This is a genomic window from Micromonospora sp. NPDC050784, from assembly GCF_044456765.1.
GTDB lineage: Bacteria > Actinomycetota > Actinomycetes > Mycobacteriales > Micromonosporaceae > Micromonospora > Micromonospora foliorum.
This window is the reverse complement of sequence record NZ_JBITGG010000004.1, coordinates 250,610-308,280: the sequence shown is the minus strand read 5'-3', so window position 1 is coordinate 308,280 and position 57,671 is coordinate 250,610. Positions and strand designations below refer to the sequence as shown.

The window sequence follows — 57,671 nt, the reverse complement described above, 5'->3', positions numbered from 1 at the left end:
CGGCGCCTGGCAGCACCGCTGGCCGACGCTGGTCTTCGACCGGGTGCACGGCTTTCACGACCTGCCCGGGCTGCCGCTCCCGCCCGCCGAGCCACAACGCCCGGCCGCCGAGCAGGTCAGCGCCTACTTTGCCGCGTACGAGAGGGCCTTCGATCTGCCGGTGCGGCGGCCGGTGCGGGTCCGGGCGGTGCGCTCCCGTCCCGACGGACGGCTGGATGTGCAGACCGACCGGGGCACCTGGACCGCCCGGGCGCTGATCAACGCCACCGGCACCTGGACGCGCCCGTTCTGGCCCCACTACCCGGGCCGGTCGACGTTCCGGGGACGGCAGCTGCACACCGCCGACTATCGGGGGCCGACCGAGTTCACCGGCCTTCGCGTGGTGGTGGTCGGTGGCGGCACCTCGGCCGTGCAGCTGCTCGGCGAGGTCTCCACCGTCGCGGCGGCCACCACCTGGGTGACCCGCCGGCCACCGACGTTCAACGACGAGGAGTTCGGCCCGGAACTGGGCCGCGCCGCGGTGGCCCGGGTGGACGAGGCGGTCCGGGCCGGCCGCCCGCCGGGCAGCGTGGTGGGCGTGACCGGGCTGCCGGTCACCCCCGAGGTACGCCGACTGCGCGAGCGTGGCGTCCTCGACCGGCTACCCATCTTCGACCGGATCACGCCCGACGGGGTGGCCTGGACGGACGGGCGGTTCGTGCCGGCGGACGTGATCCTCTGGTGCACCGGGTTCCGGGCGGCCATCGACCATCTCGCCCCGCTGGGCCTACGCGCGCCGGGCGGCGGTATCACGATGGACGGCACCCGGGTGGTCGCCGACGCGCGGGTTCACCTGGTCGGGTATGGCCCCTCGGCCAGCACGATCGGGGCCAACCGGGCCGGCCGCGCGGCGGTCAACGAGATTCGCGCCTGGCTGGCCCCGGCCGCCGCTCTCCACTGACCTGGCTCTATTTGACGGATGGTCGGTGAGCAGGCACGGTGGGACTGACGGGGCCGTCAGCTGCCCCGATCCGATGCGACGGCGACGACCGTTCGCCCCTCTGTCGCCTCCCACGTGTGCTCGTACGCGGGCCTGTCCGGTCCGCGCGGTATCCGACCGCGAGCCGAGAATCCACGAGGAGTTTCCGCCATGCTCACCATGACCGATAACGCCGTGCTCGTCATTCGTGACCTCGCCAACCAACAGGACGTCGCCCAGGACGGCGGAGTCCGTATCGCCGCCGACACCGAGGCCGGGTCGCTCACCGTCGAACTGGTGCCCGAGCCGGTACAGGGCGACCGTGTGGTCGACAACCAGGGCGCCAGGATCTTCCTGGACGAGGACGCCGCCGAGTTGCTCGGTGACGCGTCGGTGGACGCCACCGTCGACGACGAGGGCATCATCCAGTTCGGCTTCACCGAGAAGCAGTAGACCCGGCCCTCACCGCAGCGATCGCCCCCGCTGCGGCGGACCCTGCCCGGGGTGCCATATCGGCGCGGCGTCGCCGGCCGGATGCAGCAGCGTGGCGAGCACGTGGGCCAGGTGGTGCGAGGTGCTCCACGCCGCCCAGTTGGCGGTCGAGCCGGTGCCAGCGCCCCTGCGGGCCCGGCGCAGCAGCTCGTGGTCACCCCAGGAGAAGGCCGCTCCGGCGGTTGGCCAGTGTGGTGCCGACACGAGCGTGCGACACAGGTCGGCGAACCGGTCCTCGCCCCGGCCGCCGCGTCGCGCCCAGCGGTACACCCACCAACTGCCCTCGTCGGTGTACCGCACGGTCGGCAACCGGTCCCCGGGGTCACCGGTGCCCGGCACCGCCGGGTGGACGCCGTAGTCGCCGTAGTCGACCCCGGCGTCGGCCAGTCGTCGCCACAGTTGCCAGTCCCAGCGGTCCAGTTGGACCGGCTCGTCGGTGGGCAGCCGAGACAGCGTCGGGGGCATGCCGCCCGCCGCCACCGTCACCGACCGCCAGGCGTGTCGGCGGGCCCAGTCCAGCAGGTGGCGTACCCGGGGCTCGGCGGTCCGCACGTCCGCCGGGCAGCACACGTCCCCCGCGTCCACCAGCAGGTCGCACTCCTCCGGGGCGAGGCCGGTGAACCGCCAGATCCGTTCCACCGCGGTGGTGCTCGCATCCGGACCGGCCCGGTCCTGGCCGGCCCGCAGCCGGATGAGCGCGCGCCGGCCGTACGCCCGCGCCGCGGCGCCGTGTGCGACCAGCCGGTGGTCGCTCTCCGCGAGCCCGATCACCGGCACCACCGGTACGCCCCAGCGGGTCAGCTCCGCCTCAGGGCTGTCGGGCAGCGCGCTGACGTCGATGGCGGGCATGAGCCCCGCCGGCAGCCGGCGAATGACGTCCATCATGGACTTAGCGATCGCGCCGATCTCCAGGATCGGGGCGACCAGTGCGGCGTACGCGGGCTCGAGGTGGCTCAGGGCCTCAAGCTCGCCCCGGCGGCTGGCGAGGATGGGGCGGTAGATCGGTGCCGCCGCCCGGCCCCCGTGGGCGGGCACCATACTTCAATCTAGCCAGGCATTCGCGTATGCCCCAGAGTTGTCAGCCGGAATTCGGCCGCTCGACTGTCGGTTCGGCGACTACCATTCACCGATGTCCTCGCCAATTCACCGGTACCGATCCGACGAAGAGGACAGCGCACGGTGGATCGGCTTTCCGTTGCGCGACGGCGACATCGTCATCAGCACCCGGTCCAAGAGCGGCACCACCTGGATGCAGATGATCTGTGCGCTCCTGGTGCTGGGCACCCCGGAGCTGCCGGCGTCGCTGACCGTGCTGTCGCCGTGGCTGGACTGGTTGGGAGAGCCGCAGGCCACGGTGTACGACCGGCTGGCGGCCCAGCCACACCGGCGGTTCATCAAGACGCACACCCCGCTGGACGGGGTGCCGCTCGACCCTCGGGTGCACTACGTGGTGGTGGCCCGGCACCCGCTGGACATGGCGGTCTCCCTCTACCACCAGAGCGCCAACCTGGACCGGGCGCGCATCGCCGAGCTGACCGGTCGACCAGCCCCGGCCGGGCCACCCCGCGAGCGGCCTCCGGCACCGGAGTGGTTGCTCAGTTGGGTCGACCGGGAGGCGGATCCCCGCGCCGAGCTGGATTCGCTGCCGGGGGTGCTGCTGCACCTGAGTGACGCGTGGGCCCGCCGGCACGAGCCGAACGTCGAGCTGGTGCACTACGACGACCTGCTGGCCGATCTGGGCGGTGAGATGCGTCGGCTGGCCGACCGGTGGAAACTCCCGAGCCCTGGGCCGGAGCTGGTGGAGGCCGCCACCTTCGGTCGCATGCGGGAGCGCGCCGATCGGCTCGCACCGGACACGCTCGGGGTGCTGCGCGACCGGCAGGCGTTCTTTCGCCGGGGCGGCTCGGGCCAGGGACGCGACCTGCTGGACGACGCCGGTCTAGCCCGGTACCAGGAGAGGGCCGGGAAGCTGGCCCCGCCCGACCTGCTCACCTGGCTGCACCGCTGAGGTTTCAGCGTCGCGCCGATCTTGCAGTTTTGGTTGCCGAGACGCGTGACATGTCCCCTTTGCCGCGACAGTAACTGCAAGATCGCGGCGGGCCTTCACGCACACAAGAGCGCACGGCGCCGTTTCGACAGTGGTCGGAACGTCGCCGTGCTCTGGCCGTCTCCCACCACCGCAGCCGTTCGGCGGTACGCCGGCGGGGACCTGGCTCGACCAGCCGTTCGCGCCGGTCAGTTTTGTCGATCCCCGGTCCACGCGGATCCAAACCCGCCGACCGTGGGGATTTCCACGATCCGCCGGTCCCGGCGTGGCGCGCCGTCGGACGGGGTATGAGCGTGGACATGGAGCATTTCACTATCGCGACCGTCGCCGAGAAGAGCCCGGATTTCCGGCGGGTGCTGTGGACCGGTGAGCACACCCAGCTGGTCATCATGACCATCCCCGCCGACGGGGAGATCGGCGAGGAGGTGCACGAGGACATCGACCAGATCCTCACCTTCGTGAGCGGCGTCGGCGAGGCGCGGGTCGCCGGCGCGAAGCGGAAGGTCGTCGCGGGCGACCTGGTCGTGGTGCCGGCCGGCACCAAGCACAACTTCGTCAACACCGGCCCCAACCCGCTGGTGCTCTACACGGTCTACGGGCCGCCGGAGCACGCCGACAAGGCCGTCCACAAGACCAAGGAGGAGGCCGACGCGGCCGAGGCGGCGGGCGAGGACGAGCCACCGACCGAGTGAGCCGTCCGGCCTGATCCGGGCCGATGCGGGTACCCCCGGCGGGTGGAGCAGCAGCCGGCGATCTCCGACTACGGGTTCCTCTCGGACTCTCGTTCGGGTGCCCTGGTCGGCAAGGACGGCTCGATCGACTGGTGGTGCCCGCACCGGTTCGACGGGTCGTCGGTGTTCGCGCGGCTGCTCGACCCGGGAGCCGGCCACTTCCGGCTCGCGCCGGTCGGGGTCGGCGGTCCGCGTCACCGGGTGGAGCGCGCGTACCTGCCGGACACGTTGGTGCTACGGACGGTGCACCACACCCCGCACGGCAGCGTGGCGGTCACCGACGCTCTGGCCGCCGAGGTCGGCGCCCGCGCCCACGAGTTGGGCCGGCACTCACCCGCCGTGCTGATCCGGGTGGTCGAAGGGCTCACCGGGCGGGTACGGATGGCGCTGGACTTCGCGCCCCGCCCGGAGTACGGCCTGCTCACGCCCTACCTGCATGAGCAGCCGGACGGCGGGGTGCTGGCCGGCGCCGGCCCCATCGTGCTGATGTTGCGTGCCGGGGGTCTGCACCTGCGGGCCGGCACCGACCGGGTGACCCACGAGTTCGAGGTCTCCGCCGGTCAGGTGATCGGGATGGACCTCGCCTTCGGCGAGGCGTACGGCGATCCGCCGGCCCGGATGGACCCACTGACCACCCTCGCCGAGACGACGCAGGCGTGGCAGGCGTTCCGGGAGACGCACACGTACTCCGGCCGCTACCCCGAACTCGTCAAACACAGCTCGACGGTCCTGACCGGCCTCACGTACGCCCGCAGTGGCGCGGTCGCCGCGGCGCTGACCTCCTCGCTGCCCGAGCGGATCGGCGGCGACCGGAACTACGACTACCGCTACTCCTGGCTACGGGACTTCTCGTTGACGATGCGGGCGCTCTGGGTGGCGGCCTGCCCCGACGAGACGTCCCGGCTGTTCGCCTGGGCGACCCGCTCGATCGGCCGGTTCGGCGACGAGCCCGTTCCGGTGCTCTTCGGGCTGGAGGGCGAGCGCGACATCTCCGAGCACCACTGCCCCCACCTGCGCGGCTACCGCGACAGCAGGCCCGTGCGGGTCGGCAACGACGCCTGGCGGCAGCGACAGCTCGACGTGCCGGGTGAAATCATGTCCGCGGTGTGGCGGCTGCGCGACTACCTCGGCCCGACGTTCGAGGGCGAGTTGCGGGAGATGGTGCTCGGGCTGACCGAGCAGGTGGCCTCGACGTGGCACCTGCCGGACCGCGGTATCTGGGAGACCCGGGACGAGGAGCGGCACTACCTCTCGTCCAAGGTGGCCTGCTGGCTCGCCATGGACCGGGCGGTGGGGCTCGCCGACCGGCTCGGCGACCGGGCCGACCCCCGTCGCTGGGCCCGGATCCGTGACGAGATCCGCGACACCGTGCTGCGCGAGGGGTGGAACGACCGGATCGGGGCGTTCACCGGCGCGTTCGGGTCGGCGGAGTTGGACGCCTCGGTGCTGGCCCTGCCGGTGACACACTTCCTGCCGGCCACCGACCCGCGGATGCGCTCGACAATCGCGATGGTCGAGCGCGAGCTGGGCACCGAGGGCGGACTGCTGCGGCGGTGGACGACCGACCCGGCCGGATTCCTGCTGTGCTCGTTCTGGCTGGTGGAGTGCCTGGTGATGACGGGTGAGCGGCAGCGGGCCGAGGCGCTCTTCGAACGGGTCGTCGGGTACGCCAACGACGTGGGGCTGTTCAGCGAGCAGATCGACCTGTCCACCGGGATGCAGCTCGGCAACACCCCGCAGGCGCTCTCGCACATCGGGCTGATCAACGCGGCCTGGCGGATCACCGAGCCGGACAGCTACTGAAATCCTGCAACAGACCTGCAAACGCCAGGCATTGACGCTGATGCTTGGACAGTCCTAGCCTCCAAGAAGTGGGAAAGCCCTTTCCCCGGGGCTTTGATCCCGCTTCACCCCGCCTCGGATCCGGGCGTCCGGCGGGGACGCACACCGATCCCGTTTCAGCGCGGCACGCTGTGCCGACCCGTTCCAGTACGGCGGCCGAGGGATCACCACCACATGCGTCAAGGAGGACACCTGTGCAGAAAAGAAGATTCTCCGGCCGCCGACCACTCCTGCTGGCGGTGGGCGCCGGGGTGACCGCGGCGGCCCTCGCCGCCGGCATGACCTCGGCCTTCGCGGCCACCGTCTTCAGCGACGACTTCACCGACGGCGACACCTCCGGCTGGTCCAAGTCCGGTGGCACCTGGGCCGTGGACGGATCGGGCGTGCTCAACCAGTCCAACGCCGGCAGCGAGTTGGCCCGGCAGTTCGCCGGCCAGACCAGCTGGACCAACTACTCCGTGCAGGCCCGGGTCAGGCCCACGAGCTTCGGCTCGTCCAGCGCCCTGGTCGGGCTCGCGGCCCGGTCCAGCAGCAGCACCAAGATGTACCGGCTGGCCCTGCTCGGCTCCGGTCGGGCCGAACTCCAGGCGGTCAACGGCAGCTCCGTCACGGCGATCGGTTCCACCGCGCTGGGCATCGGCACCGGCAGCTGGTACACCCTGCGCATCGAGACCAGCGGCAGCACCATCCGCGGCTTCGTCAACGGCGCCCAGATCGCGTCCGGCAGCAACAGCCTGGCCGGCGCGGGCCGCATTGGCCTGGTCACCGCGTACGCCAGCGGCGGCTTCGACGACGTGGTGGTCGACTCGTCCGGCGGCGGCACCCCGACCACGCCGCCGCCGACCACCACTCCGCCACCGACCACCACACCTCCGGCGGCCGGCTGGCCGACGCCCACCAGCAGCCAGAAGGTGGACGCGACGATCGCGGTCTCCGGGACCTTCGACGGTGGGCTCAAGCGCTACTACGGCATCGGTGACGGTGGGCAGAGCGAGAGCCAGGACCCGATGTTCGAGCTGGCCGCTGGCGCCACCCTGCGCAACGTGATCATCGGTGCCCCGGCCGGCGACGGCGTGCACTGTGAGGGCAACTGCACCCTGATCAACGTCTGGTGGGAGGACGTCGGCGAGGACGCGGCGACCTTCCGCGGCGGCACCACGTACACCGTCGACGGCGGTGGGGCCCGCTCCGCCAGCGACAAGGTCTTCCAGCACAACGGCTCGGGCACCGTCTACATCAAGAACTTCCGGGTGGAGAACGCCGGCAAGCTCTACCGCGCCTGCGGCAACTGCTCCACGTCGTACCAGCGGCACGTGGTGATCGACAACGTGATCGTCCGGAACACCGACGCGATCGCCGGCATCAACACCAACTGGGGCGACACCGCCCGGTTCAGCAGGATCACCATCGTCGGCGACCCGGACCGGGAGACCTCGATCTGCGTGAAGTACAAGGGCGTGCCGAAGGGCAGCGAGCCGACCGAGGTCGGCGAGGGCGCCGACGGCGTCAACTGCCTCTACTCGCCCTCGGACATCAGCTACCAGTAGACCGGCACGACGGCACCCCGCGGACCGCCCGGTCCGCGGGGTGCCGTCACCTCACACCATCAGGGGTACGCCGGACACGTCGACCGTGTCCGGGTACTTCAGCCCGGCGCCGGTGTTGAGAACCACCACCCGCTCACCGGCCCGGATCCACCCGCCGGCGCGCAGTTGCCGAGCCGCCGTGAGGCAGGCCGCCCCCTCCGGGCAGAGCAGCAGCCCCTCCCGGGCGGCGAAGTCCCGCAGGTCGGCGAGGATGTCCGCGTCGTCGACGGCGACGGCAGTGCCGGAGGACTCCCGCAGTGCCGCCAGGATCAGCTCGTCGCCCAGCGGGGCCGGCACGGTGATGCCGAACGCCACCGTGTGCGCGTCCGCCCACGGCTGCGCCCGATCCTCGCCGGCGGCGAACGCCCGCACGATCGGCGCGCAGCCGGTGGACTGCACCGCCACCAGTCGGGGCAGCTTGTCGCCGACCCAACCCAGCTCGCGCAGCTCGTGCAGCGCCTTGTGGATGCCGATCAGGCCGACCCCGCCGCCCGTCGGATAGATGATCACGTCAGGCGCCTGCCAGCCGAGCTGCTCGACGATCTCGTACCCCATCGTCTTCTTGCCCTCCAGCCGGTAGGGCTCGCGCAGCGTGCCGGCGTCGAAGATCGCCCCGTTCGACTCCGCGATCAGCTCGGCCACCCGCCGACCGGCGTCGCCGATCAGCCCGTCGATCAGGCGCAGGTCGGCGCCGGCGGCGACGCACTCGCGCCGGCAGATGCTCGGCGCACCCAGCGGCATGACGATGGTCGCGCCCATCCCGGCCCGCGCCGCGTACGTGGCCCAGGCCGACCCGGCGTTGCCGTTGGTGGGCATCGCGATCCGCTCGACGCCCAGCTCGCGGGCCCGGCTGACCCCGACCGCCGCGCCCCGGGCCTTGAACGAGCCGGTCGGGATCAGCCCCTCGTCCTTGACCATCAGGTCGGTGATGCCGATCTCGGCGCCGTACGCCGGGGCGCGCAGCAGGGGCGTCCAGCCCTCGCCCAGCGTGGTGACGTGCCGCGGGTCGGCGACCGGCAGCAGCTCCCGGTAGCGCCACAGGTCGGCCGGGCGCAGCGGAAAGCGTTCCGGGGTGACCGCCTTCGCCACGGCCGGCAGGTCGTAATGGGCCAGTAGCGGCGATCCGCACTCGCAGAGGTTCTGTAACCGGTCGGCGGCGTACTCCTTGCCGCAGCGCGGGCAGTCCAGGTGGGTCAGGTACACGTCGCTCCTCGCCCTCACACCGCGTCGATGCTCAGCCAGTGCCGGCTGCGCCGCCCCGGCTGGTAGACCGAGTCCAGTCGCTTGGCGACCACACCCGGCAGGCCCTGTTCCTGCCCGGCGCGCAGGGCCTCGTCGCCCGCGCCCGGGAACCACGGCGGAGTCTGCCAGTGCGTACCGGCCAAGACCAGCCCATCGAGCAGCTCCCGGCGTTGCGCGTACGGCACGTCGACGCTGCTCACGCCCTCCAACCAGAGCAGGTCCACGATCAGGTACTGGGCGCCGGCGGGGACCCGGCTGCCGGTGGCCGGCCGGACCGGGCGGACCCGCCCGGCACCGTCGATGCGGACCAGCACCCCGTCGAGCACCGCCTCGGTGGGCGCGAGCGCCTCGGCCATCGCGCGCAGCCACGGGTACCCGCCGGTGACCTCCTCGTCGGTCTCGGAGAGCAGCCGCAGTCGCCCGCCGGAGACGTACGCCATCGCCCGGACGCCGTCCCAGCGCAGCTCGTACCCCCACGCGGCACGGTCGCGGGGGAGCCCGGCGGCGGGCGTGGCGTGCATCGGCCGGACCAGATCCGGCATCGGTGTCCAGCCCGGTGGCGCAGGGTCGGTACGTCGGACCATCCAGTCCCGCCCGCCGGTGGCGAAGAGGACGTAGCGGCCGGCGGTCCGCTCACCGGAGAGCGTCACGATCACCTCGTCGTCACGCCACTTCTCGCACCGGTAGGTGCCCCGGTCGTGGATCAGCATCCGGCCGCCGCCGTACTCGCCGGCGGGGATCTCGCCGGCGAAGTCGAGGTACTCCATCGGGTGGTCCTCGGTGTGCACGGCCAGGTGGTTGCGGCCCGGATCGCGGGGGAGACCGCGGGGCACCGCCCAGGACGCGAGCACCCCCTCGTGCTCCAGGCGCAGGTCCCAGTGCAGGCTGCGGGCGTGGTGCTGCTGGATGACGAAGCGGCCGGCGTCGGCGTCGGGGCCGGCCGACGGAGGGCTCTCCGCCGGCACCGGCTCGGGTGTGCGGGCCGCGTCCCGCCGTCGCCGGTACTCCTCCAGCCGGTCGGTCACCCCCGCATTGTCCGGCACATCGGGCCGGTGCGCTGGAAGCCGGAGTGTCCGGTTCGCTCGGCGGCCGGAGGCGCGGCGGGGTAGAACGGACGTCATGGACCTCACCGACCAGCCCACCGCCCTGCTCCCCGGTGACGTGCGGATGCCCCTGCTCGGCTTCGGCACCTGGCAGGCCACCGGCCAGGCCGGTTACGACGCCGTGCTGGCCGCGCTCGACACCGGCTACCGGCACCTCGACACCGCCACCGTGTACGGCAACGAGCGGGAGGTCGGCCGGGCGGTACGGGAGAGCGGTCTGCGCCGGGAGGACGTCTTCATCACCACCAAGCTCCCGCCGGACCGGGTGGGCCGGGAGCGCGCGACGCTGGAGGCCAGCCTGGAGGCGCTCGGCGTCGAGCACGTGGACCTCTGGCTGATCCACTGGCCGCCGTCGTCGCCGGGGGACAGCATCCCGCTCTGGCGCGAGCTGCTCGCCGCCCGGGACGAGAACCTCGTCCGGGCGGTCGGGGTGAGCAACTACAGCACCCCCGAGATCGACGAGCTGATCCAGTCCACCGAGGAGAACCCGGCGGTCAACCAGATCCGGTGGAGCCCGTCGCTGTACGACCGGCAGCGGCACGCCGAGCACCGGGACCGGGGCGTGGTGCTGGAGGGGTACAGCCCGTTCAAGACCAGCGACCTCAGCGACCCGGTGTTGACCAGGATCGCCGCCGCGCACGGCGTCTCCCCCGCGCAGGTGGTGCTGCGCTGGCACATCGACCACGAGATCGTGGTGATCCCGAAGTCGGTGACCCCGGAGCGGATCACCGCCAACTTCGACGTCTTCCACTTCTCGCTCACGGCCGAGGAGATGCGCGACATCGACGCGCTCGGCGAGGTCTGAATCGGCGAATTCCTTCAGCGCGCGAGCCGGCATTGAAGGGTATCGACATCGACGTACGTGACGGTATAGCGTCCCCGTCATCACGTTCGTCGATCCGTTCGTACCCGCCGTCGCTGGAGGATCGCCATGGCCCGAACACCGTCCATCCGTCTGCCCCGCCGTGGGGTGCTCGGCATCCCCGCCCTGGTGGTCGCCGCCCTGACCGTCGTCGCCCGACCCACCGCGGCGAACGCCGCGCCGAAGGCCGAGTGCCTCGCCGACCTGCTTCAGGACGCCTGATGGCGACGATTCCCTGGCTGGTGGACGTGCTGCGCGCCGCCGGTGTCCAGGTCGTCGTCGAGGGGGACTGGCTCAACCGGATGCGGCCCGGCTCCTTCGACCCGATCGGGGTGCTCTGGCACCACACCGCCTCCACCTCCAGCGCCAGCAACCCGCACCCGGCGCTCGGCATCTGCATCAACGGCCGGTCCGACCTGCCGGGGCCGCTGTGCCAGGCGCTCGTCGACTACAACGGCGTCTTCCACGTCATCTCCGCCGGCCGGTGCAACCACGCCGGGGTCAGCGGCGGCAGCGGGCCGATCCCGGCCGGGGACGGCAACACCCTCATGATCGGGTGGGAGATCGACTACAACGGCGTCAACCAGGAGATGACGGCCGCGCAGTACAACGCGTCGCTCGCTGCCACCGCCGCCGTACTCACCCGCCTCGGCCGGGACAGCAGCTACGCCCGGGGTCACCGGGAGACCAGCACCACCGGCAAGATCGACCCTTCCTTCATCGACCTGAACGTCATGCGGGCCGACATGGCGGCGAGGATGGCCGGCGGCGGCACGGCATGGTCCTCCACGGTGGACAACACCACCAGTGGTCGGTTCACCGCCAGCGCCAACTGGGGCGTGTCGTCGTACTCCAGCCAGCGGTACGGCGCCGACTACCGGTACGCGGACCCGGTCGCCGCCAGCGATGTCGCGTGGTACCGGTTCAACGTTCCGGCGGCCGGCAACTACCGGGTCGAGGCCTGGTGGCCGGCGAACTCGGGCTACAACAGCGCCGCCCCGTACATCGTCGCCACCAGCACCGGCAACCAGACCGTCCGCGTCGACCAGCGGGTCACCGGCGGGCAGTGGCGGATCCTCGGCACGTTCGCGCTGCCGGCGGGCGACGCCAACCGGGTGGGCGTGAGCCGGTGGAGCAACGCCACCGGCCTGGTCGTCGCCGACGCCGTACGCCTCACCCGCGTCTGACGATGCCCCAGTACGGGCGGCGGATGTCGGCGTACTGATCCACCCGGCCTTCGTAAAGTCGGGGTGTCCAGGGCGAGGATGCCCCGACTTTACGGAACCCGGGGGTTTGCGAGGGGCAGCTCAACGTGCCCGTGCGCATCCGGAGACTGACGACCCCGGGTCACGCACGGGGAGGTGCGTTTGCCGGTGCCGAGCCCGTCGGTGCCCGCCCGATGCAACCACGAGCCGTGCACCTCGCTGACCTCGACGTTGCCACCGGACCGGGTGTAGGACGCCTGCCAGTCGCGGACGGTCTCGTAGGCGCCGTGGTCGAGATAGTCCAGGTGCAGTTCGAGCACGACGTGCTGCCCCGGGGGCAGGGCGGCGAGTCGGCGGGTGAGTCGTCCGGAGGCGACGAAGGCGAGTGTTCCGGTGATCGACACGAGCCAGGTGCCGGAGTTCGGCTCGGTGACGTGAATGTCGCACCGGGCCAACCGTCGCAACATGAAGAGCACCGCCGTGGCCATGCCCAGCCCGACCCCGATGAGTAGGTCGGTCGCGGCCACGCCCACCGCGGTGATCACATAGATGGGCAGCTCCCGGTGCCGGGCGTACACGCGGATCTGGGCGAGGCTCACCAGCCGCAGGCCGACCACCACGAGGACGGCGGCGAGCACGGCCATCGGGATCATCTCCAGCAGTACGGCGCCGGCCATCACGAACCCGGCGATCCAGACTCCGTGCAGGATGGTCGAGGCCCGGGTGCGTGCCCCGGCCGCGACGTTGGCCGAGCTGCGCACGATGACGCCGGTGACCGGGAGGCCGCCGAGCGTTCCGGATACGGCGTTCGCGGCGCCCTGAGCGATGAGTTCACGATCGAGGTTCGCCCGTGCGCCGTGGTGCATGCGGTCGACGGCCACCGCCGAGAGAAGAGATTCCACGCTCGCCACCAGGGCGATGGTGATGACTGCCGGGAGGACCTCCCACAGCGGTGAGTCGGGCCAGCGGGCGAAGGTGAGCGCGCTCAAGGGGTTGGCGGGCAGGTTCACCCGCTCCACGTTGGCACCGAGGGCCGCCGCGACCACAGTGGCAACCACCACCGCCACCAGGGTCGCCGGCAGCATGGTGGTCTTGACCAGACGTGACCAGATCAGCAACAGCGTCATGGTCAGCGCGCCGAGCAGCACGGAAACGCTGTGGTAGTCGGCGACTTGGCCGGGTAGGTCACGGAGATTCGCCCACGCCGAGCTCTGGGGCGCGCCGCCGAGCGCCACGTGGACCTGGCTCAGCGCAATGACCAGGCCGATGCCGGCCAGCATCCCGTGTACGACTGTTGGCGACAGAGCGAGCGCGGCCCGCCCGAGGCGGGTGATGCCCAGCAGGATCTGCAGCAGCCCGGCGACGGTCACGATCGCGGCGGTGCCGGCGAAGCCGAACTCGGCGATGGTGCCCGCGACGATCACGGTGAGCCCAGCCGCTGGCCCGCTGACCTGGAGTGGCGCGCCGCTGAGCGCGCCGGCGACTATCCCGCCCACGACGGCGGCGATCAGCCCGGCCAGCAGCGGTGCTCCGGAGGCGGCAGCGATGCCGAGGGACAAGGGGATGGCGATCAGGAAGACAACGATCGACGAGGGGACGTCGTACCGAAATAGCGCGATAACCGACATGTTCGGAAGGTACGCAGATAATATTAATGCATAGTTAAGCGTGATTCTTTCACCCGCGATGCCGGCGGGGTGGCCGCGCAAATTGTCGCACCGTCAGTGGGCAAGCCCACCCCCAGCGACGTGCGGGGGCGTGACCTGGACGGTCACGCCCCCGCACATCGTGGTGTCGGCTCAGGAGCGGGAGCAGGTCGCCCCGTTGAGCGAGAAGCTCGTCGGCGACGAGTACGACCCGCTCAGGTTGCCCTGGTAGCCGAAGCTGGCCGTGCCACCGGGTGCGACCGACCCGTTGTGGCCGACGTTCCGGGCGGTCACCGTCGACCCGCTCTGGCTCACCGTGGCGTTCCAGGCGCTGGTGACCTGCTGACCACTGGGCAGGCTGTAGGTCAGCGTCCAACCGTTGAGCGCGCTGGAGCCGGTGTTGGTGATCTGCACGTCGGCCGTGAAGCCGTTGTTCCACGAGTTCGCCGTGTACTTCACCGCGCAGCTCGCGCCACCGCCCGGCGGCGGGGTCGTCGGCGGCGGGGTGGTGGGGTTTCCACCGCCGTTGACGTTCGCCGAGAACGACGTCACCGCGAGGCCGACGCCGCCCTGCCACGGCTCGAAACCGGCCTGGATGCTGGTCAGGTACCAGGAGTTGGTGATCGCGCCCCGGTTGCGGGTGTCGTTGATGAAGTCCAGCACGCTGAAGTTCAGGCTGGAGATCGCCGACGGCGCGACGTAGGAGATGACGTTGTTGGAGCCGTTGCTGCCCCGCCAGACCTCCCAGGTGCGGCCGGCCAGGTTGGCCGTGCCGACGACCGAGCCGATGGGCTGGATCGGACCCTGCCGGTTGAGCCAGATCATGATCTCCATCTGGTTCACCCCGTCCCGCTTGGGCGACGGGTCCAGCCAGATGTCGTACGACGCGTTGTAGGTGGCGCCGCTGACGTAGCGGTAGGAGATGCTGCTGGTGGCGCTGCTGATCTGGCTCACCTGGATCGGCAGGTTCGTGCCGGGGGAGCAGTTGGTGTAGTGACAACCGAAGAACACCGACGGGTACGCGGTGGGCGCCCCGTTGGTGGGGCTGCTGCCGTTCAGAGTGGTGATCTCGAAGCCGTTGCTGGTGACGTTGATGCACTGCTGGGCGGTGGTGCCCCAGCGGTTGTTCTGCACCACGTACCGGCCCTGGATGACGGCCGAGCCGTACTGTTCGCAGATCTGGGTGTCGGCGGAGGCGCTGCCGCCGAGGGCCACGGCCACCAGCGAACTGGCGACCAGTAGCCCGGCGGCGGCCAGGGCCCGAAGTTGACGTTTCATGACGCTCCTTGACTCGGCGCGTGCCGGGCGCCGGATGTGGTGGGGCAGTGCGGGAGCGCTCCCACGCTCAACCACACATTTACATGTATGAAACTGCTGCGCAACCGCACGCGGTGAACTGGTGAATTGTGAGGATTGCCATGCCCCCGCCGGACGGCTGGCGACGGACGGCCGGCCAAGCGGCGTGGGTCGCCGACGAGCGGCGGGGTGCGGACCGATTGGGCCTGGTGTGCGCCGATCGCTCCGAGTAGCGTGTTGCCTCCAACGCGTGCCGCTCCCCCTCCGGAGGCGTACACCACCATGGGTGGCTCCCCCCTGCGCATCCTCGTCGTCGGCGCGGGCATCGCCGGCCTGGCCGTAGCCCGGGCGCTGCGCCTGGCGGGCTTCCGGCCCGACGTCACCGACAAGCTGCCACCGGGGGAGTCCACCGAGACCGGTCTCTACCTGCCCGGCAACGCCGCCCGCGCACTGCACCGGCTCGACCTGCACGACCCGGTCCGACCGATCGGGCAGGTGATCCGTCGGCAGCGGTTCTTCGACGCCGCCGGCGCGCAACTCTGCGAGGTCGACCTCGACGCCCTCTGGGCCGGCGTCGGCGAGTGCCGGGCGCTGCCCCGGGCCGACCTGCACCGGGTGCTGCTCAGCGGTGCCGGCGGCGCCGTCCGGCACGGCGCCGAGGTCCGCACCCTGGACCTGCTCCCGGGCGCTGTCGGCGTCACGTTCACCGACGGCACCACCACGGAGTACGACCTGGTCATCGGCGCCGACGGGCCACGCTCCTCGGTTCGTGCGCTGGCCGCGCTCGGTGGGCCGCCGCGCCCGGTCGGGCAGGTGGTCTACCGGGCCGTCCTGCGCGACGGCCCACCGGTCACCGAGTGGACCGCACTGCTCGGCCAGCGCTCCGGTTTCCTGATGGTGCCGATCGGGGCCGGGCGGCTGCACCTCTACGCCGACGAGGCCGGCACCGAGGAACCGGCCGACCCGCTGGCCCGGCTGCGGGAACTCTTCGCCGACTACCGCGGCCCGGTCCCCGAGGTGCTGGCGGCGCTCGACGAGGTGCACGTCGGGATCACCGACGAGGTGGAGTTGGGCCGCTGGTACCGGGGGCGGGTCCTGCTGGTCGGCGATGCCGCGCACGCCACCGCGCCGACCCTGTCCCAGGGCGCGGCCATGGCGTTGGAGGACGCCGTGGTGCTGGCCGAGTCGCTGCGCGCCGCCAACAGCGTGGAGGCGGCGCTCGTGGCGTACGAAAGTCGTCGCCGTCCGCGTACCCGATGGGTGCGGGACCGGACCCGAGACCGCAACCGGACCAGGGACGTGCCGCCGGCGCTGCGCGACCCGCTGCTGCGCGGACGCGGCGACCGGATCTTCGGGGAGCACTACCGGCTCCTGCTCGGCCCGCTGTAGCCCCGTAGTAGATCGTGTCACGCCACCCCACGCGGCGCTGCGACCTGCCGGGGACTATCCTCCTTGCGGATGACGGCCCGCCGATAACCAGCGTGTGCCGAGCGGGACAACCGAGAACCGGAGGCCACTCGTGACCACCGTCGCACCCAAGCCGGTCGTGACCCGGCCCTGGCCGGTCCGGGAGCCGGTCAAGGGGTCGGCCATCGCGCGGCTGCTGCGAACCACGGACGCGAAGCAAATCGGGATCATGTACATGATCACCGCGTTCGTGTTCTTCATGATCGGTGGCCTGATGGCTCTGGTCATGCGGGCTGAGCTGGCCCGACCCGGGCTGCAGTTCCTGTCGCCCGAGCAGTACAACCAGCTCTTCACCATGCACGGCACGATCATGTTGCTGTTCTTCGCGACGCCGATCGTGTTCGCGTTCGCGAACTACATCGTGCCGATCCAGATCGGCGCGCCCGACGTCTCCTTCCCCCGGCTGAACAGCTTCGCCTACTGGCTGTACCTGTTCGGCGGGACGATGGCGACCGCCGGGTTCATCACCCCGGGTGGCGCCGCCGACTTCGGTTGGTTCGCGTACGCGCCGCTGAGCAGCGTCGAGCACTCGCCGGGCGTCGGCGCCAACATGTGGATCATGGGTCTGGCCATCTCCGGCCTGGGCACCATCCTCGGCGCCGTGAACATGATCACCACGGTGCTGACCCTGCGCGCGCCCGGCATGACCATGTTCCGGATGCCGATCTTCACGTGGAACATCCTGGTCACCAGCCTCCTGGTGATCCTGGTCTTCCCGCTGCTGGCCGCCGCGCTGTTCGCGCTCGCCGCGGACCGCATCCTCGGTGCGCACGTGTACGACCCGGCAACCGGTGGGCCGATGCTCTGGCAGCACCTGTTCTGGTTCTTCGGGCACCCCGAGGTCTACATCGTGGCGCTGCCGTTCTTCGGCATCATCAGCGAGGTCATCCCGGTCTTCTCCCGCAAGCCGATCTTCGGCTACAAGGGTCTGGTCGCCGCGACCGTCGCGATCGCCGCGCTCTCCATGAGCGTCTGGGCGCACCACATGTTCGCCACCGGCCAGGTGCTGCTGCCGTTCTTCAGCTTCCTGAGCTACCTGATCGCCGTGCCGACCGGTATGAAGTTCTTCAACTGGATCGGCACCATGTGGCGGGGTCAGATCAGCTTCGAGACGCCCATGCTCTGGGCGGTCGGCTTCCTGGTCACCTTCCTCTTCGGTGGTCTCACCGGTGTGCTGCTGGCCAGCCCGCCGATCGACTTCCACGTGTCGGACTCGTACTTCGTGGTGGCGCACTTCCACTACGTGCTCTTCGGCACCATCGTGTTCGCGGTCTTCGCCGGCATCTACTTCTGGTTCCCGAAGATGTTCGGCCGGATGCTCGACGAGCGCCTGGGTAAGGTGCACTTCTGGCTCACCATGATCGGCTTCCACACCACGTTCCTGGTGCAGCACTGGCTCGGCAACGAGGGCATGCCCCGCCGGTACGCCGACTACCTGCCCAGCGACGGCTTCACCACGCTGAACACGATCTCCACGATCGGCGCGTTCATCACCGGTATCTCCACGCTGCCCTTCATCTACAACTGCTGGAAGTCCTACAAGACCGGTCCAGTGGTCGAGGTGAACGACCCCTGGGGTCACGGCAACTCGCTGGAGTGGGCGACCAGCAGCCCGCCGCCGCTGCGCAACTTCGACAAGATGCCCCGGATCCGTTCCGAGCGGCCGGCGTTCGACGCGAAGTTCCCGGAGTTGGCCGCCGGTGGTCAGAGCCTGGCCGGCCCGCCGGAGGGTGGCGCCAAGCCGCTCACCAGCGAGTCGGACGGCGGGGCCAGCTACCGCGAGGACACCGCGAGCGACGCCGACCGGCACTGACGCTCAAGCTCGGCAGTACGACGGGCGCCGCCCCCGGGACACCGGGGGCGGCGCCCGTCGCCATCTCCAGCCAACGTGACTCCCGCGCCCCCGCCCGTCCGTTCCTGGCCGCTCCACCGTCCCTTCACCGACGCGTCGCCTGTGTCTATCTAGCCGGGATCGGCTGGCCGGTCTAGCTGGGCTCGGTTCGGCCGTTCGAGCCGGTCTGGCTCCGAAGGGGCTGTGTGCCTTTTCAGCATGCATGGGCCGGCTGCCCGGCGGATTGCTGCGCGTTCCACCCGCCCATCCCGGACCGCCTATCCCGGCCCACCCGGTGGCGTGGGCGCAGTCGTCAGTGGGCGGCGGGGGTGAGGTCGGCGTCGACGGGCTGCGGGGTGGCCGCGTCGGCGTTGCGGCGGCGGCGCAGCTCGATCGGGAGTACCACCAGGGTGACCAGCGCGCCGAGCGCACCGGTCACCACGAAGCCCCAGAGTGGCGCGCTGGCGTCGATCACCGCGCCGGCGAGCGGTGCGCCGACCGCGATGCCGACGGTGACCGCCGAACCGTGCAGGCCCATCGCCTCACCGCGTACCTCGGCCGGAACCAGGCGGCTGACCGCGTCCGAGCCGGCGGCGATGGTCGGCGCGCAGAGCGCGCCGGCGGGGATCAGCGCCAGGCACAGCAGCCACCAGTGCGCGCCGCCCAGCCCCACCGGAATGGTGCACAGGGCCAGTGCGGCGGTCAGCGCCAGCGGGGAGAACGAGCGGTGCACGGCCCCGTAGGCGAAACCGCCGGCCAGCGAGGCGACCGCCCAGATGGCCAGGACCGCGCCGGTCCAGCCGACCTCGCCGCTGGCCCGCAGGACGGCGACCACCGCCACGTCGGTGCCACCGAGCACCAGGGTCGCGGCGGCGCTGAGCGCCAGGATGGCGAGCAGTCGGGGGGTCAGCCACTCCCGGCGTGGTACCCGGCGTTGTGGGCCGGTGGGCTCGGTGGCCTCCCGGATCGGTGGGTTGACCACCCACAGGGCGATCCCGGCGGCGACGATGCCGCCGCCGACCAGATACATGGTGGTCTGCGCGGAGATCGCGGTGACCAGGGCCACCGCCAACGCCGGGCCGATCATGAAGGACAGCTCCACCGACATCGAGTCCAGTGCGTAGGCCGGTCGGCGTTGGTCATCGGGGACCAGCGCGGCGATCGACTGACGGACCACGGAAAAGATGGGCAGCGCCAGCGAGCCCGCCACGAAGGCGGCCGGCAGGAGCACGTGGTACGAAAGTGAGGGCGCGGTGGACCAGAAGATCGCCTCGGCGATCCCGGTGAGCACCAGGACCGGGCGCAGTCCACGCCGGTCCACCAGTCGGCCGAGCAGTGGCCCACCGATCGCCGCGCCGACGGTGACGGCCGCACCCACCAGGCCGGCCGCCCCGTAGCCCCGATCAAGATCGAGCACCACGTGGAAGGTCAGCGTCACCCCGGTCGCGGTGAGCGGGATGCGGGCGAGGACGGCGACCAGCAGCAGCGACCGCAGGCCCGGCAGGGCGAGTGCCCGCCGGTAAGGCTTCATGTTCACGTGGGTCCGTACCTCCGGCGACATCCTCGACCGGCGGCGGCCCCTTGGCCAACCAATTACCGCCTCATGCGGCCCTGATCACAGGCTGACCGTGCATGATCACCCCGGCGCCGTCCATCGCGCGGAGGGCCACGTCGGTGGTCGCCGGGGCGACCGCGGCGGTCAACTCGAGCAGCACGGTGGTGGCGAAACCCTCCCGGGCGGCGTCCAACGCGGTCGCCCGGACGCAGTGGTCCGTGGCGATGCCCACCACGTCGACCCGGTCCACGTCGTGCCGGCGCAGCCAGTCGGCCAGGCACTCGCCGTCGTCGGCGTGCCCCTCGAAACCGGAGTACGCCGCAGCGTGCTCGCCCTTGTGGAAGATCGCCTCGACCCGGGCGGTGTCCAGTTCTGGGTGGAATTCCGAACCGCTGGTGCCGACCACACAGTGCCGGGGCCAGGACTCCACGAAGTCCGGCGGATCGCCGAAGTGAGCACCCGGGTCGACGTGGTAGTCCTTGGTGGCGACCACGTGCGCCCACCGGTCCGGCTCGGCGGCGAGCAACCGGGAGATGCCGGCGGCCACCCCTGCGCCGCCGGCGACGGCCAGCGAGCCGCCCTCGCAGAAGTCGTTCTGCACGTCCACGATGATCAACGCGTTGGCCATCGGATACCTCTCTGCGCGCGGTCGGTCGGCTGGTTCCGGGGATGACTCAGCCAGCGGGTACGACGGTGACCGGCACGGCCGGGTCACCGCTCGAGAGCTTCAGCCCCTCCCACGGGATGGAGATCAGACACTCCCGCAGGTGCTCCCGTGACTTGTCGAGGGTGGGCAGCGGCACCGGCTCACCGGCGACCACGTACGAGTGCTGGAGCAGGCGGTCGTTGGGCTGCCGGTCCGGGACGCCCTGCGGGACGATGACCTCCTCGGTGGCGGTGCCGGTCGGCTTGTGTCGGCGGACCGCGACCTTCCGGCCGCCGATGGTCGCCTTGTGCTCGGAGCGCTTCACCACCGGCCGCCCCTCGACCTCGACCAGCTTGTAGACCAGCCCCGCGGTCGGTGCCCCGGAGCCGGTGACCACGGCCGTGCCGGCGCCGTACATGTCCACCGGTTCGGCGGCCAGCGCGGCGATCGCGTACTCGTCCAGGTCACCGGAAACGATGATCTTGGTCTCGGTGGCGCCCAGCGAGTCGAGCAACTCCCGGGACTGCTGAGCGATCACCGCGAGGTCCCCGGAGTCGATCCGTACCGCCCGCAGTTCCGGCCCGGCCACCGCGATCGCGTTGCGGATGCCCTGGCTGATGTCGTACGTGTCGACCAGCAGCGTGGTGTCCTTGCCCAGCGTGGCGACCTGCGAGGCGAACGCCGCCCGCTCGTCGTCGTGCAGCAGGGTGAACGCGTGCGCGGCCGTGCCCGCCGTCGGGATGCCGTAGCGCGCACCGGCGGCGAGGTTGGACGTGAACCGGAACCCGGCCAGGTACGCGGCCCGCGCCGCGGCGACCGCCGCCTCCTCGTGCGCCCGCCGCGACCCCATCTCGATCAGTGCCCGACCCCGCGCCGCGGTCACCATCCGGGCCGCCGCCGCGGCCACCGCGCTGTCGTGGTTGAGCACGGACAGCGCCAGCGTCTCCAGCACCACACATTCGGCGAAGCCGCCGGACACGGTGAGGATCGGGGAACCGGGGAAGAACAGCTCACCCTCGGCGTACCCGTCGACGTCGCCGGTGAAGCGGTAGTCGGTGAGCCACGCCGCCGCCGCCTCGTCGACCACTCCGGTCCGCCGCAGGAACTCCACCTCGGTGGGGTCGAACCGGAAGTCGCGGATCAGCTCGATCAGCCGGGCCGTCCCGGCGACCACGCCGTACCGGCGGCCGCTCGGCAACCGGCGGCTGAACACCTCGAAGACACACCGACGATCGGCGGTGCCGTCCTTCAGTGCCGCGCTGACCATGGTCAGCTCGTAGTGGTCGGTCAGGAGCGCGGGGCGGTGGATGCTCACCGCCCCAGCCTAAGGTTCAGCTCGCGTCGCCGCCGTCGTGGCCCGGGATCGAGCGTAACGCCGCCCACAGTTCGGCCCGCCCGGTGACGCCGAGCTTGGCGTAGATCCGCTGGAGGTGGTTCTCCACTGTGCGCGCCGAGAGGTAGAGCCGTTCGGCGATGGCCCGGCTCGGGGCGCCGTGCGCGGCAAGGCGGGCCACCTGCCACTCCCGTTCGGTGAGCACCGGCGCGCCGGCCTGCAGCGCCGGCGTCCGGATCAGGTCGCAGCGCCCGAGCAACCCGGCGAGGCGTTCCCGGGCGTCGTTGGCGGCAGCCGAGTGTTGCTGGCGCAGCCGCTGGACGGCCTGGGAGGTGGCCTCGGCGGCGTAGACGGTCAACTCCAGGGCGGCGTAGTCGTCGGCGACCGCGAGCAGATCGGTGGGGGAGTCGGTCACCGCGGCGCGGGCGTGCCGGGCCAGCAGCGGCGGGAGCACCCCGTCGACCCGCTCGGAGAGCTCGGCGAGGCGCTGGGCGACGGTGCGCCGGCCGCCGTCGGAGCAGGTGGGCCCGACCGCCATGCCCGCCTGGTCCAGTCGGACGAGGTCGTGCAGGACGTGCACCTCGTGCCCGGCGAAGCCGTCCGAGCGCAGCCGGTCCACCAGGTCGCCGAGGTGTTTGACCGCGCCCGGCAGGTCACCCGACGCGGCGAGCGACGCGCCCCGGGCCTGCTCCAGCCACGGGTAGAGCACCGCCATGCCGGGCGCGTGGGTGCGGTCGGCTTCGGCCATCGCCGCGACCGCCTGCGCGGCGTCACCGCGCAGCGCCGCCGACTGGGCGCGTTCGGCCTGGGCCAGACCGGCGTACACCCGACTCGTGGCCAGCACCGCGCAGGCGCCCAGGGAGGTCCGCATGGCCGCGTCGCTCTGCCCGCGCAGCCGGGACGCGTACGCCTGGAGGATGGCCAGGTAGCCGGTGCCGAGGCGGAAGTCGCCGGCGCCGGCGAGGTCGGCGAACTCGTCGGCCACGATCGCGTCGATCCCGGCCAGGTCGCCGGTGAGCATGAGCCGGGTGCCCCGGGCCAGTTCCAGGGCCAACTGGAGGTACGGCATGTCGGTGCGCCAACTGGCCGCGGCGGAGTGCACCTGGGCGATCGCCGTACCGCTGCGGGTCAGCTCGCCCTGCGCGGCCTGGACGTACGCGATGGTGGAGCGGGCCAGCTCGCGGGCGGCGACGCCGGCCGCCGGCCGATCCAGTACCTGTCGGCTGAGCTGCACCGCGGTGGCCGTGTCCATTCCGTGCAGGCGCATGATCGCCTCGAAGGCGTGCACCCGGGACCGGTCGGCGGAGTCGCTCAGCTGCTCGGCCCGGCTCGCGATCTCCTCCACGGTGGACTGCCGGCTCAGCCCCCAGTAGCTGACCATGCCGCGTACGGTCAGCCAGCGGCAGAGCCGCCGCTCGTCGCCGGGCTCGGGGGTCACCGCGTCGAGGACGTCGATCGCCTCTTCCGGCCGGTCGGCGAACATCAGGATGGTGGCCAGCAGCTCCGCCGCGTCGTAGCCGCCGTCGGCGTTCAGCGCGGCCCGCGCCAGGCGGGTCGCCAGCGGCACGTCGTAGCGGGTGAACGCCTGCACCGCGGCGTCCAGCAGCAGGGCCGGATCCTGGGCGGTGCCCGAGTCGAGTCGCCAGACGGCCACCCGCAGCAGGTCGTCGCGGCGGCGTTTGCCGACCTGCTCGAGCAGCTCGGCGAGGTGTGCCTGAAGTCGGCGGGTGCGGCTCACCGGACAGCGGCGGCGCATCACCTCGCCGTAGAGCGGGTGCGCCAGCCGGACGTTTGTGCGCCGGTCGTGTTGGACCACCGTGATCAGCCCGCGTTCCTCGGCGGTCTCCACGTCCGACTGCTCGGCGGCCTGCCTCAGCAGGTGCAGGCCCAGTGGTTCGCCGAACGCGACCAGCTCGACGACCGCGCGGACGCCGTCGGTGAGCTTGCCGACCCGGGTGTCGATGAGATCGGTCAGGTTGGGCGCCAGCTCCAGTCGCCCGGTCCACTTCCAGATCCCGTACGTGCGCTTCAACTCCGCGCTGCCGTTGGCGGCGTGCACCAGCTCGCGCAGCAGCAGCGGGTTGCCGGCCGACAACCGACCCAGCCGGTCGGCGGAGCCGGCGTCGACCGGGCCGCCCAGGATCGCCGCCAGCAGGTCGGTGGTCTGCTCCTGCGGCATCGGGGTCAGCTCCACGTGCTCGACCAGGTCGTCGGTCCAGAGTGCGCGGATCGGCAGCGGGATCTGCTCGCCGTCGCGCAGGGTGCCGACCACTGTGGCGTTCTCGGCGCGGGCGACCAGGTGCACCAGTGCGGCCGAGGGTGGGTCAAGCAGGTGGGCATCGTCGATGGCGAGCACGATCCGGCGGCCGGCCGCCTGCTGTTGCAGCAGGTTGAGCGCCCAGCGCAGGACACCGGCGGGGGAGAGACCCTGGGGCTGCTCGGCGGGGAGGACCTGGACCAGCCCGCCGAACGGCAGCGCCGCGGTGGTGGCGCTGGCGGCGATGGACCAGATAGCGAACCGGTCGGTGGGCAACGCACCGACGCCCTCGCGCAGCAACCGACTCTTGCCGATGCCAGCGCTGCCGCTGAAGAAGAGCCCGCGGCCGGCCTCACCGGTCACCGCCTCCAACAGGCGGTTGAGCTCATCCGTGCGGCCGACGAACTCCCATCGACTCATTCGCGCAGCATATCGACCGGAATCCGTCCGCGCCCGTACCGTCACCGTGCGAAGTTGAGTAACCGCACAATTACCGGTGAGTATTCGAGGTGTTCCGCCCGGTCGCCGGCACGCCCGTAGTCTTCCGAACATCCGGGTTGACGTACCGGAACTTTCGCGACCGGACCCACGGTCACCTGCAACGGGAGGCACCTGATGAAGCAGGGCCCTCTCCCCTCGGTCGACTCGCCGGACGACATGACCGGCCCCACCGACCTACCCACCTGCGGCCCGCTCCCCTCCCGGGTCGGCGTGTCCGGCGCCGCCCCGGACGAGCCGCTCGGTGTGGTCGCCGTCGGCCCGGCCGGCGCCGAGCGGCGGGCCGTGCTCGCCACCCTGCTCGGGCTCGACCCGGTCATGCTCACCGTGCCGGCCGGCAGCTGGTTGGTGGTGCACGACGCCAAGGTGCCCACCCGGGCGGCGTTCGTGCCCGGTTACCGGCAGCCGCACTCGTACGGCGCGGACCGGGACGCCGCCGGTCCGGCGTTGGCCCGCCCGCCCCGGCGGGTCGAGCTGAGCGTGCCCGAGCCACTGCTGCGGCACTTCACCCTGATCGACGTCCCGGACACCGCCACCCTCGGCGTGTCCGGCACCCGGGTGCTGCTCGAAGCGGTGGGCAGAGCGGGTGCGCTGCTCTTCGTGATCGCCGCCGACCAGGCCTTCACCGCCGCCGAGTTGAACCTTCTCGCCGAGGTCGCCCCGACCTCGGTGGAGGTCGTCTTCGCGGTCACTCCCGGCGCGGCGGGCTGGGCTCCGCTGGCCGACGGCACGGCGACTACGGAGGGCGCGGGGGCGTCCGTCCCGCCGGTCGGGGGTGCGGAGGCCGAGGTGGATGCGGTCGCGGTGACGGTGGAGGCACACCGGGCGGCGCTCCTGGCCGCGGTGCCGGCGCTGGCCGGCGCGCGGTGGTTTCCGGTGGACGACGCCGACACCGCCGCCGACCTGCGGCGGGCGCTGGTGGGTTGGGCGTCGCGTGAGGGGTTGCAGCGGGCCAGCGTCGACCCACCGGTCCTGCCGGGCCAGCAGGGTCGCGTCGCCGTGGCCGCCGATCCGGGTGACTGGTCCGAACGACTGGACCGGCACGCCCGCTCGTGTGCTCAGCGGATCCGCCAGCACCTCGCCCTGGAGTTGGCGAACATCCACCTGCGGGCCGTTCAGGAGATCGTGTTCGGCGTCGGCTGTGCCGGCCTACCGGATCTCCTCGACCGGGAGATGGCGGCGTTGTCGCTGTTGGCCACCGCGCAGTGCGATCAGGCGGTGCGCGGCATCGTGACCGACGCGGCGTCCCGGGTGCTCGGCGCGCCGCCGACCGAAGGCGTGCGACGCCGGATCGCCGCCGCCGTGCAGTACGGCCTGGCCGATCACCGGCCCGGCCACGAACTGGACAAGGTGCTGCTGATCACCAGCACGGCCGGCGTGGCCGAGTTGACCGGCCTGGAGGCGATCGACGCTGCCGCCAGTTATCCGGTGGCGTCCCGTGCCGAGGTGCTCCCGCCGGTCGCGGTGGCGCTCTCCGGCGGGTGCTGGCAGCAGTGGCGTACGCCTGGCAACGACGACCACAGCGCGGCGCGGGCCTGGTCCCAACGGGCGGTGCGTGAGGTCGAGTTGGGGTTGTCCAGGGAGATCTCCCGACGGTTCGAGGTGATCCGCCTCTCGCTGGGCGTGGTGCTCTCCGATGCAGTCGATCACGGCATTCTGCTCGCCTGACGGCGCGCCCACCGGTGGGTCCGGGTCCGGGCCGGACCCCGCCTCCGATGGCGTCCGGGGCGGGTCGGGGGTGCCCGGGGTGGGTGATCCGCGCCGGGCCGGCGTTCCGGTTCCTCGGTTCCGGGAAACCGGTGGCACGATGGGGGGCATGGCAGCTCCGCAGGTTGTACCGGTCGAGACGCCGGACACTGACGAGGTGCCGGCGTCCGACCGGCAGTGGGTGACGATCGTGTGGGACGACCCGGTCAACCTGATGACGTACGTGACCTGGGTCTTCCAGAAGCTTTTCGGCTACAGCCGGGAGAGGGCCGAACAGCTGATGCTGGACGTGCACCACAAGGGCCGGGCCGTGGTCTCCACAGGTGCCCGGGAACGGATGGAGCACGACGCGTCGCAGCTGCACGCGTACGGGCTGTGGGCGACGGTGGACAGATCATGAGCATGTTCCATCGCCAGGCCGGTCGTTACGTCGCCGTCTTCGCCGTCGACGAGGTACGGGTGCTGCGCAAGGTCGCCACCGAGGTGGTGGGTCTGCTCACCGACGGCTTCGACCACACCGACCCGGTCGTCGGTCGGCTCTTTCCGGCGGTCTACCCACAGGACGCTCCGGGCACCGCCGAGTTCCGCCGCTACACCGAGGGCGACCTGAAGACCGCGAAGATCGATCAGGCGGGGGCGATCCTGGCCGCGTTGCCCGACGACGCCGGCGGCGAGGTGCGGCTGGACGCCGAGGCCGCCGAGGCGTGGTTGCGGGCGCTGAACGACGCCCGGCTCGCGATGGGCGTCCGCCTGGAGATCAAGGACGGCACCGATCTGGGCGAGGAGTTGGACGACGCGGTCGCTGAGGACCCGGGTTCCAGCCGGGTGTTCCAGCTGTCGGTCTACGCCTATCTCGGGTATCTACAGGAGTCGCTGCTCAACGCCTTGATCGACTAGGGGTGACCGGCACCACTTCGGCCCGTGACCGGCAGGCGTTAGGCTGGTGCACGTGCTGAGCATCGACCGGTCGATCATCGACGCGATCGTCGCCCACGCGCGCCGGGATCACCCCGACGAGGCGTGCGGCGTGGTCGCCGGTCCCGTCGGCAGCGACACCCCGACCCGGCACATCCCGATGGACAATGCCGCGCGGTCGATGACCTTCTACGAGTTCGACTCGATGGAGCACCTGCGCGTGTGGCGGGAGATGGACGACCGGGACGAGGAGCCCGTCGTCATCTACCACTCGCACACCGCCACCGAGGCGTACCCGTCGCGGACGGACGTCTCCTTCGCCGGTGAGCCGGGCGCGCACTACCTGCTCGTCTCGACCCGTGAGCCCGACTCGGAGGAGATCCGGTCGTTCCGGATCGTCGACGGCGTGGTCACCGAGGAGCCGGTCCGTGTCGTGGAGGCCGGTGTCGACCCGCACGCCGTCCAGTCCTACATGTTCGGGCAGAGCCCGGCGACGGTCGATTACGAGTGTTCCGGCCGCTGACCTGTCAGCGCCGCAGCCGTCTCGTCCCGTCACCGTAGGCACACCCGATCGAGGAGTTCGACATCATGGCCATTGAGGTTCGCATCCCCACCATCCTGCGCAGCTACACCGGCGGCGCCAAGGTCGTCGACGGCACCGGCGACACGCTCGCCGATCTGCTCACCGACCTGGATTCCCGGCACGGCGGTCTGCGCGGCCGGCTGATCACCGACGCGGGCACGCTGCACCGCTTCGTCAACGTCTACGTCAACGACGAGGACGTCCGCTTCCTCGGCGCGCTCGACGCGAAGCTCAGCGACGGCGACAGCGTCACCATCCTGCCGGCCGTGGCCGGCGGCGCGTTCGGCTTCGCGGCGGCAGCGGCGATCAGCTCGCACAGCGCGGCGGCAGCGGCGATCAGCTCGCACAGCACCACCGCCGCGGCCCGCGACGCCGTCGCGGCTCGCTGAGGTCGGCCGCCATGGCGCGGTACGACAGCCTGCTCGACGCCTGCGGGGGTACGCCGCTGGTCGGCCTGCCCCGGCTCTCCCCGACGGTGCCCGACGGGGCCCCTCCGGTGCGGCTCTGGGCCAAGCTGGAGGACCGCAACCCCACCGGCAGCATCAAGGACCGCGCGGCGCTGTTCATGGTCCGGGCGGCGGAGGAGGCTGGCCGGCTCCGCACGGGTGACACCATCCTCGAACCGACGAGTGGCAACACCGGCATCTCGTTGGCGATGGTGGCGAAGCTGCGCGGCTACCGGCTGGTCTGCGTGATGCCGGAGAACGTCTCCACCGAGCGGGTCCAACTGCTCCGGATGTACGGGGCCGAGATCATCTTCTCGCCGGCGGCGGGTGGTTCCAACCAGGCGGTCGCCACGGCCAAGCAGATCGCCACGGAGCACCCCGACTGGGTGATGCTCTACCAGTACGGCAACGAGGCCAACGCCCGGGCGCACTACGAGACGACCGGGCCGGAGCTGCTGCACGACCTGCCCAGCATCACGCACTTCGTGGCCGGGCTGGGCACCACCGGCACTCTGATGGGCACCGGGCGTTACCTGCGGGAAAAGGTCGAGGGCATTCAGGTCGTGGCGGCCGAGCCGCGCTACGGCGAGTTGGTCTACGGCCTGCGCAACATCGACGAGGGGTACGTTCCGGAGCTCTACGACGCCTCGGTGCTCTCCCGGCGTTTCTCGGTCGGCACCCGGGACGCGGTGTTGCGCACCCGCCAGCTGGTGGAGGTGGAGGGCATTTTCGCCGGGTTCTCCACCGGTGCGATCCTGCATGCCGCGCTGGCGGTGGCGCACGAGGCGGTGCGCGACGGCCGGCGGGCAGATGTGGCCTTCGTGGTCTGCGACGGCGGCTGGAAGTACCTGTCCACCGGCGCGTACGGCGGCACGCTCGCCGATGCCGAGGACGCCCTGGAGGGGCAGCTCTGGGCCTGACCGGTCTGGTCTTCCGATTACGGGCCGTCGACATCCGTCGACGGCCCGTTCGCTCCCGGCGTACCGCGAGCGGGTGTCACGTTCGTGACAACTTCCGTTGGATGATTCTTGCCGCCCGGTGCGCCAGCGTAGGCTGCGCAGCGTGGCGTACGCGTCGGTAGAGATCATGGCCGGGATCATCGCCGGCGCGGGTGCTACTGATAGTGACAGCGAGACCACTCGATGCGACTGACCGTTCTGGGAAGCGCCGGCAGTTTTCCTGGCCCCGAATCTCCCTGCTCGGCCTATCTCGTCGACGCCGACGGGTTCCGGCTCCTGGTCGACTTCGGCTCCGGGTCGCTGTCCAGCCTCCAGCGGTACGCGGGGTTGCACGCCCCGGACGCGATCCTGCTGACCCACCTGCACTGCGACCACATGTTCGACGCCGTGCTGTACGTGGTGGTGCGCCGGTACGCCCCGGACGGCCCCTACCCGGCGCTGCCGGTGTACGCGCCCGCCGGTGCGCCGGACCGGCTCAGCGCCGCGTACGGCGACGACGGTTCGGTGGAGGACGTGTACCAGTTCTACGCGCTCCAGCCGGGCACCTTCCCGATCGGCCCGTTCACGGTCACCGTCGACCGGGTCAACCATCCCGTCGAGACGTACGGCGTGCGGCTGGAGCACGAGGGCCGTTCGCTGTGCTACTCGTCGGACACCGCCCCCTGCGAGGCGTTGCTGCGGCTGGCCCAGGACGCCGACGTGTTCCTCTGCGAGGCCAGTTACCTCGACGGCATGGACAATCCGCCGGATCTGCACCTGACCGGTCGGGAGGCAGGTGAGGCGGCGACCAAGGCCGGGGTGGGCCGGCTGCTGCTCACCCACCTGGTGCCCGCCTGGGGCAGTGAGGCGCACACGCTGGAGTCGGCCGCCGCCGCGTACACCGGGCCGCTCGAGGTGGTCCGGCCCGGCGCCAGCTACGACGTCTGACGCACCGAGTCCCGGTTCGCGAGGCCGGGCCGCGGTGTTGTGCCGTACTGTTCGCCGGCCGGTCAGCGGACGGTCGTCTGGCGCACCCGTGGCACCCGCACGGTGTGGGCATGCGGATCGCCATCGTGACCGAGTCGTTCCCACCGGATGTGAACGGCGTCGCCCACTCCGTGGTGCGGACGGCGGAGCACCTGCTCGACCGGGGCCATGAGCCGGTGGTCATCGCGCCCGCCCCACCCGGTGGCCGGCAGGGCATCGACCGGCTGCCGTACCCGGTGGTGCGCATTCCCAGCGTGCCGCTGCCCCGCTACCAGGGTTTCCGGCTGGGCGTGCCGACCAACGCCCGACTGACCGGGGCGCTGCTCTCGGCCGAGCCGGACGTGGTCCACCTGGCCAGTCCGTTCGTCCTGGGCGCCCGGGCGGCCACGCTGGCCAGCCGGCACGGGCTGCCCACGGTGGCCGTCTACCAGACCGATGTGGCGGCGTACGCCCGGGCGTACCGGGTGAGTTGGGGCGAGGCGGCGGCGTGGCGGCGGATCCGCGAGATCCACAATTCGGCGCAGCGTACCCTCGCCCCGTCCACTCGGGCCGCCGCCGACCTGATCGCCAACGGGGTGCAGCGGATCTGGCTGTGGCGGCGCGGTGTGGACGCCGTTCGCTTCGATCCGGCCAAGCGGTGCGCGGCGCTGCGGGACCGGCTGGCCCCCGGCGGTGAACTGCTGGTCGGCTACGTCGGCCGGCTCGCCCCGGAGAAGCGGGTGGAGTTGCTGGCGGCGACGTCCCGACTGCCCGGCGTACGGGTGGTGGTGGCCGGCGACGGCCCGACCCGCCGCCAGTTGGCCCGGGATCTGCCCGGGGTGACCTTCCTGGGCGTGCAGCAGGGCGAGGACCTGGCCCGGCTCTACGCGAGCCTGGACCTGTTCGTGCACACCGGACCGCACGAGACCTTCGGCCAGACCATCCAGGAGGCGCTGGCCTCCGGTGTGCCCGTCGTGGCGCCAGCCAGCGGCGGCCCGGTCGACCTCGTCGACCACGGCGTGACCGGGCTGCTGGTACCGCCGAACGACGGCGACGCGCTCGCCGCGGCGGTGGCCGAGCTGACCGGCGACGCCGGCCGGCGGCGGGCCTACGGGCTGGCCGCCCGGGTCGCGGTCAGTCGCCGCAGCTGGGCGGCGGTCGGCGACGAGCTGGTCGGGCACTACCACGCGGTACGTACCGTGGCCGCCACCGTCGGTCTGCCGGCCGCCTCGTGACCGGGACCGCCGGCGGGCTGCGGATCGTGCGGCTCGCCAACTTCGTCACGGAACGCTCCGGCGGCCTTCGTACCGCGCTGCGGCATCTCGGTGCCGGCTACCGGGCGGCCGGGCACGATCCGGTGCTGGTGATGCCCGGGCAGCGGGCCGCCGACGAGACGTACCCGTGGGGACGGGTGGTCACCCTGCCCGGGCCGCGGTTGCCGGTCAGCGGTGGCTACCGGCTGCTGGCCGGCCGACGCCGGTTGGCCCGGCTCCTCACCGACCTGGCACCGGACCGGTTGGAGGTCTCCGACCGGTCGTCGCTGCGCTGGACCGGACGGTGGGCGCGGGCGCACGGGGTGCCGTCGGTGATGGTGTCGCACGAGTCGCTGACCGGGCTGCTCGGCCAGTGGGGCGTACCGGACGCGCTGCGCCACCTGACCGCAGACCGGCTCAACCGGGCGACCAGCCGGGCGTACGACCGGGTCGTCTGCACGACCCGGTGGGCTGCCGAGGAGTTCGACCGGATCGGCGTCGACAACGTGGATCTGGTGCCGCTCGGGGTGGACCTGGACACCTTCGCCCCGCACCGTGCCGACCCGCGGGTGCGCGAGCGGTACGCCGACCCCGGCGAGTTGCTGTTGGTGCACTGCGCGCGGCTCTCCCCGGAGAAGCGACCGGAGTTGGCCGTGCAGACCCTCGCCGAGCTGCGCCGGGCGGGCGTACCGGCGGTGCTCGTGATGGCCGGCGACGGCCCGTTGCGCGGCGCGCTGGCCCGACGGGCGGTGGGGCTGCCGGTCACGTTCACCGGCTTCCTGCCGGACCGCGCCGCGGTGGCCGCGTTGCTGGCCAGCGCGGACGTGGTGCTGGCGCCGGGCCCGGTGGAGACGTTCGGTCTCGCCGGCCTGGAGGCGCTGGCCTGCGGTACTCCGGTGGTGGTCAACGCGGCCAGCGCGCTGCCCGAGGTGGTCGGCGAGGCCGGGCTGGCGGCGTACGGCTCGGGGGTGGCGATGGCGGCGGCGGTGAGCCGCCTGGCGGCCCGGCCGGAGGCGCGGCGGCGGCGGGCCGCCCGGGCGCGGGCCGAGGAGTTCGGCTGGCCGGCGGCGGTCGCCGGGTTCCTCGGTGTGCACGGCGCGGACGTTCTCCGGGGCACCCCGAGCGAGGTGGATCGCCGCACCGCATAGGGTGCAGGGATGGCGCGACCTGACGGGCGAGGGCCCTCTCAACTTCGACCGGTGACCCTGACCCGTGGCTGGAGCACCCATCCGGAGGGCTCAGTGCTCGTCGAGTTCGGCGGCACCCGGGTGCTCTGCACGGCGAGCGTCACCGAGGGGGTGCCCCGCTGGCGCAAGGGCTCCGGGCTCGGCTGGGTGACCGCCGAGTACGCGATGCTGCCCCGGGCCACCAACACCCGCTCCGACCGGGAGAGCGTCAAGGGTCGGGTCGGTGGCCGTACCCACGAGATCTCCCGGCTGATCGGCCGCAGCCTGCGGGCCAGCATCGACCTCAAGGCGCTCGGCGAGAACTCGATCGTGCTCGACTGCGACGTGCTCCAGGCCGACGGAGGCACCCGCACGGCCGCGATCACCGGCGCGTACGTCGCGTTGCACGACGCGGTGGGCTGGCTCGCCGCCCGGAAGGCGTTGGCCGGCAAGCCGGAGAAGGTGATGCACCGTTCGGTGGCCGCGGTCAGCGTGGGGATCATCGCGGGGGAGGCCCGGCTCGACCTCTGCTACGAGGAGGACGTCGCCGCCGAGGTGGACATGAACGTGGTGTGCACCGGCGCGGGCGACTTCGTCGAGGTGCAGGGCACCGGAGAGGCGGGCGTGTTCGCCCGCGACCAGCTCGACGCCCTGCTCGACCTGGCCGTCGCCGGCTGCGCCGAGTTGGCCGAAGCCCAGCGGAAGGCACTCGCGTGAGCGCGAGGAGTGAGCTTGCGAGCCCCGCAGTCGCGAACAACGGTGTTGCGGTGAGCGCGAGGAGTGAGCTTGCGAGCCCCGCAGTCGCGAACAAAGGTGTTTCAGCATGAACAAGGTCCTGCTCGCCACCCGTAACCGCAAGAAGCTGGTCGAGCTGCAGCGGATCCTGGACGGCGCGCTCGGCGCGCACCGGATCGCCCTGCTCGGGCTGGACGACGTCGAGCAGTACGCAGAGCTGCCCGAGACCGGCCTGACCTTCGGCGAGAACGCGCTGATCAAGGCGCGGGAGGGGTGCCGGCAGAGCGGGCTGCCGACCATCGCCGACGACTCCGGGCTCGCGGTCGACGCGCTCAACGGGATGCCGGGGGTGTTCAGCGCCCGCTGGTCCGGTCGGCACGGCGACGACCGGGCCAACCTCCAGTTGGTGCTGGACCAGATCGCCGACGTACCGGACGAGCAGCGGGCCGCCTCGTTCGTCTGCACGGTGGCGTTGGTGCTGCCCGGCGGCAAGGAGCACCTCGTCGACGGCCGGCAGTCCGGGCGGGTGCTGCGCGCGCCGCGCGGTGACGGCGGGTTCGGCTACGACCCGATCTTCCTGGGCGACGGACAGGACCGGACCAACGCCGAGCTGACCCCGGCCGAGAAGGACGCCATCAGCCACCGGGGCAAGGCGCTGCGCGAGCTGGCCAAGCTGGTCGCGAAGGTGCTGCCGCCCGCCGCCTGACGGGCGCAAGGTGCCGCCGCCGGCCGCCTGACGGGCGCGAGGTGCTGCCGTCCGCCGCCTGACCCGCGGCGGACGACAGCGACCCGACGAAGGTCAGCCCAGCGGGCCGACCTCTCGTTCGATGGCGGCGCGCAACTCCGGCCCGGCGACGACGGCACGGGCCGCCTCCATCACCGGGGCGAGGAACACGTCCGGGCCGGGCTCGCCGGCTGCCGCGCCGAGCGCGGAGACGGCCGCCCGGCCGGCCGGGGACGGCACCAGCGGGGCGCGCAGTTGGAGGCCGCGTACGCCGGCCAGCAGCTCCACCGCGAGCAGGCTGGTCAGGTTGTCCAGCACGGTACGCAGCTTCTTGGCCGCCGCCCAACCCATCGAGACGTGGTCCTCCTGCATCCCGCTGGTGGGCAGCGAGTCCACCGAGGCGGGGGCGGCCAGCCGACGGTTCTCGGCGACGATCCCGGCCGCCGTGTACTGGGCGATCATCAGCCCGGAGTTCACCCCGGCGTCGGGGGAGAGGAACGCCGGCAGCTCCCGGGAGCGGGTGACGTCGAGCAGCCGGTCCACCCGCCGCTCGGCGATCGCGCCCACCTCGGCGGCGGCGATGGCGAGGAAGTCCGCGGCGAAGCCGAGCGGCGCGCCGTGGAAGTTGCCTGTCGACTCGACCCGGCCGTCCGGCAGGACCACCGGGTTGTCGACCACGGACACCAGCTCCCGGGCCGCGACCGTGCGGACGAAGTCCAGGGTGTCGCGGGCCGCCCCGGCCACCTGCGGCGCGCAGCGCATCGAGTACGCGTCCTGTACGGCGTGCGCCAGGTCGTCGCGGTGTGAGTCCATCACCCGGGAGTCCTGCAACAGCCGGTGGATGTTCGCCGCCGACGCCGCCTGACCGGGGTGGGGCCGGATCGCGTGCAGCTCGGGCAGGAACGGCCGCTCCGAGCCGAGCATCGCCTCGATGGCCAGCGCCGCCGTCACGTCGGCCATGGCGAACAGGTGCGCCGCGTCGTGGATGGCCAGCAGCAGCATGCCGAGCATGCCGTCGGTGCCGTTGATCAGCGCCAGCCCCTCCTTGGCGGCCAGCTCGATCGGCTTGAGCCCGGCGGCGGTCAACGCGTCGGCCGCGTCCTGCCGCTCACCGGCCGGGCCGAGCACCCAACCCTCGCCGAGCAGCACCAGCGCGCAGTGCGCCAGCGGCGCCAGGTCGCCGGAGGCGCCCAGCGAGCCGTGCTCGGGCACCCACGGGGTGATGTCGTGGTTGAGCAGGTCGACCAGGGCCTCGGCGACCAGCGGCCGGACCCCGGAGCGGCCCAGGGCCAGGGACCGGACCCGCAGCAGCATCATGGCCCGGACCACCTCGCGCGGCATCGGGGCGCCCACCCCGGCGGCGTGCGAGCGGATCAGCGCGTGTTGCAGCTCGGCCCGCCGCTCCGGGGCGATGAAGGTGTTGGCCAACGCCCCGAACCCGGTGGAGACCCCGTAGACGGGACGGCCCGACGACTCGATGCCGTCCACGATGGCCCGACTGGTCGCCATCGCCTCGATGGTGGCCGGGGCGAGGACGACCGTGGCGGTGCCGCGGGCCACCGCGAGCACGTCGTCGGCGGTGATCCCGGTGGGCTGGATGGACACGTTCGTCATTGCGGAACTCCGTTGCGAATTACCTGGCGGATCAGGGGGACACCGGGCCGGTAGGCCAGGTGCAGGTGTGACGGCGCGTCGAGGACGACGAGGTCGGCCCGCGCGCCGGGGGTGAGGACACCGATGTCGTCGCGCCGCAGCGCCCGTGCGCCCCCGGCGGTGGCGGCCCAGACCGCCTCCGCCGGGGTCATCCGCATCTCGCGGACCGCGAGGGCCACGCAGAACGGCATCGACGAGGTGTACGACGAGCCGGGGTTGCAGTCCGTCGCCAGCGCCACTGTGACACCGGCGTCGAGCAGCCGGCGGGCGTCCGGGTACGGCGATCGGGTCGAGAACTCCGCGCCGGGCAGAAGGGTCGCCACCGTGCGGGTGCCCGACCCGTCGCTGTGGGCCGTGCCGGCCAGCGCGTCCACGTCGGCGTCGCTCAGGTGGGTGCAGTGGTCGACGCTGGCCGCGTCCAGCTCCACGCCCAGCCGCACCCCGGGGCCGGGGCCGAGCTGGTTGGCGTGCAGCCGTACGCCCAGCCCGGCGGCCTGCCCGCAGGCCAGGATGGCGCGGGCGTGGTCCACGTCGAAGGCGCCCCGCTCGCAGAACACGTCGATCCACTTCGCGTGCGGGGCGGCGGCGGCCAGCATCGGCCCGCAGACCAGTCCGACGTAGTCGTCGGGGCGGTCGGCGTACTCGGCGGGCACCACGTGCGCGCCCAGGAAGGTGGTCTCGGTGCTGGTCTCGGCGGCGATCCGCAGCGAGCGGGCCTCGTCAGCGACGGTCAGGCCGTACCCACTCTTGATCTCCATGGTCGTGGTGCCCTGGCGCAGCGCCTCCCCGCGCAGCCGGCGCACGGTGAGCCGCAGCTCCTCGTCGGTGGCGGCCCGGGTCGCACCGACAGTGGTCCGGATGCCGCCGCCGGTGTAGGGCTGGCCGGCCATCCGGGCGGCGAACTCGGTGGCCCGGTCCCCGGCGAAGACGAGGTGGGCGTGGCTGTCCACGAAACCGGGCAGCACGGCTGCCCCACCGGCGTCGACGTGGTGGTCGGCGGCCGGCGCGTACGCGGACGGCCCGACCCAGACCACCCGGCCCTCCTCGACCAGCACGGCGGCGTTGCGGCGAATGCCGAGCGGGCCCTCGCCGGCACCGTTGGTGACCAGCTCCCCGATGTTGTCGACCAGCAGGCTGCCGCTCATGAGGGGGTCACCGCCTCGATCGCGGACGACAGTTCCGCCGGCACGTCGACGGTCAGGTGTCGGCCCTCGGCCACGACCACCCGGCCGTCCACCACGACCTGCTCGACGTCTGCCGCGCCGGCCGCGAAGAACGCGCCCACCGGCGGCACCCCGGCGGTGCGGGCGCTGTCCAGGCGTACCGTCACCAGGTCGGCGCGGGCGCCCACCGCGATCCTCCCGGCGTCGGCCCAGCCCAGCGCGGCGTGCCCGGCGACGCTGGCCGCGCTCAGCAGGTCGAGCGGCGCGAAGTGGCCGCGTCGGCGGGTACGCAGCCGCTCGTCCAGCTCCACCGCCCGGGCCTCCTCGAACAGGTCGACTACGGCGTGGCTGTCGCTGCCGAGGCTCAACCGGACGCCCGCGTCGGCCATCCGCCGGGCCGGGCCGATGCCGTCGGCGAGGTCCCGTTCGGTGGTCGGGCAGAGGCACACCCCGGTCCGGCTGTCACCGAGCAGGGTCAGGTCCGCGCTGGTGGGGTGGGTGGCGTGCACGGCGGTGGTGTCCGGACCGAGCACCCCGTGCTCGGCGAGGAGCGCGGTGGGCGTGCGCCCGTGCACGGCCCGGCACTCGTCGTTCTCGGCGGGCTGCTCGGAGAGGTGCACGTGCAGCGGCGCCTGCCGCTGACGGGCCCAGTCGGCGACCGTGCGCAACTGATCAGCCGGAACGGCCCGCACCGAGTGCACGGCCGCGCCGACCCGGGCGTGCGGGTCCGTCGGCTGGAACGCCGCCGCCCGCTCGGCCCAGCGCGCCGCGTTCCCGTCGCCGAAGCGGCGCTGCGGCCCGGCGAGGGGTCGACCGTCCACGCTGGACGTCAGGTAGCAGGTGTCCAGCAGGGTGAGCCGGATCCCGGCGTGCGCGGCGGCCTCCACCAGCGCCGCGCCCATCGCGTTCGGGTCGTCGTACGCGCCGCCGTCCGGCCGGAGGTGCAGGTAGTGGAACTCGCCCACGCATGTGATCCCGGCGAGCGCCATCTCGGCGTAGACGGCCCGGGCCAGGGCGAGGTAGGTGTCCGGGTCGAGGCGGTCCGCGACGGCGTACATCTGGTCCCGCCAGGTCCAGAAGTCACCCCGCCCGCCGTGGGTGCGTCCGCGCAGCGCCCGGTGGAAGGCGTGCGAGTGCACGTTGGCCAGGCCCGGCAGGGTGAGCCCGGGCAGCGGCACCGCGTCGGCGTACACCTCGACCCCGGCCGGCGGCCTGCTGCCCGGGGTCAGCGGCGTCACCGCCGTGATCCGGCCGCTGTCGACCTCGATCAGCACGTCGGGGGTGGGTTCGGCGTGCTCGGGCAGCCAGGCGTACTCGGCGAGCCAGCGGGTCGGTGTCACCGGCATGTCAGCTCCTCCAACACCCGGGCCAACGCCCGTACCCCGGCCGCGCAGTCGCCGTCGGTCGCGGCCTCGGCGGGGGAGTGCGAGACGCCTGTCGGGTTGCGCACGAAGAGCATCGCGGTGGGCAGGTACGCGGCGAGCACCCCGGCGTCGTGCCCCGCGCCGGTCGGCAGCACCGGCGCGTCGAGCAGCGTGGCCAGCCGGTTGGCCAGCCCGCCGTCGAAGGCGACCACCGGGGTGGCCGACTCCTCGGTGACGGTCACCGTCGTACCGTCGCGGCGGGCCCGCTCGGCGAGCTTGCCGCGCACCGCGTCGACCAGCCCGGTCAGCGTCTCGGGGTCGGCGGCCCGGGCGTCCAGCCAGCCGGTCACCCTCGACGGGATCGCGTTGGTGGCGTTGGGTTCGACGGCGACCCGGCCCACTGTGGCGTGCGCGCCGCGCAGCCGGGCCTCCTTGTTGGCCGCCAGCACCGTGAACGCGTAGGTCAGCATCGGGTCGCGCCGGTCGGCCATCCGGGTGGTGCCCGCGTGGTTGCCCTCGCCGACGACGTCGAAGCGCCACCGGCCGTGCGGCCAGATCGCGCTGGCCACCGCCACCGGCGACTCCGTCTCGACGAGCGCGCGGCCCTGCTCGACGTGCAACTCCACGAAGGCGCCGAACCGGCCCAGCAACTCCGGGCGGGCGCCCGCCGGCCGGTCACCGAGCGCCTCGGCGAAGCTCACCCCGGCCGCGTCGCGCAGGCCGGCCGCGCGTTCGGCCGACAGCGCCCCGGTGAGCAGCCGCGACCCCAGACACGGTACGCCGAAGCGCGCCCCCTCCTCCTCGACGAAGGCACCCAGCACCAGCGGCCTGTCCGGGGTGACGCCGACGGAGCGCAGCTCGTCCACGGCGAGGAACGCGCTCACGATGCCGAGCGGCCCGTCGTACGCCCCGCCGTGCGGCACCGAGTCGAAGTGGCTGCCGGTGAGCACCGCGTCGGACGCCTCCGGGTCACCCCAGTGGGCGAAGAGGTTGCCGTTGCCGTCCTCGGTGACCGGCATGGCACGGCGTTCGGCCTGCGCGCGGAACCAGGCGCGCAGCTCCCGCTCCGGCTCGGTCAACGCGTACCGCAGATAGCCGCCGCTGTCGGCGTCCCGCCCGACCGGCGCGATCTCGTCCCACAGCGCCCGGAACCGGGCGGAAAGGTCGTCGCTCACGCGGCACCCTCGGTCATGGGCACCCGGACCCCGGTGCGGTCGGCGACCTCGCGGGCGCTCTCGTAGCCGGCGTCGACGTGCCGGATGACGCCCATCGCCGGGTCGTTGGTGAGCACCCGCTCGATCTTCTGACCGGCGAGGGCGGTGCCGTCGGCCACGCACACCTGCCCGGCGTGGATCGACCGGCCGATGCCCACGCCGCCGCCGTGGTGGATGGACACCCAGGAGGCGCCACTGGCCGTGTTGACCAGGGCGTTGAGCAGCGGCCAGTCGGCGATGGCGTCGGAGCCGTCGGCCATCCCCTCGGTCTCCCGGTACGGGCTCGCGACGCTGCCGGTGTCCAGGTGGTCGCGGCCGATCACCACCGGGGCGGAGAGTTCACCGGAGGCGACCATGTCGTTGAACCGCACGCCAGCCTTGTCCCGTTCGCCCTGGCCGAGCCAGCAGATCCGGGCCGGCAGGCCCTGGAAGGCGACCCGCTCACCGGCCAGCTTGATCCACCGGGCCAGCGACTCGTTCTCCGGGAACAGGTCGAGGATGGCCCGGTCGGTGGCCGCGATGTCGGCCGGGTCGCCGGACAGCGCCGCCCAGCGGAACGGACCCCGGCCCTCGCAGAACAACGGCCGGATGTACGCGGGTACGAAGCCCGGGAAGTCGAAGGCGCGCTGGTACCCGCCGAGCTGCGCCTCACCCCGGATCGAGTTGCCGTAGTCGAACACCTCGGCGCCGGCGTCGAGGAAGCCGACCATCGCCTCGACGTGCCTTGCCATGGACGCGCGGGCCCGGTCGGTGAAGTCGGCCGGCTGCGCGGCGGCGTAGTCCCGGGCCTCGGCCAGCTCCACCCCTACCGGCAGGTACGCCAGTGGGTCGTGCGCGCTGGTCTGGTCGGTCACGATGTCGATCTCGACGCCCCGGTTCAGCAACTCCGGGAAGACCTCGGCGGCGTTGCCGACCACGCCGACGCTCAGCGCCCGGCGCTCCCGCTTCGCCGCGCGGACCCGGGCGATCGCGTCGTCCAGGGAGTCGGCGACCTCATCCAGGTAGCGGTCGTGCACACGACGGTCGAGCCGGGTGCGGTCCACGTCCACGATCAGGCAGACGCCGCCGTTCATGGTGACCGCGAGCGGCTGCGCGCCGCCCATTCCGCCGCAGCCGGCGGTCAGCGTCAGCGTGCCGGCGAGGGTGCTGTCGAACCTCTTGGCGGCCACCGCCGCGAACGTCTCGTAGGTGCCCTGGAGGATGCCCTGCGTTCCAATGTAGATCCACGAACCGGCCGTCATCTGCCCGTACATGGTCAGGCCGAGCTGTTCGAGGCGGCGGAACTCCGGCCAGGTCGCCCAGTCACCGACCAGGTTCGAGTTGGCCAGCAGCACCCGGGGCGCCCACTCGTGGGTGCGCATGACCCCGACCGGTCGGCCCGACTGCACCAGCATCGTCTCGTCCTCGCGCAGGTCGGTAAGCGTGCGGACCAACGCGTGGTACGACGGCCAGTCCCGCGCCGCCTTGCCGGTGCCGCCGTAGACCACCAGGTCGTCGGGGCGTTCGGCCACCTCGGGGTCGAGGTTGTTCATCAACATCCGCAGGGCGGCCTCCTGCTGCCACCCGCGGGTGGTGAGCTGGCTGCCCCGTGCGGCACGAATGGGCTGGGTCATCTCTGGTTCTCCTCCGGTCAACCGAGGAACAACTGTCGGCGGGCCGCGGAGGCTTCGAACGCCTCCAGTCGGCGTTGGGTGTCGGCCGGCGTGGCATCGCAGATCGCCTGCAACAGCACCATGGCCAGGGTCATCGGGGCGGTGTGCAGGTCGAAGACGAGCTGCGCGCCGACCGCGGCGGCGAGCACCACGTCGGCGTGCTCGGTGGCCGGGCTGACCGGCGAGTCGGTGATCGCCACCACGGTCAGCCCGGCATGGCGGGCGTCGCGCAGCGCGTCCAGGGTCTCCCGGGGGTAGCGGGGCAGCACGAAGGCGAGAACGGCGGACGCCCCGGCCTCGGCGGCCTGCTCCAGGCGGTCGGTGAGCAGGCTGCCGCCGTCGTCGAGGACCCGTACGTCCGGGTGCACCTTGGCCGCGAAGTAGGCGAAGTACGCGGCCAGCGGCGCGGCGGCGCGCAGGCCCAGCACCGGCAGCGGGCGACTCTCGGCGAGCAACCGCCCGGTCTCGGCGATCCGGTCCCGGTCGGCGAGCTGACCGGCCAGTCGGTCCAGGTTGTCCATCTCGGCGCGTACCGCCTGCTGGAGCTCGTTGCCGGCGTCCGTCGTTCCGCCCGGCGTCGCGGCGGTCAGGTCGCGCAGGCGGCGGCGCAGCGCCGGGTAGCCGTCGTGGCCGAGCGCGACCGCGAACCGGGTGACCGACGGCTGGCTGACCCCGGCCAGCTCGGCGACCTCGGCGGCGGACAGGTAGGCCACGGTGGGGGCGTGCTGCACCAGACAGTGCGCGATTCGGCGCTGGGTGGGGGTGAGCCGCACCCCCTGGAACAGGTCGAGCACCCGGTCAGCGGGTGCCTCGACAGCTCCTTCATTCATGGGCCGACTCTATGCATGAGAACTTTCACTGGCAAGCGCTCTCGGCTGCCACCGGCCGCCCCGGGCGGGGCAGGCCGGGTTGGCCGGCGGTCGGTACTATCCGCACGGCGGTTCAACGGAGGAGTGCGCATGCAGCCGGAAGGCCCCTACAGGTACACCCACGCGCTCGGCGGGTCTCCGGTGGGGAAAGCATGGGCCGCGATCGACGAGCAGGGCCGGTTCGTCACCGTTGCGGTGCTCGACGCCGCCGTGGCGGCCACACCCGGCTGGCGTGAGGCGTTCGCCGGGGCTGCCGACCTGCTGGCCCAGTCGGCCGATCCGATGCCCTACACGTACGCCGACTTCTCCGCGGCCGCGCCCTGGGTGGCCTACCCGGCCGAGGCGGGCCCCGGTGCCGAGAAGCTGTTCCGGGCCCTCGGTGTCGACTACATCCCCGCCCCGACGGTGGCCCCACCGACGTCCGCGCCGCCCTCGGTCTCCGCGCCGCCCTCGGTGTCGGCCCCGCCTTCGGTGTCGGCCCCGCCGTCGGTGTCCGCGCCGCCGGTGTCGGGTCCACCACAGCCCGTGTCCGGTGGCCCGCAGGCCCCGTGGGCGGTGCAGTCCGGCCCGATCCCCGGCCAACTGGTCTCCGCGGCCCCGCACTCCGTCTCCGGCGTACCCAGTTCGCCGGGGCCGGTGACCTCGTCACCGCCGGCCGCGTACACCTCCCCGGCGAGTGGGCCGGGCCCCGACACCTTCGCCGCGCCGCCGCACGACCCGTTCAGCTCGCCAACCCAACGGATCCGGCCCTCTCCGCCCCGCAAGAGCCGGACCGGGCTCTGGATCGGGATCGCCGCCCTGGTGGTGGTGCTCGTCGGTGGTGTGGGCGCCTTCGCGTGGCGCAGCCTCGGGGGGCCGTCCGAGCCCACGACGGCGAGCCCCGCGCCCACCGGCGTGGCCCAGTCCGGCCCGACGGCCTCGCTGCCGACCAGCCCGCCCCAGCAGCCGGGCCTGGAGCCGCCCCGACCGGGCGACTGGCCCCGGTGGCCGGCCTTCGTCGAGAGCGGGGCGGTACGCACGCTCGACCCGGACGGCCTCGGCATCAAGTTCCTGGCGCCGGCCAACTGGGACTGCACCCCCGGCAGTCGCGCCGAGGGGCTGGTCGAGTACAACTGCGGCGCCTCGATCGGGGACAACTCGGAGGTCGGCGGCGAGTTGATCGTCCGTGACTGCCGCGATTGCAACGAGGAACAACGGATCGCCCTGCGCAAGGCCGAGGAGGCGTGGGGGCTGCAATGGCGCAGCGCCGGGCAGTATGTCGTTTTGGCCGAGACTCTCAAACTGAACGGCGCCGAAAGGTACGGCATTGTTCTTGTCGCGTTCTGGCGCTCCTCGCCGGACGGTGCCATCGACCGCCAGTTGGTGCTGCGGATGACCGGCCCATCAGCGTATATGGATGATATTCGTCGCGTGGTCAACTCCGTGCGTGACAACGCGCGTTTCTGACCGACATGTCATCTGTTTCGGCCGTCGAGAAGACGTATCAACGGTGCCGGCGAACTAGCTTCCCGCTTACCCGAAAGTCAGCCATGCCCGGCCCTGCGTACGTTGTCGGCGCCACCCCTATGATGAGCGCCCGAAGCATGGCTTCGCCCGAAGCGGTCTTCACCGATTCTGGAGTTTCACCTCAATGTCCTGGGCGTAAGGCGTGAGCAGACCCCCGCACGACCAGCGCAGCCCCGGCGGTGACTGGTCGGCCGACGCTGATACGGAGATCGTCATGTTGCCCGGCGTCGGCGATGGTCATCCCCAGGATGATCTGAGCCATGCCCCGACGACACGGCTCAACCCCAGTGAGGTTCTAGCCCAGCGGAAGGTCGCCCCGGCCGCGGGCCCCGCCGCGAGTCCGGCCACCGCCCCGGCCACCGGCCCCGCCGACGAGGCGTCCGGGCCGCACTCGTCGGGCCGCCACCGGGCCCCGAGCCTGCTCACGCAGCTGACCTCGACCGGACGGGCGCTCGTCGAGGGCCTGCGATCCGATCCGGACCAACGCATCGTCGCCGTGTTGGCCGTGCTCGTGGCGTCACTCGGTCTGGCGCCGATCGCCCTCGCCCCGTCCGAGGTGGTGATCTACAGCGGCGTGGCCACCGGCACGCCGATGTTGTACACGTACACGATCGCGATCGCGGCGGCCGTGGTCGTGATCGGGATCCAGACGCGGCGTCAACTCGCCCGCGCCTTCTTCCCGTGGCTGCCGTTCCTCGGCTGGATGCTGCTGTTCGCCGTGCTCGCCTGGGACTCGTCCCCGCGCACCGTGAGCGGCCTGGTGCACTTCAGCCTGGTGGCCATCGTGTTCGCCATCGGGGTCACCGCCGAACGTGCCGACCGGAGGAACTCCGTCCTGCTCTGGGCCTTCGCGGCGGTGGCGTGGTTGCAGCTCTTCGCGATCACGATGGCGGTCCTCGGCTTTCCGCTGCGCCGCATCGCCGGCCAACAGGCGCTCGACGTGCTCGGCCGCGCCACCGGCCTGACCAGCCATCCGGGCGAGCTGGCGAAGCTGCTGTTCTTCTGCGGGATGTGCACGTTGACCCTGCCGCAGAAGACGGTGCGGCAGCGGTGGGTGGCCTGGAGCACGCTCGGTGTCGTCTTCCTCGGCGTCTCCCTCACCCAGAGTCGGTCGGTCCTCGCGGCCGTGGTCTCGATGATCCTCATCCTGGTGGTGCTCGAGTTCGTGACCGGGCGCTGGCAGAAGAAGTACTTCGTCGTCATCGGGATCACCGGCCTGCTCGGCCTGGTGTCGGTGCCGTGGCTGATCAAGCGGTTCACGGCCGACCCCGAGGGTGGCGACCGTCAGCACCTGCTCCAGGTCGCCTTCGACGTGATCCGGGAGCATCCGTGGGCAGGGGTGGGCCCCAACAGCTACGTGGCCATCGCCGGCGCCTCCGATCCCCTCACCGCCAGTGGCGTGCCCGTGCACAACGTGCTGTTGCTCAGCGCCGCGGAGTTGGGCATCGTCGGCGCGTTGCTGCTCTGGCTGCCGTTCGCGATGACCGCGACGACAGCCATCCACTCCGTGTTCCGGGTGCGGACCTCCGAGCTGGCGCCCCGGGTTCTGGTCAGCGCGCTGCCGGGCCTGGTCCTGATCGGCATGACGGGATGGGGGCTCATGCAGGGGCCGTACTTCTTGATGTTGGCGTTGATCGCCGGCTACTTCTACGCCCGGTCGCGCTACGTAAGGGTTGCGAGTGGCTATGGTCGCGACTGAGGTCACCACGCCGGAGCGACGGCGACCATCTCTGACCATCGTGTCGGGTCTGCTGGGCATCTCCACCCTGGCAACCCGGTCCACCACCCTGGTGGTGATGGCGTTTCTGACCAGGGGCGCCGGCACCGAGGCGGTCGGCTTCTACGGTCTCGCCACGCTCATCGCGTCCTTCACCGCCGCCGCGCTCTCCCTCGGTCTGCCTACCTACCTGACCAGGGAGGCGGCCGCGGGGACGGTGTCACCGCCCGTGGTCGCGCGGATCCACTGCGGGCGCTTCGCCGCGTTGATGGTGGCCGCCGCCGTCGCGTACCCCCTGATCGGCGCGGTCCTTCCCCCGGAGGCGCAGGTCGCCTTCTTCCTGATCTTCGTGGCCAGCCTGCTGGAGCAGTGGAACGAGACGGCGTGGGTCCTCGTCCGGGGCACGCCCTCGGCCTGGGTCGAGCCGCTCACGAACGTGTCCGCCGGCCTCCTGCTGGTCGGCGCGTGCGCGGTCGACGTGTGGCTGCTGGACGGGCTCACCCTCGGCGACGCCGCGGTCTACATGTCGACAGCGGCCGTCCTCCGGTCCGCCGCCGCGTTCCTCATCGTGCGCATCCTGCCGGCGCTGCGTGACTCCCGGGGTGTCCGGGCGGTCCAGCACGTCCGGCAGGCCCTGCCGTACTTCGCCGCCGACCTCTTCGGTCTCTTCTACTTCCGTGGCGACGTGTTCGTTCTCGCGTTCTTCGTCGCGGCCGCGGAAGTCGGCGAATACGTGTCGGCAGCGGCGATCGTCGGGCCGGTGGTCCAGGTCGCGGCGTCCATGGGCGTCGGCGCGCTCGCCTACGCCGCGCCGCGCCGGGCGTCCGGAGCCGCCCAGTCGAACGACCCGCTCACGATCTTCCGGTTCTTCGGGCTCGCGGGTCAGGCCGCCGCCGGCGTCATGTTCATCGGCATCCCGATCGGGACCGCGGTGTTGTTCGGCGACCATGCCGGCAACATTCCGACGCTCGCGATGGTGCTCACCTTCTTCCTCGTCCTACGATTCGGCAACTTCGGCCTGTCCGCCATTCTGCTTTCCCAGGGCCGCGCCTCCAGCCGGCTGATCGTGCTGGCGTTGAGCATCTGCGGCAGCGTCGGACTGAACGTCGCACTCGACGGAACGTACGGCGCTTTTGGGTCCGCAACGGCGATGGTGCTGAACGAGCTGGTCGTGGCAGGGTCACTGCTCTGGTTCCTGCGGATAAAGGAACTGGTACGCCCGGTCGTGATCTCGTTCGTGATCGTGGCGGCGGCGGTCGGCGCGCTCGCCGTGCTGCTGGCCGTCCTGGAACCCGCCCTGGCGTCCTTCATCCTGGGCGGCGTCATTCTCGTGCTGGCTACCGCCAAATTGTTGGCTCAACGGAGGGCCGCAGGTCACCTGCAGGCCGCGACGACGGAGGACATGTGAGGGTCGGAATAGTCGGGTGGTTCGGATCGGACAATCTCGGAGACGAGATCCTCCTCCACTCGCTCATTACCTGCGTCCGCGCGGTCAAGGAGAACGCGACGTTCGTGGTCTTCTGCCCCAACCCGGACCGGGTCGCCGAACTGCACGGCGTGGACACGGAGAACATGCCCGTGCTGCGGGCTCGTGGCGCATCGGAGCGTCAGGTCGCGGTCCAACGGTCGATCAAGTCGTGTGATCTGCTGCTCCTCGGCCCCGGAACGGTCTTCCAGGAGCGTTCGCCCAACCTGTCCTGGCCCGGCACGCTGCCGATGTTCGCCCGGATCATCGCGATGGCCAAGGTTGCCGGGACACCCGTCGCCACGGTCGGCGTCGGCGTCCGGGAGGGCGGAACGCCGTTCGGTCGACAGTTGCTCCGGGTCATCGGCGCAGCCTGTGTCGGCGTCGGGGTGCGCGACGAGCGGACCGCGTCGCACTTCGGCTCCAGCGCCGAAGTCATCGGCGACATGGCGTACACCCTGCCGCTGCCCGACCTTGAGCGGGTCGACGCCGGTCGGCGCTTCGCGCTGTCGATGCGGCCGCTCGCACCCGAGATGGAGGGCCCGCTGCTGGCGTCCACCGCCGGTTGTGCCGCCCGGCTGCGCCAGGAGGGATGGTCGGGCACCTTCCTGCCGATGGCCTTCGGCCGGGGGGCGCACGGCGAGGACGACCGCGTCATCTACGAGCGTGCCTTCCGCGACCTGCTGGCCCTGGACCAGACCCCGTTGGACGGCAGTCAACCGCTCTCCGGGGCGCTCCGTACCTGGCTGCAGGCGCTCGCGACGAACCAGCTCGTCCTCGGCACCCGCCTGCACGCGGCCCTCCTGGCCGTGGCGATCGGGGTTCCCACGGTGGCCATCGCCTACGAGCGGAAGGTCCACGACGCCTTCGTCGATCTGGGGCTCAGCGAGTACGTGGTGCCGCCGGACGTCGATGCCGACACGCTCTACCGGAAGGCCACCCAGGCCGCGGCGGCGACCGAGGAGTTCCGGGAGGCCGCCGGGCGGGTCGCGGCCCAGGGTCGCGTCGCGCAGGGTTTCGTCACGACGCTGTTGAAGCGGCTGGACTGATGCGCGTCCTGCTGCTCACCCCATTCGCGCCCAACGGCCAGCACAACCATGCCGCGGCCGACACGATCGTGCAGCTCACGCCGCGGCTGGCCGAACAGGTCGACCTCTTCGTGTACTCACCGGGGAACACCGCCGCGTCCGAACGGGACGACCTGAAGTACACGCTGCTGCCGTCCAACGTCGTCGCGCGTCCGAGCCACCTGGACCGGCTCCGGGTCGAACCGGCGTGGCTGCGCCAGGCGTGGCCGCGCGAGGCCACCCAGGAGGCCGCCGAGCTGATCCGGCGGATCCAGCCCGATGTGGTGCACGCGGAGTACCTGCAGTCCGCCGAGGTCGTCGGGCTCAGCCGGGCGTCGGTGCTGGGTCTGCACGACATCACCGAGAAGGTGATGCTGGAGTCGTACCGGGCGTCATCCGGCCTGGAACGGCCGTACCGCCTCGCCGAGCTGGTGCGGACCCGACGGTTCGAGCGGGCGGCGATCCGGCAGGCGGCGGCCGTCATCACCCTGTCCGACGCCGACTTCGCCGTGGCCAAGACGTACAACGCCAACACCGTCCTCGCCCGGCCGGGCATCCACGTGGGGGAGCGGTCGTGGTCGCCGCCGCCGGTGACCGGCCGACCGCGTCTGGTGTTCGCCGGGGCGATGTGGCGACGTGCGAACGTCCTCGTCGCCGAGCTTCTCGCCCGAGAGGTGATGCCGATCGTGTGGCAGAGCCTGCCGGACGCCGAACTCAGGATCGTCGGGGCGGATCCCACCCCCGACGTGATCGGTCTCGGCGAGAACGACAGCCGGGTGGTGGTGACCGGTGCGGTGCCCGACTTCCAGTCGGAGATGCTCGGCGCCCACGCCGTCGTCGTGCCGTCCATCGTGGGTGGCGGCGTGCTGATGAAGGTGGCACACGCCATGGCTCTCGGCTGTCCCGTCATCACGTCCAGCGGCCCGGCCGAGTCGGTCCGGGGTGACGACTCGATGTTGTTCGTCGCGTCGACGGCGGACGAGATCGCGGCGGCCGTCCGGACCGCCGTCGAATCACCGGAGGACGCCGCCCAGCGTGGTCGGCGTGCCCGCGCACACATCGAGCGGACGTTCCGGTGGGACGACACGGTCCGCTCGTACCTCGACGCCTACGCGATTGCGGGTCGACAGTGAAGATCGCAGCCATCATCGTCTCCTACAACTCGGCCAAGGAGCTTCCCCTCAGCCTGGGCTGCCTGGGTGCCCTGCCGATCGACCACGTCGTGGTGGTGGACAACTCCTCCACCGACGACAGCGTCGAGGTCGCGAAATCCTTCGGCTACCAGGTCATCTCGCTGCCGAACGTCGGATTCGGCAAGGCCATCAACGCCGCCGCCGAGACCGTCCCCGACGCTGACGCCTACTTCCTGCTCAACCCCGACTGCCACATCACCGCCGATTCCTTCGCGCACCTCGCCGAGGCGCTGCGGGCCGACCCGAAGCGGGGGGTGGTCGCGCCGCTGATGCGATACCCCGACGGGCGCTTCGGGATCTCGGCGGGGCCGGCGCCGAGCATGGCGAAGGAGTGGTTGGCCGCCCTCCGGGTCGACGAGCTCGTGCCCAGCGGGCTGAAGCGGTCGCTGGCGCGGGTGGGGCCGTTGCGCAAGAAGTTCACGATGCTCGAATATCTCGATGTCGAACCGACCGGTCAGGTGCGCGAGGCCGCGTGGGTGTCGGGCTTCTGCATGCTCGTACGAGGCGACGCCTTCCGGGCCATCGGCGGTTTCGACCGCGACTTCTTCCTCTACTTCGAGGACGTCGACCTCTGCACCCGGCTCTCCGCCGGTGGCTGGGGTGTCGTGTCGGTCGGGACGAGCGTCGCCGAGCACAAGGAGAGCACCAGCACCGCTGCGGTCGGCAAGAACAACCTGTACCGGGCCGGCATGCAGGTCTATTTCGCGAAGCACGGCACGCGAGCTCAGCGACTCCTCGCGTCCGCCCTAAGGAGGCTGCCGATTTGAAGATTTTGTTTGTAGCGCCCTGGATCCCGGCGTCGGTTCGTCCGCGAAGCCTGGTGATCCTGGAGATGCTCGCCGCCGAGCACGATGTCCGCTTCCTCGCGCTGACGCACGACGACAAGGAGGTGCAGCTGGCCGAGCAACTGCCGGTCAAGGACCGGACGCTCGTCGCCAACCCGTTCGCCGGCTCCATGCTGCGCTCCGCGCGTGCGCTCGGTACCGGTGTCTCCCTGCAGACGGGGTACGCGAGCCCGAAGGCGCTTACCGATGCCCTGCGGCAGCAGCTGGACGAGTTCCAGCCGGACGTGGTGCACCTCAACGTCTTCCGCACCGTCCACCTGGTCGAGGCCTGCGGCAATACGCCTGTCATCGTCGACCTGGACGAGTTCCGCAGCGAGTACTACGAGCAGTTGGCCTCGCACGGGCCCAACCTCGCCTGGCGGGCGCTGGGTCGGGTGGAGGGCAGTCGGATGCGGGCGCGGGAGGACGAGCTGGTCCGCAAGGGGGTGCCGCTGATGCTCTCGGCGCCGTCCCTGCCCGGCCAGGAGCGGCCCAACACCTACCTGGTCCGCAGCCCCTGCGACTTCTCCGTGCAGCGGCAGCAGGGCCCGATCGCACCGACCGTCCTCTTCGTGGGTCGGCTCAGCTACGAGGCGAACGTCAACGGCCTCATGTGGTTCGTGCGCGAGTGCTGGCAGGGTATCCGCGACGCGGTCCCGGACGCCCGGCTGCGGATCGTCGGCACGGACCCGCCGAAGGCGGTCCAGGCGCTGGTCGGGAACGGCATCGAGCTGCACGCCAACGCGCCGGCGGTCGAGCCCTACTACTCGGACGCGGCGGTCGCCATCGCGCCGATCTTCCGGGGTACCGGGGTGCAGCTGAAGCTCATCCAGGCCATGTCCGCAGGGGTGCCGAGCGTGACGACAAGCATGGTGGCCGACCGCGCCGGTGTGCAGGACGGTGTGCACGTCAGCGTCGCCGACGACAGCGCTGGCTGGATCGCGAAGGTCGCGGCGCTGTTGTCCTCCCCGGCGACCGCCGAGCGGATGGCCGTCAACGGGCGGGAGTGGGTCGTGGCACACCACAGCTCGGCGGCGGTCCGTCAGCAACTGCAGGCGGCGTACGCCTCGCTATCGCCGCGGTCAGGGGTGGACGCCGGACCGCCTCGCTGACGAACCAGCCCGGATGGCGAAGGGGCCGCCGAGACGATTGTCTCGGCGGCCCCTTCTGGGTATGTCGCGTCAGGACGCGACGGTCAGGCGCTGGTGCTTAGCCCACGGTCTGAACGACGTGGGTGAAGTCCGTCGCCGTCGTCCACACCTCAGACTCGGGGTCGAAGCTGGCGATCAGCGGCGAGGTGGTGCTCGGTGCCACCACCATGTTGTAACTGGTCTGCGACTGCAGCCCCATGCTGCCGTCGCCCCAGTGATAGAGCCAGAACGACTGCGGCGTGCCGAGCGTGGTGGAGTTGGCGATCAACGCGGTCGGGTTGCCGCTGCTGTTGACCGCGCTGGTGACGTAGCGCCAGTTGGCGTGGGCGCGCAGCGCGACAGCGTCATCTCCGAGGTCGAGCATGTCGAACTTCTGTGCGTTGCCGACGGTCGTGCCGTTGGCGATCACCGGCGACGTGGCGCTCGGCGCGGTCACGATCCGGCTGTTCTTGACCGAGTTCAGGACGACGACAGCCGCCGGCGACGCCCAGATGAACTTCTCGGCCGTACCGACAGTGGTGGAGCTGGCGATCAGCGGGCTGGCCCCACCAGACGGCACGGTGACGTACTTGCCGTTCACCTTGGCGATCAGGGTGGTCGTGCCGTCGCCCTGCATCACCACCTGGAACCGCTCGGCGTCGGTGATGGTGCTGGCGTTGGCGATCAGTGAGCCGGCGCCGCCGGAGGTGGCGCTGACGTACTTGCCGTTCGCCCAGGACGAGAACGCGATGTAGCCGGTGCCCGCGCTCACGATGGTGAACTTCTCCAGATCACCGATCTGGCTCGGAGGCTGGCTGGCCTTCAGCGGCTGGGTGCCGCCCGTGCCCACCGTGACGGTCTTGCCGTTGGCCAGCGCGCGCAGGCCGGTGACCTGCGGAACCGCAGTGGTGCCGATGCGCAGCATCACGTCGCTCGTACCGGTGTACGCCGTGTTGCGGACGACCCGGCGGGTGCCGCCGTAGACGAGGTTGTTACGCACCTGCAGGGGCGTCCAGGTCGGGTTCGCGGACAGCGCGAGCGCGGCGGCGCCCGCGACGTGCGGGCTCGCCATCGAGGTGCCGCTGTACGTGTCGATCGCCGTGTCGCTGCTGGCCACCGACGAGGGGATGTTGTGGCCCGGAGCGTGGATGTCCACGCACTGGCCGTAGTTGGAGAAGAACGCCCGGAAGTCGACCTCGTCGGTCGCTCCCACAGTGATCGCCGAGGCCGCCCGGGCGGGCGACTGGAGGCAGGCATCATCGGCGTCGTTGCCAGCGGCGACGGAGTACGACACGCCGGAGGCGATGGAGGCCTCCACCGCGGCGTCGATCGCGTCGCTGGCTTCGCCGCCGAGGCTCATGTTGGCGACGGCCGGCTTCACCGCGTTCGCGGTGACCCAGTCGATGCCGGACAGCACACCCGCGTAGGTGCCGTTGCCGTCGCAGTCGAGCACCCGCACGCCAACCAGCTTGACGGCCTTGGCCACGCCGTAGTTGGTGCCGCCGATGGTGCCGGCGACGTGCGTGCCGTGCCCGTTGCAGTCGTTCGCGACGGTGTCGTTGTCGACGAAGTCGTACCCGTTACTGGCCCGCCCGCCGAACTCCTGGTGGCTGATGCGGATGCCGGTGTCGATGACGTAGGCGTGCACGTTGCTCGCCGTGTTCGGGTAGGTGTAGCGCTTGTTCAACGGCGCGAAGATCTGGTCCAGCCGGTCCAGGCCCCACGACGGCGTGTTGAGCTGGGTGTCGCTCTTCGACACCTTGCGGTTCTGCTCCACGTACGCGACCGACGAGTTGGTGGCCAGCTTCTTGGCCTGCGCCTCGTTCATCCGGACGGCGAAGCCCCGGATCGAGCGGTTGTACGTGTGCGAGACAGCGCCGCCGTACTGCTTGGTGAGAGCCTTGGCGCTGGCGCCGACGGCGGCCGGGTCGGCCTTGGTGTCCTTCAGGACCACGATGTAGCTGTCCTTGATGGCACCCTTGTCGGCGGACTTGAGGGCTCGCGGCAGCTTGTGCCCATCCGACGGCGCGGCGTACGCGGCACCGCCGCTGGAGATCGTTGCGGCTGCGACTACGGCGAGGGCGAGCCCGGCCGTGACCGAGCGACCAGCTCGGCGAAGTTGGAACACGTGAGACTCCCCGTGGGGTCAGCGTCCAGAACGGACGCACTTGAAAGTCCCCGCCTTTCGGCAGAGACGCAGCCCATCTTCGTGGAACCGTGGCATCGATGGCTCAGCCTTTCGGACTGATTGATGGTGAACGCATCGGCGGGCTGATGTTCCGGCATGGTGCTATTCACTTCTGCGGAGCAGGGCAGCGCGAACAGCCCTCACTTGCGTAAAGTGCGACCGTACTTTCGCGCCGGTTGATCCGCCGGTCCACGCGATGTCGACATTCGCTGACGAACCGCGAGGTGTCGGCTCCTGAGCAAGGAGATTCGGGCCACTCATGTCACGGAAATGGATTCCGGTGCTGGTCGCCTCGGCGCTGGCCGTCAACCTGCTCAGCACGTCACCGGCGGCGAGCGCGGCCGCCTCCCCCGACGGTGGTGGCCGAGCCGTCGCCGGTGGCCTGCCGGGAGTCCGGCAGAGCCCGGTGTCCGCGCTGGCCAACCCGCCTGCCGGCTACACCGTCCGGGGCATCGACGTGTCCAGCCACGACCACAACCTCGGGCCGATCAATTGGGGCGCGGTGGTGGCCGACGGTAACAAGTTCGTCTACATCAAGGCCACCGAGGGAAACGACTACCTCAATCCCTACTTCAACGGCGACTACACCGCGGCGAAGGCGGCGGGTCTCCTCGTCGGCGCGTACCACTTCGCCCGCCCGGACGGGCGCGACCCGGTGGGTGAGGCCAACTACTTCATCGACAACATGCGGTGGGCGAAGGACTCCCGCACGCTGGTGCCGATGCTCGACTTCGAGTGGCCGTACTGGGCCGGCGCCCCGACCTGCTACGGGCTGACGCCGGCGGAGCTGACCAATTGGGTGCGGGTGTTCACCGACCAGGTCAGGGCACGTATCGGTCGACCGATGATGATCTACACGAACACCAACTTCTGGAACCCGTGCACCAACAGCGACGCCTCCTTCGGCGGTCTCCTGTTGGACATCGCCGGCTACACCACGACCCGGCCGCCGCTGCCCGCCGGCTGGGCCACCGAGACCATCTGGCAGTACGCGCCCGGCGATTCGTCCCAGCCCGGCAACTACAGCAAGAACGTCTTCAACGGCGACTACGCGGGTCTGACCCGGCTCACCAGCCCGGAGGTCAGTATCGCGCCTCCCGGCCGACCGGTGCCCCGCCGGCCGATCGCGCCGAAGCTCCGTTGATCGGAGCGACAACGGTCCGGAACGTCGCCACCAATTCATCCCGTCGACACTTCGCGGTCGGGCAATTGCGAGCCCGCGCCGCCGGCCGCGGCCGGCCTGTCCGCTAGTCCCCTGGCACCATCACGCGTAAAAGAATTGGCGCGGGCCGCACAGAACGATGGCGGCCGCGCTGTCCGGCGACGTCGAGACCGGGCGAGGGGCGCTGCTCGGGGCGCGAAGCGAGTCGACCGCCCCGCGCGGCGACGCCCGGGGAGGGCATTTCCCGGTAGGAGGGCCGGCCTTACCCGCGCCGGCTCGGGCGCTGCGAGGTATGGGTGGATATCAGACCCGTGGCTCGACCGTGTCCTGGACGTCGCATACATTTGCTGGCATGGCCGACGATCTCGCGTTGCTACTGCGCCGCGCCGGTTTTGGCCCCACCGCCGCTGAGTTGGCGGCGGCGAAGAAGGCAGGGTACGAGGCGACAGTCGCCGCTCTCACGGCGCCGACAGCACCGGACGTGGGAGCCTCGCTGGCCCCCGTGCCTGTTCTGGGCCCGGATCCCTTCGCCGGGCTGTCGAACCCGACCGCCGCTCAGCGCGCCAAGGCGGGCGAGCAGCGTTGGGAGCAGACGAAGCGGATCACCCAGTGGTGGTTGGACCGCCTCACGGTGGCCGATCACCAGACCCGCGAGAAACTGTGGTTCTTCTGGCACGGGCACTGGGCCACCTCGGTGCGGAAGGTGATGCGGCCGCAGCTGATGCTGTTGCAGCATCGAAATCTGCGCAGCTCGCTCGACTTCGCGGTGATGGCGCACAAGATGATCACGGACCCGGCGCTCGTCTTCTGGCTCGATGGCGAATCCAACACGCGGACCGCCCCCAACGAGAACCTCGGCCGCGAGTTGATGGAACTCTTCATGCTCGGTATCGGCCGGTACTCCGAGCGGGATGTGAAGGCGGCGGGTCGTGCGCTGACCGGCTGGAGAATCGACTACGACGGCGCCCGCAGTTACTTCAACCCGGCCTGGCACGACAACGGGGCGAAGACGATTCTCGGTGAGACGAAGAACTTCGACGCCCACTCCCTCGTCGACTTCCTGCTCAAGCAGGATCGATGTGCCGCCTTTATCGCCGAACGCCTGTGGTTCCGCTATGCCTCGTCGACCGACCCGATTCCGAAGTCCACCCGGGACGCCATGGTGGCCGTCTTTCCGAACTCGATGTCGATGCTCCGGAAACTCTTCGAGGACGAGGCGTTCCGTGCCAGCGGCGGCAGGTTGGTGAAGCAGCCGACCGAGTGGTTCGTCGGCGCGATGCGGCATCTGGGGCTGCGGCCAGGGGAGCTGTCTGATGAGATGTCGACGTACGTCCTCAATGGTCTGGAACGGTTGGGTCAGTTGCCGTTCGCGCCTCCGAGCGTCGAGGGGTGGCCGGCCGGGGTGGAGTGGTTGACCGTCGGGGCGGCGCAGGCCCGCCTGAACTTCGCCGGTCGGATCGCCCAGCTGGTTCCGGCCCAACGGCTGACCCCGGAGGACGTGGCGCACGTCCTTACCATCGAGACCTGGACCAACAGGACGTACTCGGTCCTGAAGGCCACCACCGACCCGCAGCGGCTGTTGACCATCGGGTTGGCGAGCCCGGAATACCTGGTGACGTGACATGGATGCAGTGACCCGGCGCAGATTCCTCCTGGCCTCGGGGGTTGCCGGCGGCAGCGCCCTCGTGGCCGGCGCGGCGAAACTGAGCCTGGGAGGTCTGCTGCGGACGGCCAGTGAGGCGTCCGCCGGTGAAGACCACCGGAAGACGTCCAAGCTGGTCATCGTCACGCTCTACGGCGGCAACGACGGCCTCAACACGGTCATCCCGTACGCGAGTCGGGCCTACTACGCGGCCCGGCCCGAGCTGGCCTACGAACCGGAGCGGGTGCTTCGTCTGGACGCCGCGCTGGGGCTGAACCCGATGCTCAAGGGCTTGAGTTCCCTGTGGGGCGAGCAACGGCTGGCGGTGGTCCTCGGAGCCGGCTATCCGAAGCCGGATCGCAGTCACTTCCGCTCCATGGACATCTGGCAGACCGCTTCGCCCAGCGGTCCGACCAGCTCGGGTTGGGTGGGCCGGTGGTTGGACGGCACCAAGGCCGCGCCCGAGGCCGCGGTCAGCTTCGAGCCCATGCTTCCGCCCCTTCTCGCCGGCGAGACCCGTACCGGAGCCTGCGTGAGCATCGGTGGGCTCAAGCTGCCACCCGGAGTCACCGCGGACATGGTCGGCGTGCTGGGGCGCAGGGAGCCGAACGAGTCGGAGTTGCAGGCGCGGGCCGCGGACGCGTACGCCAACCTCATCAACATCGACGAGCTCATCCGGCACGCCGAGACCGTCAACGCGGCGCTGGAGGCCACCGTCCAACCGGACAGCCCCGCCACGAGTACGGGTGGGTCGAACGTCCTCTCCGCACAGCTGTCGCGGGTGGCGCAGTGTGTCGAGGCCGGGGTCCCCACCCGGGTGTACTCGGTGAGCCTCGGTGGGTTCGACACGCACGCCTCGGAGCGGCTCGGCCACGAGTTCCTGTTGCGTCAGCTCGACCAGGCGTTGACCAGCTTCGCTGGCCGGCTGTCGCGCACCGAGGCCGGTCGACAGGTCACCACTGTCGTCTACAGCGAGTTCGGCCGGCGGGTCCGGGCGAATGCCTCGGACGGCACCGACCACGGAACCGCCGGCCCTGTCCTCGTGCTGGGCTCAAAGGTCGCCGGCGGGCTCTACGGGGAGCAGCCGAGCCTGACCGACCTGGACGACGGTGACCTCAAGGCGACGACAGACTTCCGAGATGTCGTCGGCACCCTGCTGGCCTCGGTGTTGCAGGCCGATCCGGCGCGCTACGTCGGCGGCGGGTACCAGCCGAAGATGCTGCCGTTCCTCGTACGCGACTGACGGTCACGACCGGACCGGCCGGCGGTGGTCGTCAGCGACCACCGCCGCGGAACACCTCCGCGACCGTCCGGAGCACCACCTTGACGTCGAGCCAGAGCGACCAGTTCTCGATGTAGTAGTTGTCGAACCTCGCCCGGTCGGAGATCGGGGTGTCGCCGCGCAGGCCACTGACCTGCGCGAGCCCGGTGAGGCCGACGGGCACCCGGTGGCGCATCGCGTAGTTCGGATACTCGGCCGAGAACTTCTCCACGAAGTGCGGCCGCTCCGGCCGGGGCCCGACCACGCTCATCTCACCGCGCACGATGTTCCACAGCTGCGGCAGCTCGTCCAGGGACGTCCGGCGCATGAACCGCCCGATCGGGCCGACCCGCCGGTCGTGGGCGATGGACCAGTTGGTCTGTGACTCCTGCTCGTCCACCGGGCGCATGGACCGGAACTTGATGACGTTGAACGGCTTGCCGTACCGGCCGATCCGCTCCTGGTAGAAGAAGATGCCGGGACCACCGTCGATGAAGGTGGCGATGGCGCAGAGCAGCAGCACCGGGCTCAGCAGGATGAGCGCCAGCGTGGCGACCAGGACGTCGGAGGC

General features: G+C 71.5%; 49 protein-coding genes (2 of these 49 running past the window's edge). 32 read left to right on the top strand and 17 right to left on the bottom strand.

Annotation, left to right across the window (positions count from 1 at the left end):
• Positions 1-940: the 3' portion of an NAD(P)-binding domain-containing protein gene (locus ACIBD9_RS07785; protein WP_396715522.1), read on the top strand. It extends 194 nt beyond the left edge of the window; 940 of the gene's 1,134 nt are visible here — the last part of the coding sequence; its start codon lies beyond the left edge, outside the window; the stop codon is at positions 938-940.
• A gap of 189 nt (positions 941-1,129) precedes the next feature.
• The gene (locus ACIBD9_RS07780) at positions 1,130-1,411 is read left to right on the top strand and encodes an adhesin (protein WP_091393621.1); all 282 of its coding nucleotides are present in this window, start codon (positions 1,130-1,132) and stop codon (positions 1,409-1,411) included.
• Between the two features lie 9 nt (positions 1,412-1,420).
• Here ACIBD9_RS07780 and ACIBD9_RS07775 read toward each other — a convergent pair whose 3' ends face one another.
• Positions 1,421-2,488, bottom strand: a complete 1,068-nt coding sequence (locus tag ACIBD9_RS07775) for a beta family protein (protein ID WP_396715520.1) — start codon at positions 2,486-2,488, stop codon at positions 1,421-1,423.
• Between the two features lie 91 nt (positions 2,489-2,579).
• Between ACIBD9_RS07775 and ACIBD9_RS07770 the strand changes: the two genes are divergently transcribed.
• The 4 genes from ACIBD9_RS07770 to ACIBD9_RS07755 all read left to right on the top strand — a co-directional run bounded on the left by ACIBD9_RS07770 (position 2,580) and on the right by ACIBD9_RS07755 (position 7,617).
• Positions 2,580-3,458 (top strand): sulfotransferase domain-containing protein, encoded by an 879-nt coding sequence (locus tag ACIBD9_RS07770; protein ID WP_396715518.1) that lies wholly within the window; start codon positions 2,580-2,582, stop codon positions 3,456-3,458.
• A 338-nt stretch (positions 3,459-3,796) separates the two neighbouring features.
• Positions 3,797-4,189, top strand: coding sequence for a cupin domain-containing protein (locus ACIBD9_RS07765; protein ID WP_091397116.1), 393 nt, complete (start codon positions 3,797-3,799; stop codon positions 4,187-4,189).
• A 42-nt stretch (positions 4,190-4,231) separates the two neighbouring features.
• Positions 4,232-6,031, top strand: coding sequence for a glycoside hydrolase family 15 protein (locus ACIBD9_RS07760; RefSeq protein ID WP_396715516.1), 1,800 nt, complete (start codon positions 4,232-4,234; stop codon positions 6,029-6,031).
• Between the two features lie 233 nt (positions 6,032-6,264).
• Positions 6,265-7,617, top strand: a complete 1,353-nt coding sequence (locus tag ACIBD9_RS07755) for a pectate lyase (RefSeq protein ID WP_396715514.1) — start codon at positions 6,265-6,267, stop codon at positions 7,615-7,617.
• A 51-nt stretch (positions 7,618-7,668) separates the two neighbouring features.
• Here ACIBD9_RS07755 and ACIBD9_RS07750 read toward each other — a convergent pair whose 3' ends face one another.
• Together ACIBD9_RS07750 and ACIBD9_RS07745 are read right to left on the bottom strand one after the other, a co-directional pair.
• A complete protein-coding gene (locus ACIBD9_RS07750; RefSeq protein ID WP_396715512.1) occupies positions 7,669-8,859 on the bottom strand; it encodes a threonine synthase in 1,191 nt (396 codons plus the stop codon).
• A 14-nt stretch (positions 8,860-8,873) separates the two neighbouring features.
• The gene (locus ACIBD9_RS07745) at positions 8,874-9,923 is read right to left on the bottom strand and encodes a DNA polymerase ligase N-terminal domain-containing protein (protein ID WP_396715510.1); all 1,050 of its coding nucleotides are present in this window, start codon (positions 9,921-9,923) and stop codon (positions 8,874-8,876) included.
• Between the two features lie 94 nt (positions 9,924-10,017).
• On the opposite strand from ACIBD9_RS07745, the gene ACIBD9_RS07740 reads away from it, so the two are divergent.
• The 3 genes from ACIBD9_RS07740 to ACIBD9_RS07730 all read left to right on the top strand — a co-directional run bounded on the left by ACIBD9_RS07740 (position 10,018) and on the right by ACIBD9_RS07730 (position 12,050).
• Positions 10,018-10,806, top strand: coding sequence for an aldo/keto reductase (locus ACIBD9_RS07740; protein ID WP_396715508.1), 789 nt, complete (start codon positions 10,018-10,020; stop codon positions 10,804-10,806).
• A gap of 126 nt (positions 10,807-10,932) precedes the next feature.
• Positions 10,933-11,085, top strand: coding sequence for a hypothetical protein (locus ACIBD9_RS07735; protein ID WP_396715506.1), 153 nt, complete (start codon positions 10,933-10,935; stop codon positions 11,083-11,085).
• Complete coding sequence (locus ACIBD9_RS07730; RefSeq protein WP_396715504.1) at positions 11,085-12,050, top strand: N-acetylmuramoyl-L-alanine amidase; 966 nt, start codon at positions 11,085-11,087, stop codon at positions 12,048-12,050. Before ACIBD9_RS07735 ends, ACIBD9_RS07730 begins: the two co-directional genes overlap by 1 nt.
• Positions 12,051-12,139: 89 nt before the next feature.
• Here the strand turns inward: ACIBD9_RS07730 and ACIBD9_RS07725 are convergent, their stop codons facing one another.
• Together ACIBD9_RS07725 and ACIBD9_RS07720 are read right to left on the bottom strand one after the other, a co-directional pair.
• Positions 12,140-13,696, bottom strand: coding sequence for a SulP family inorganic anion transporter (locus ACIBD9_RS07725; RefSeq protein WP_396715502.1), 1,557 nt, complete (start codon positions 13,694-13,696; stop codon positions 12,140-12,142).
• A 171-nt stretch (positions 13,697-13,867) separates the two neighbouring features.
• Positions 13,868-14,992, bottom strand: coding sequence for a cellulose binding domain-containing protein (locus ACIBD9_RS07720; protein WP_396715500.1), 1,125 nt, complete (start codon positions 14,990-14,992; stop codon positions 13,868-13,870).
• 300 nt (positions 14,993-15,292) lie between these two features.
• Between ACIBD9_RS07720 and ACIBD9_RS07715 the strand changes: the two genes are divergently transcribed.
• Positions 15,293-16,399 (top strand): FAD-dependent monooxygenase, encoded by a 1,107-nt coding sequence (locus ACIBD9_RS07715; RefSeq protein WP_396715498.1) that lies wholly within the window; start codon positions 15,293-15,295, stop codon positions 16,397-16,399.
• Positions 16,400-16,529: 130 nt separating this feature from the next.
• On the top strand, positions 16,530-18,290 hold the full coding sequence (ctaD, locus tag ACIBD9_RS07710) for a cytochrome c oxidase subunit I (RefSeq protein ID WP_387167578.1): 1,761 nt from the start codon (positions 16,530-16,532) through the stop codon (positions 18,288-18,290).
• 331 nt (positions 18,291-18,621) lie between these two features.
• Here ctaD and ACIBD9_RS07705 read toward each other — a convergent pair whose 3' ends face one another.
• From ACIBD9_RS07705 to ACIBD9_RS07690, 4 genes are read right to left on the bottom strand one after another with little or no spacing between them, the layout of a single operon-like run.
• On the bottom strand, positions 18,622-19,869 hold the full coding sequence (locus tag ACIBD9_RS07705; protein ID WP_396715495.1) for an MFS transporter: 1,248 nt from the start codon (positions 19,867-19,869) through the stop codon (positions 18,622-18,624).
• A gap of 40 nt (positions 19,870-19,909) precedes the next feature.
• Positions 19,910-20,491: an isochorismatase family protein gene (locus ACIBD9_RS07700; protein WP_396715493.1), complete on the bottom strand. Its 582-nt coding sequence runs from the start codon at positions 20,489-20,491 to the stop codon at positions 19,910-19,912.
• A 46-nt stretch (positions 20,492-20,537) separates the two neighbouring features.
• Complete coding sequence (locus ACIBD9_RS07695) at positions 20,538-21,824, bottom strand: nicotinate phosphoribosyltransferase (protein ID WP_396715491.1); 1,287 nt, start codon at positions 21,822-21,824, stop codon at positions 20,538-20,540.
• Positions 21,825-21,840: 16 nt separating this feature from the next.
• The gene (locus ACIBD9_RS07690) at positions 21,841-24,519 is read right to left on the bottom strand and encodes a LuxR C-terminal-related transcriptional regulator (protein ID WP_396715489.1); all 2,679 of its coding nucleotides are present in this window, start codon (positions 24,517-24,519) and stop codon (positions 21,841-21,843) included.
• Between the two features lie 195 nt (positions 24,520-24,714).
• Between ACIBD9_RS07690 and ACIBD9_RS07685 the strand changes: the two genes are divergently transcribed.
• The 11 genes from ACIBD9_RS07685 to rdgB all read left to right on the top strand — a co-directional run bounded on the left by ACIBD9_RS07685 (position 24,715) and on the right by rdgB (position 34,012).
• A complete protein-coding gene (locus ACIBD9_RS07685) occupies positions 24,715-26,265 on the top strand; it encodes a hypothetical protein (protein WP_396715488.1) in 1,551 nt (516 codons plus the stop codon).
• Between the two features lie 148 nt (positions 26,266-26,413).
• The gene (gene clpS, locus ACIBD9_RS07680; RefSeq protein WP_030331276.1) at positions 26,414-26,704 is read left to right on the top strand and encodes an ATP-dependent Clp protease adapter ClpS; all 291 of its coding nucleotides are present in this window, start codon (positions 26,414-26,416) and stop codon (positions 26,702-26,704) included.
• Complete coding sequence (locus tag ACIBD9_RS07675; protein ID WP_238661313.1) at positions 26,701-27,201, top strand: DUF2017 domain-containing protein; 501 nt, start codon at positions 26,701-26,703, stop codon at positions 27,199-27,201. The genes clpS and ACIBD9_RS07675 overlap by 4 nt, the downstream gene beginning before the upstream one ends.
• A gap of 52 nt (positions 27,202-27,253) precedes the next feature.
• Positions 27,254-27,742 (top strand): Mov34/MPN/PAD-1 family protein, encoded by a 489-nt coding sequence (locus tag ACIBD9_RS07670; protein WP_030487200.1) that lies wholly within the window; start codon positions 27,254-27,256, stop codon positions 27,740-27,742.
• Between the two features lie 65 nt (positions 27,743-27,807).
• On the top strand, positions 27,808-28,191 hold the full coding sequence (locus ACIBD9_RS07665; protein WP_396715485.1) for a MoaD/ThiS family protein: 384 nt from the start codon (positions 27,808-27,810) through the stop codon (positions 28,189-28,191).
• 11 nt (positions 28,192-28,202) lie between these two features.
• Positions 28,203-29,168: a PLP-dependent cysteine synthase family protein gene (locus ACIBD9_RS07660; RefSeq protein ID WP_396715483.1), complete on the top strand. Its 966-nt coding sequence runs from the start codon at positions 28,203-28,205 to the stop codon at positions 29,166-29,168.
• A 222-nt stretch (positions 29,169-29,390) separates the two neighbouring features.
• Positions 29,391-30,134: an MBL fold metallo-hydrolase gene (locus ACIBD9_RS07655; RefSeq protein ID WP_396715481.1), complete on the top strand. Its 744-nt coding sequence runs from the start codon at positions 29,391-29,393 to the stop codon at positions 30,132-30,134.
• Positions 30,135-30,244: 110 nt separating this feature from the next.
• Positions 30,245-31,387: a glycosyltransferase family 4 protein gene (locus ACIBD9_RS07650; protein ID WP_396715479.1), complete on the top strand. Its 1,143-nt coding sequence runs from the start codon at positions 30,245-30,247 to the stop codon at positions 31,385-31,387.
• Positions 31,384-32,553 carry a glycosyltransferase gene (locus tag ACIBD9_RS07645; protein WP_396715477.1) on the top strand — a complete coding sequence of 390 codons (1,170 nt, stop codon included), beginning with the start codon at positions 31,384-31,386 and terminating at the stop codon, positions 32,551-32,553. Before ACIBD9_RS07650 ends, ACIBD9_RS07645 begins: the two co-directional genes overlap by 4 nt.
• A gap of 9 nt (positions 32,554-32,562) precedes the next feature.
• On the top strand, positions 32,563-33,288 hold the full coding sequence (gene rph / locus ACIBD9_RS07640; protein ID WP_030487206.1) for a ribonuclease PH: 726 nt from the start codon (positions 32,563-32,565) through the stop codon (positions 33,286-33,288).
• 106 nt (positions 33,289-33,394) lie between these two features.
• The gene (gene rdgB, locus ACIBD9_RS07635) at positions 33,395-34,012 is read left to right on the top strand and encodes an RdgB/HAM1 family non-canonical purine NTP pyrophosphatase (protein ID WP_196921337.1); all 618 of its coding nucleotides are present in this window, start codon (positions 33,395-33,397) and stop codon (positions 34,010-34,012) included.
• A 93-nt stretch (positions 34,013-34,105) separates the two neighbouring features.
• Here the strand turns inward: rdgB and hutH are convergent, their stop codons facing one another.
• From hutH to ACIBD9_RS07605, 6 genes are read right to left on the bottom strand one after another with little or no spacing between them, the layout of a single operon-like run.
• The gene (gene hutH, locus ACIBD9_RS07630; protein ID WP_396715474.1) at positions 34,106-35,644 is read right to left on the bottom strand and encodes a histidine ammonia-lyase; all 1,539 of its coding nucleotides are present in this window, start codon (positions 35,642-35,644) and stop codon (positions 34,106-34,108) included.
• Positions 35,641-36,828: an imidazolonepropionase gene (gene hutI / locus ACIBD9_RS07625; RefSeq protein WP_396715472.1), complete on the bottom strand. Its 1,188-nt coding sequence runs from the start codon at positions 36,826-36,828 to the stop codon at positions 35,641-35,643. The genes hutH and hutI overlap by 4 nt, the downstream gene beginning before the upstream one ends.
• Positions 36,825-38,192, bottom strand: coding sequence for a formimidoylglutamate deiminase (locus ACIBD9_RS07620; protein WP_396715470.1), 1,368 nt, complete (start codon positions 38,190-38,192; stop codon positions 36,825-36,827). Before ACIBD9_RS07620 ends, hutI begins: the two co-directional genes overlap by 4 nt.
• Positions 38,183-39,385 carry an allantoate amidohydrolase gene (locus tag ACIBD9_RS07615; RefSeq protein ID WP_396715468.1) on the bottom strand — a complete coding sequence of 401 codons (1,203 nt, stop codon included), beginning with the start codon at positions 39,383-39,385 and terminating at the stop codon, positions 38,183-38,185. The genes ACIBD9_RS07620 and ACIBD9_RS07615 overlap by 10 nt, the downstream gene beginning before the upstream one ends.
• On the bottom strand, positions 39,382-41,037 hold the full coding sequence (hutU, locus tag ACIBD9_RS07610; RefSeq protein WP_396715466.1) for a urocanate hydratase: 1,656 nt from the start codon (positions 41,035-41,037) through the stop codon (positions 39,382-39,384). Before hutU ends, ACIBD9_RS07615 begins: the two co-directional genes overlap by 4 nt.
• 17 nt (positions 41,038-41,054) lie before the next feature.
• Entirely contained in the window at positions 41,055-41,906 is an 852-nt protein-coding gene (locus ACIBD9_RS07605; protein ID WP_396715464.1) for a MurR/RpiR family transcriptional regulator, read from the bottom strand.
• A gap of 129 nt (positions 41,907-42,035) precedes the next feature.
• Between ACIBD9_RS07605 and ACIBD9_RS07600 the strand changes: the two genes are divergently transcribed.
• The 7 genes from ACIBD9_RS07600 to ACIBD9_RS07570 all read left to right on the top strand — a co-directional run bounded on the left by ACIBD9_RS07600 (position 42,036) and on the right by ACIBD9_RS07570 (position 50,829).
• On the top strand, positions 42,036-43,391 hold the full coding sequence (locus ACIBD9_RS07600; RefSeq protein WP_396715462.1) for a hypothetical protein: 1,356 nt from the start codon (positions 42,036-42,038) through the stop codon (positions 43,389-43,391).
• A 202-nt stretch (positions 43,392-43,593) separates the two neighbouring features.
• Positions 43,594-45,150 (top strand): O-antigen ligase family protein, encoded by a 1,557-nt coding sequence (locus ACIBD9_RS07595; protein ID WP_396715460.1) that lies wholly within the window; start codon positions 43,594-43,596, stop codon positions 45,148-45,150.
• Positions 45,137-46,576, top strand: coding sequence for a hypothetical protein (locus ACIBD9_RS07590; RefSeq protein WP_396715458.1), 1,440 nt, complete (start codon positions 45,137-45,139; stop codon positions 46,574-46,576). Before ACIBD9_RS07595 ends, ACIBD9_RS07590 begins: the two co-directional genes overlap by 14 nt.
• On the top strand, positions 46,573-47,682 hold the full coding sequence (locus ACIBD9_RS07585; RefSeq protein WP_396715456.1) for a polysaccharide pyruvyl transferase family protein: 1,110 nt from the start codon (positions 46,573-46,575) through the stop codon (positions 47,680-47,682). The genes ACIBD9_RS07590 and ACIBD9_RS07585 overlap by 4 nt, the downstream gene beginning before the upstream one ends.
• Positions 47,682-48,833 carry a glycosyltransferase gene (locus ACIBD9_RS07580; protein WP_396715454.1) on the top strand — a complete coding sequence of 384 codons (1,152 nt, stop codon included), beginning with the start codon at positions 47,682-47,684 and terminating at the stop codon, positions 48,831-48,833. The genes ACIBD9_RS07585 and ACIBD9_RS07580 overlap by 1 nt, the downstream gene beginning before the upstream one ends.
• Positions 48,830-49,660 (top strand): glycosyltransferase family 2 protein, encoded by an 831-nt coding sequence (locus ACIBD9_RS07575; protein WP_396715452.1) that lies wholly within the window; start codon positions 48,830-48,832, stop codon positions 49,658-49,660. Before ACIBD9_RS07580 ends, ACIBD9_RS07575 begins: the two co-directional genes overlap by 4 nt.
• On the top strand, positions 49,657-50,829 hold the full coding sequence (locus ACIBD9_RS07570) for a glycosyltransferase family 4 protein (RefSeq protein ID WP_396715450.1): 1,173 nt from the start codon (positions 49,657-49,659) through the stop codon (positions 50,827-50,829). Before ACIBD9_RS07575 ends, ACIBD9_RS07570 begins: the two co-directional genes overlap by 4 nt.
• Before the next feature lie 97 nt (positions 50,830-50,926).
• On the opposite strand, the gene ACIBD9_RS07565 is transcribed toward ACIBD9_RS07570, so the two are convergent.
• Positions 50,927-52,975, bottom strand: a complete 2,049-nt coding sequence (locus ACIBD9_RS07565; protein WP_396715448.1) for a S8 family serine peptidase — start codon at positions 52,973-52,975, stop codon at positions 50,927-50,929.
• Between the two features lie 319 nt (positions 52,976-53,294).
• Between ACIBD9_RS07565 and ACIBD9_RS07560 the strand changes: the two genes are divergently transcribed.
• The 3 genes from ACIBD9_RS07560 (at position 53,295) to ACIBD9_RS07550 (ending at position 57,082) form a co-directional block, all read left to right on the top strand.
• Entirely contained in the window at positions 53,295-54,179 is an 885-nt protein-coding gene (locus tag ACIBD9_RS07560; RefSeq protein WP_396715446.1) for a GH25 family lysozyme, read from the top strand.
• Between the two features lie 340 nt (positions 54,180-54,519).
• Positions 54,520-55,818 (top strand): DUF1800 family protein, encoded by a 1,299-nt coding sequence (locus tag ACIBD9_RS07555; protein ID WP_396715444.1) that lies wholly within the window; start codon positions 54,520-54,522, stop codon positions 55,816-55,818.
• A gap of 1 nt (position 55,819) precedes the next feature.
• The gene (locus tag ACIBD9_RS07550; RefSeq protein WP_396715442.1) at positions 55,820-57,082 is read left to right on the top strand and encodes a DUF1501 domain-containing protein; all 1,263 of its coding nucleotides are present in this window, start codon (positions 55,820-55,822) and stop codon (positions 57,080-57,082) included.
• A gap of 31 nt (positions 57,083-57,113) precedes the next feature.
• On the opposite strand, the gene ACIBD9_RS07545 is transcribed toward ACIBD9_RS07550, so the two are convergent.
• A protein-coding gene (locus ACIBD9_RS07545; RefSeq protein WP_238658823.1) for a sugar transferase crosses the window boundary here: on the bottom strand, positions 57,114-57,671 show its end. It continues 873 nt past the right edge of the window; only the last 558 of its 1,431 coding nucleotides appear in the window; the start codon falls outside the window, past its right edge — the gene reads right to left on this strand; its stop codon occupies positions 57,114-57,116.

Coding starts and splice junctions, on each gene's coding strand:
- ACIBD9_RS07780 (WP_091393621.1), top strand. CDS start 1,130: ATGCTCACCATGACCGATAACGCCGTGCTCGTCATTCGTGACCTCGCC.
- ACIBD9_RS07775 (WP_396715520.1), bottom strand. CDS start 2,488: ATGGTGCCCGCCCACGGGGGCCGGGCGGCGGCACCGATCTACCGCCCC.
- ACIBD9_RS07770 (WP_396715518.1), top strand. CDS start 2,580: ATGTCCTCGCCAATTCACCGGTACCGATCCGACGAAGAGGACAGCGCA.
- ACIBD9_RS07765 (WP_091397116.1), top strand. CDS start 3,797: ATGGAGCATTTCACTATCGCGACCGTCGCCGAGAAGAGCCCGGATTTC.
- ACIBD9_RS07740 (WP_396715508.1), top strand. CDS start 10,018: ATGGACCTCACCGACCAGCCCACCGCCCTGCTCCCCGGTGACGTGCGG.
- ACIBD9_RS07735 (WP_396715506.1), top strand. CDS start 10,933: ATGGCCCGAACACCGTCCATCCGTCTGCCCCGCCGTGGGGTGCTCGGC.
- ACIBD9_RS07730 (WP_396715504.1), top strand. CDS start 11,085: ATGGCGACGATTCCCTGGCTGGTGGACGTGCTGCGCGCCGCCGGTGTC.
- ACIBD9_RS07725 (WP_396715502.1), bottom strand. CDS start 13,696: ATGTCGGTTATCGCGCTATTTCGGTACGACGTCCCCTCGTCGATCGTT.
- ACIBD9_RS07720 (WP_396715500.1), bottom strand. CDS start 14,992: ATGAAACGTCAACTTCGGGCCCTGGCCGCCGCCGGGCTACTGGTCGCC.
- ACIBD9_RS07715 (WP_396715498.1), top strand. CDS start 15,293: ATGGGTGGCTCCCCCCTGCGCATCCTCGTCGTCGGCGCGGGCATCGCC.
- ACIBD9_RS07705 (WP_396715495.1), bottom strand. CDS start 19,869: ATGTCGCCGGAGGTACGGACCCACGTGAACATGAAGCCTTACCGGCGG.
- ACIBD9_RS07700 (WP_396715493.1), bottom strand. CDS start 20,491: ATGGCCAACGCGTTGATCATCGTGGACGTGCAGAACGACTTCTGCGAG.
- ACIBD9_RS07690 (WP_396715489.1), bottom strand. CDS start 24,519: ATGAGTCGATGGGAGTTCGTCGGCCGCACGGATGAGCTCAACCGCCTG.
- ACIBD9_RS07685 (WP_396715488.1), top strand. CDS start 24,715: ATGAAGCAGGGCCCTCTCCCCTCGGTCGACTCGCCGGACGACATGACC.
- clpS (WP_030331276.1), top strand. CDS start 26,414: ATGGCAGCTCCGCAGGTTGTACCGGTCGAGACGCCGGACACTGACGAG.
- ACIBD9_RS07675 (WP_238661313.1), top strand. CDS start 26,701: ATGAGCATGTTCCATCGCCAGGCCGGTCGTTACGTCGCCGTCTTCGCC.
- ACIBD9_RS07665 (WP_396715485.1), top strand. CDS start 27,808: ATGGCCATTGAGGTTCGCATCCCCACCATCCTGCGCAGCTACACCGGC.
- ACIBD9_RS07660 (WP_396715483.1), top strand. CDS start 28,203: ATGGCGCGGTACGACAGCCTGCTCGACGCCTGCGGGGGTACGCCGCTG.
- ACIBD9_RS07655 (WP_396715481.1), top strand. CDS start 29,391: ATGCGACTGACCGTTCTGGGAAGCGCCGGCAGTTTTCCTGGCCCCGAA.
- ACIBD9_RS07650 (WP_396715479.1), top strand. CDS start 30,245: ATGCGGATCGCCATCGTGACCGAGTCGTTCCCACCGGATGTGAACGGC.
- rph (WP_030487206.1), top strand. CDS start 32,563: ATGGCGCGACCTGACGGGCGAGGGCCCTCTCAACTTCGACCGGTGACC.
- rdgB (WP_196921337.1), top strand. CDS start 33,395: ATGAACAAGGTCCTGCTCGCCACCCGTAACCGCAAGAAGCTGGTCGAG.
- hutH (WP_396715474.1), bottom strand. CDS start 35,644: ATGACGAACGTGTCCATCCAGCCCACCGGGATCACCGCCGACGACGTG.
- hutI (WP_396715472.1), bottom strand. CDS start 36,828: ATGAGCGGCAGCCTGCTGGTCGACAACATCGGGGAGCTGGTCACCAAC.
- ACIBD9_RS07620 (WP_396715470.1), bottom strand. CDS start 38,192: ATGCCGGTGACACCGACCCGCTGGCTCGCCGAGTACGCCTGGCTGCCC.
- hutU (WP_396715466.1), bottom strand. CDS start 41,037: ATGACCCAGCCCATTCGTGCCGCACGGGGCAGCCAGCTCACCACCCGC.
- ACIBD9_RS07605 (WP_396715464.1), bottom strand. CDS start 41,906: ATGAATGAAGGAGCTGTCGAGGCACCCGCTGACCGGGTGCTCGACCTG.
- ACIBD9_RS07600 (WP_396715462.1), top strand. CDS start 42,036: ATGCAGCCGGAAGGCCCCTACAGGTACACCCACGCGCTCGGCGGGTCT.
- ACIBD9_RS07590 (WP_396715458.1), top strand. CDS start 45,137: ATGGTCGCGACTGAGGTCACCACGCCGGAGCGACGGCGACCATCTCTG.
- ACIBD9_RS07580 (WP_396715454.1), top strand. CDS start 47,682: ATGCGCGTCCTGCTGCTCACCCCATTCGCGCCCAACGGCCAGCACAAC.
- ACIBD9_RS07560 (WP_396715446.1), top strand. CDS start 53,295: ATGTCACGGAAATGGATTCCGGTGCTGGTCGCCTCGGCGCTGGCCGTC.
- ACIBD9_RS07550 (WP_396715442.1), top strand. CDS start 55,820: ATGGATGCAGTGACCCGGCGCAGATTCCTCCTGGCCTCGGGGGTTGCC.